This window comes from Enterobacter sp. GD03975, assembly GCF_029838645.1.
Taxonomy (GTDB): Bacteria; Pseudomonadota; Gammaproteobacteria; order Enterobacterales; family Enterobacteriaceae; genus Enterobacter; species Enterobacter quasihormaechei.
Genome location: NZ_JAOBZC010000012.1, coordinates 1 through 57,671 on the forward strand (window position 1 = coordinate 1; position 57,671 = coordinate 57,671).

The window sequence follows — 57,671 nt, forward strand, 5'->3', positions numbered from 1 at the left end:
TATCTTCAAAATCGGTATTGGTCCTTCCAGCTCTCACACCGTCGGACCAATGAAAGCCGGTAAACAATTCACGGATGACTTGATTGCACGCGGCATTTTGCACGACATCACCCGCGTGGTTGTCGATGTATACGGTTCCCTTTCCCTGACCGGTAAAGGCCACCATACCGATATTGCCATTATCATGGGCCTGGCGGGTAACCTGCCGGATACCGTTGATATTGACTCCATTCCTGGCTTTATCCAGGACGTAAACACCCACGGTCGTTTGCTGCTGGCCAACGGCGAGCATGAGGTTGAATTCCCGGTTGACCACTGCATGAATTTCCATGCGGATAACCTGTCGCTGCACGAGAACGGCATGCGCATTACCGCGCTGGTCGGCGATAAAGCGGTTTACAGCCAGACGTATTACTCCATCGGCGGCGGGTTTATCGTCGACGAAGACCATTTTGGTCAAACCAACGGTTCCGCCGTTGAGGTGCCGTACCCGTACAAAAATGCGGCCGATTTACAGCGTCACTGCCAGGAGACGGGGCTCTCTCTCTCCGGCCTGATGATGAAAAACGAGCTGGCCCTGCACAGCAAAGAGGAGCTGGAACAGCACTTCGCTAACGTCTGGGAAGTGATGCGCAGCGGTATTGAGCGTGGGATCACCACCGAAGGCGTGCTGCCGGGTAAACTGCGCGTTCCGCGTCGTGCGGCTGCGCTGCGCCGCATGCTGGTCAGCACCGACAAAACCACCACCGACCCGATGGCCGTCGTCGACTGGATCAACATGTTCGCGCTGGCGGTAAACGAAGAGAACGCTGCGGGTGGCCGCGTGGTGACCGCGCCAACCAACGGCGCGTGCGGGATTGTTCCGGCGGTACTGGCGTATTACGACAAGTTTATCCGCGAAGTGAACGCAAACTCACTGGCGCGCTATATGCTGGTTGCCAGTGCGATTGGCTCTCTGTACAAGATGAACGCCTCCATTTCCGGTGCAGAAGTGGGCTGTCAGGGTGAAGTGGGCGTAGCCTGTTCTATGGCGGCGGCGGGTCTGGCTGAACTGCTGGGCGCAAGCCCTGCACAGGTCTGTATTGCTGCGGAAATCGGCATGGAGCATAACCTGGGGCTGACCTGCGACCCGGTCGGCGGACAGGTACAGGTACCGTGCATCGAGCGTAACGCGATTGCCTCCGTGAAGGCGGTGAACGCGGCACGTATGGCGCTGCGCCGCACCAGCGAACCGCGCGTCTGTCTCGATAAGGTTATCGAAACCATGTACGAAACCGGTAAAGATATGAACGCCAAATACCGCGAAACCTCCCGCGGTGGCCTGGCGATGAAGATCGTCACCTGCGATTAAGCCGGTCAGGAAGCCTCGTTTTGCGAGGCTTCTTCCTGTTTTCCCTCAAGCTATTCGTTTCCCCCTGCCGACAGTGATACCCTTTATCCATTAGCTTTAAGGGAGAATATCTGTGGCTGTTCATTTACTTATCGTCGACGCGCTCAACCTGATTCGCCGGATCCATGCGGTACAGGGCACGCCCTGCAAGGACACCTGCCTGCACGCGCTGGAGCAGCTTATTCGCCACAGCGAGCCGACGCACGTCGTGGCCGTGTTTGACGACGAAGCGCGCAACAGCGGCTGGCGACATCAGCGTCTCCCTGACTACAAGGCCGGACGCGCGCCGATGCCGGACGATCTGCACGCCGAAATGCCCGTTATTCGCGCCGCCTTTGAACAGCGCGGGGTTCCCTGCTGGGGCGCGCACGGCAACGAGGCTGACGATCTGGCCGCAACGCTGGCGGTGAAAGTCGCGAGCGCCGGGCATCAGGCAACCATCGTTTCAACCGACAAAGGCTACTGCCAGCTGCTCTCTCCCACGATCCGCATCCGCGACTATTTCCAGAAACGCTGGCTGGACGCGCCCTTTATTGCCGGGGAGTTTGGCGTCTCGCCGCAACAGCTGCCTGACTACTGGGGGCTGGCGGGGATTAGCAGCTCTAAAGTACCGGGCGTCGCCGGCATTGGACCAAAAAGTGCCGCACAGCTGCTGACGGAGTTTCAAAACCTGGAAGGCATTTACGCCCGGCTGGATGAGGTACCGGAAAAGTGGCGCAAGAAGCTGGAGGCACACAAAGAGATGGCGTTTATCTGCCGCGAGGTGGCGACGCTACAGACGGATTTACGGCTGGACGGGAATTTACAGCAGTTAAGGTTAGAGCGTTAAAACGATTCACGGTTTTGTAGGCCCGGTAAGCGTAGCGCCACCGGGCATTACAGACGTTATCGCTCGTCGCGACGCCCGCCTACGGCCGCCCACCAGCGACGAATGTGCACCGTCACTTCTTCACGATCGTGATACAGCTGTCGTGCCTGGATTTCCGCGTTAATGCCATGTTCGTCCAGCTGCTGCTGAATATAGGCCAGGTTCTGCGACACCTCTTCGTAGCGCTTTTTCATCGGCAGCTTGAGGTTGAAAATCGTCTCACGACACCAGCCGTTTACCAGCCAGGAGGCCATCAGCGCCGCGACTTTCGCCGGTTTTTCTACCATGTCGCACACCATCCAGGAGATGTTGTTGCGGTTCGGGCGATAGCGGAAACCGTCCTCGCGCAGCCAGGTGACCTGCCCGGTATCCATCAGGCTTTGCGCCATTGGGCCGTTATCCACAGAAGAAACCCACATGTTGCGTTTCACCAGCTGATAGGTCCAGCCGCCAGGGCACGCCCCGAGATCGACCGCATACATGCCGTTTGCCAGGCGTTCGTCCCACTCGTCGGCCGGGATAAAGACGTGGAACGCCTCTTCCAGCTTTAGGGTTGAACGGCTCGGCGCATCCGCCGGGAAGCGCAGACGCGGGATCCCCATAAAGAACGGCGAGTTGTTGGTGGTATACGAGTAGCCTGCGTAGCAACACCCTGGCGCAATAAAGAAGATATGCACGACCGGACGCTTTGGCGTTTCGTAGTTTGTCAGCACGCCCGCATCGCGCAGCGCCGCGCGCAGCGGCACGGTGAACTTACGGCAGAACTTCATCAGCTCTTTGCTTTCGTTGGTGTCGGCCACTTCCACGCGTAAATCGCCACCCTTCTCCACCACGCCTTGTAACATGCCCACAATCGGCGTGATGCGATCGTCCGGTGGGAGATCTTTCAGCAGTTCGCCCGCGACAAACATCTGGCGGGCGAAAATCAGCGAGCTGAACGGCAGCTCGCGCGCCAGCTTGTCGGCGTCATCAGGCTGATAGCATTCAAATACCACATAGCCCGCGTTCTCTTTGACGCGAGCAAATCCGAAGACTTCACGCTTCCCCGCTTTATCGGTGATTTCCGCGGCGCACTCTTTCTCAAACCCCGGGCGACAATATAAAACAACCTTATTCATGAACAACGCCCTTGCGTTTCAGACGGATAGCTCCGATAAACATTAATACCCACCCCGCCAGGAAGCTGACGCCGCCGACAGGTGTAACAAACGCCCACAGGCGTAAATGCGACAGCGCCAGGCAGTAGAGGCTGCCGCTGAACAGTACGGTACCCAGCGCCAGAAAGACGCTGCTCCAGTAGAACCAGATGCTGATGCGGCGTTGCATCGCCACCGCCAGCCCAAATATTGCCAGCGTGTGGAACGCCTGATATTCAAGGCCGGTCTGGATCCAGCCCATCTCCACAACGCCCAGAGATTTGCTTAACACATGCGCGCCAAACGCGCCCAGAGCTACAAAAATAAAGCCACTTACTGCGGCGAAAATCAGCATGAATCGGCTGGTCATGTTTAAGTCCTGAATTAATGCGTGCCCGGCACACAAACGTTATTGTTCATACCTGAAGCGAAATTTTTCTTGCTCGCTTGCCGCTTTCGCCAGTATCCACTGCCGGAAAGCGGCTATTTTACCCAGTTCTGCCTGACTGTCATGACAAACCAGATAAAATGCATTCTTGCTGACCAGAACATCGTTAAACGGGCAAACCAGACGGCCTGCCTCAATTTCGGACTGGGCCATCACGTTGTTTGCCAACGCCACGCCCTGCCCGTGAATGGCAGCCTGTAGCACCATCGCGCTGTGGCTAAAAATGGGCCCCTGCTGCACGTTTATATGATTAAGACCTAACTGACGGGTATAAGTTTGCCAGTCGCGACGCGACGCATCGTGCAAAAGCGTATGTTTCGCCAGATCGGCGGGCGTTTTGAGCGCCTTGTCCCCCGTCAGCAGCAGCGGCGAACAGACCGGCAGCAGATATTCTGCGTATAATTTCTCTACACGCAAGCCCGGCCAGTTGCCGCGACCGTAAAAAATCGCCACGTCCACATCATCTGCCAGCTTGTCTTCCTGACGGTCAACGGCCTGGATTCGGACATCGATTCCCGGATAAGTTGAGTTAAAGCTTGAGAGTCGCGGCACCAGCCATTGAATGGCAAAACTGGGCAATAAACTGACCGTCAGGGCACCTTTTGCGCTCCGGGCCTGAAGCTTGCGGGTGGCTTCCGTCAGCTGGGAAAAAATCTCTTTAATATCCTGAAAATAGCTCTGCCCCTCTTCGGTCAACAGCAAGGAACGGTTGCGGCGACGGAACAGCTTAAGCCCCAGAAAATCCTCCAGAGACTTGATTTGGTGACTTACTGCGGCCTGTGTCACAAAAAGCTCATCGGCTGCGCGGGTGAAGCTGAGGTGGCGTGCTGCTGCATCAAAAACACGTAATGCATTAAGGGGTGGCAATCGCTTGGACATGGTTATCTGGCTTAGATGTTAACGAGATTTAACATATAGGAAACAACGTTTAACCTATTAGTTTTTTTTATCTGAGCCATTATAATTTGTCCGTTGAGGAACTACCAGCAAATACCTATAGTGGCGGCACTTCCTGAGCCGGAACGAAAAGTTTTTTTGGAATGCGTGTTCTGAAGGGCTTTTGGCTTACGGTTGTGATGTTGTGTTGTTGTGTTTGCAATTGGTCTGCGATTCAGACCACGGTAGCAACGCTACCAATTTTTCACTTCCTGTACATTTACCCTGTCTGTCCATAGTGATTAATGTAGCACCGCCAACTTGCGGTGCTTTTTTTTCGCTTATCTCGCTATTAATGCTCGATTTCTTTCATCTCTTTCACGTCACTGCGGTTGATCTGCTGTTTGTTCCCGTTAGCATCTTTGTATGAAATCATCCCGGTATCATTATCGGTTGTCGGTTTCCCTTCAGAGACGATAGATCGACCATCGTTGGTATGCATTACATAGTTATTACCAGAACAGGCGCTCAGGGCAAAGGTCAACGCACAGGCAGAAATGATTGCAGCTGTCTTTTTCATGATTATCTCCTTTAGCAATTAATGCTATTCAAACCTCGATTTATAACAGGCTAAAACATCCGCCTAACACTATTTAGCATAACCTGCTTTTTCAGACTCGCCAGGATAAGCAGACAAATCTGATAGATATCAACTTCCTTGCCCTGTCGATAAATTTGCGCGACGATCGAAGAATCGATATGAGGAATTCCATGAACGCTTTCAGTCCTGCGCAGTTTCGCGCACAGTTTCCCGCGCTGGCCGATGCCGGTATTTATCTTGATAGCGCCGCCACGGCCCTTAAGCCGCAGGCGATGATTGAGGCAACCCGCCAGTTTTACAGCCTGAGCGCCGGGAACGTGCACCGCAGCCAGTATGCCGAAGCGCAGCGCCTGACGGCGCAATACGAAGCCGCACGGGATCAGGTCGCGCGCCTGATCAATGCCGACAGCGGTAAGAACATCGTCTGGACGCGCGGCACCACCGAGGCCATTAACATGGTGGCGCAATGCTACGCGCGTCCGTTGTTGCAGGCCGGAGATGAAATCATCGTCAGCGAGGCAGAACACCACGCCAACCTGGTGCCGTGGCTGATGGTGGCTGAACAAACCGGGGCGCGCGTTGTAAAGCTCCCGCTGGGTGCAGACCTTCTGCCGGACGTGGCGCGTCTGCCGGAGCTGATGACGCCGCGCAGCCGTATTCTGGCGCTGGGGCAGATGTCCAACGTCACCGGCGGCTGCCCGGATCTGGCGCGCGCCATTAAAATTGCCCATGCCAGCGACGTGGTGGTGGTGGTCGACGGCGCGCAGGGAGTGGTGCATTTCCCGGCTGACGTTCAGGCGCTGGATATCGATTTCTATGCGTTCTCCGGGCACAAGCTGTACGGGCCAACCGGTATCGGCGCGCTGTACGGCAAAGCTGAACTGCTGGCCCGGATGACGCCGTGGCTCGGCGGCGGCAAGATGATTACCGAAGTGACCTTTGACGGCTTTAAAACTCAGGATGTACCTTACCGCCTGGAAGCCGGTACGCCGAACGTGGCCGGGGTTATCGGTCTGAGCGCGGCGCTCGAATGGCTCACAGAAACGGACGTGGTTCAGGCTGAAAGCTGGAGCCGGGGCCTGGCGACGCTGGCGGAAGAAGAGCTTAAAAAACGCCCGGGGTTTCGCTCGTTCCGCGTACAGGACTCCAGCCTGCTCGCCTTTGACTTCGCGGGCGTACACCATAGCGACATGGTGACGCTGCTTGCCGGGTACGGCATTGCCCTGCGTGCCGGACAGCACTGCGCCCAGCCGCTGCTGGCAGCCATGGGCGTGAGCGGCACCCTGCGCGCCTCGTTTGCACCGTACAACACAAAAAGCGACGTCGACGCGCTGGTTTCCGCCGTCGACCGCGCCCTGGAATTACTGGTGGATTAATGACATATGCAGCCTTAGCCGGGCACCCGTTCGGCACCGTTATCACTGAAGAGACGTTGAAACAGACCTTCGCCCCGCTCACGCAGTGGGAGGATAAATACCGTCAGCTGATCCTGCTGGGTAAACAGCTGCCCACCCTGTCAGACGATCTGAAGTCACAGGCGAAGGAGATCGCTGGCTGCGAGAACCGCGTCTGGCTTGGGTTTAGCGTATCCGGTGAGAAGCTGCATTTCTTCGGCGACAGCGAGGGACGCATTGTTCGCGGCCTGCTGGCGGTGCTGCTGACCGCCGTCGAAGGGAAACGCGCCGCAGATCTGCTGGCGCATTCTCCGCTGGCGCTGTTTGATGAGCTGGGACTTCGCGCGCAGCTTAGCGCCTCGCGCGGTCAGGGGTTGATCGCGCTCAACGACGCGGTGCTGGATGCCGCACGTCAGGCTCAGGCCTGACGTTCTGCCTTCGCCATCATCTTCTTCAGGGCGTGAGAGACCGCCACAAAGCCGAAGGAGGCGGTCACCATGGTGGCCGCACCGAACCCAGAGGCGCAGTCCATCCGCTTCGGCCCTTCCGCCGTGCTTTTCATCGCACAGACCGAACCATCCGCCTGCGGATAAACCAGCGCTTCGGTAGAGAACACGCAGTCCACGCCCAGCTTGCCTTTGCTGTTCTTCACCACGTTGAAGTCGCTTTTTAGGCGCTCGCGCAGCTTAGCGGCCAGCGGATCCTGAATGGTTTTCGCCAGGTCAGCCACCTGGATCTGAGTCGGATCGATTTGTCCGCCTGCCCCGCCGGTGGTCACCAGCGGCACCTTATAGCGACGGCAGTAAGCGATCAGCGCCGCTTTCGGGCGCACGCTGTCGATGGCGTCAATGACGTAGCTGTAGCCTTTGCTCATGTACTCCGCGACGTTATCTGCCGTCACAAAGTCGTCAATCACCGTTACGCGGCACTCCGGGTTGATCAGACGAATACGATCCGCCATCACCTCAGACTTCGCCAGACCGACGTTATCACGCAGGGCGTGGATCTGACGGTTAGTGTTAGTGACGCAGACGTCATCCATATCAATCAACGTAATTGCGCCAATGCCGGTTCTCGCCAGCGCTTCTGCCGCCCACGAACCCACACCCCCAATGCCCACCACGCAGACATGCGCATCCGCGAACAGTTGCAGGGCTTTTTCACCATATAACCGTGCCGTGCCGCCGAAACGCTGGCGCCAGGCATCGCTGATTACCACAGACATAAAACCTCAGATGTAAAAAGGGTGAGGTATTCCTCACCCTGAACCGTAATCCGTCTTGCGCTCAGAATACCACAATCAGCCGCTGAATACGTTTCCGGTACCCGGCGCAGTCTTCAGCACCCACACGCGTCCGTAGTGGTTATACCAGCCTGCACGGTGCCCGGCATCCGGGCCGATGCCCTGGTAAATATCGAAGTGCTGGCCTTTGATCGCCCCGCCCACGTCCAGCGCCACCATCAGGCGCAGCTCATACTTGCCGTTGAACTTGCCGTTGTTGTCGAGGAGAGGCACTTCCGCCAGCAGCGTGGTGCCCGCCGGGATAATCGAACGATCCGAGGCCACCGAGGCGCGGCCAATCAGCGGTACGGCGCTCGCCCCTTTCACCGGCGCAAAGTTCTGCGGCTTGAAGAAAACAAACGATGGGTTCTGCTCAAGCAGTTCACGCACTTCCGCTTCGCTGTGCTTTTCGCCCCACTCGCGGATCGCCTGCATCGACATGTCTTCTCGTTTCACTTCACCACGGTCGATGAGCACCTTACCGATGCTGCGGTAGGCATGACCGTTTTTCCCGGCGTAGCTAAAGAAGTTCAGCGGCGAACCGTCGCCAAAATCAATATAACCGCTGCCCTGCACGTCCATGATGAAGTTATCCATCAGCGAGTTGCTGTAGGCCAGCACGTAATTTTCGCTAAGCGCGCCGGCGTAGATCTCGGCGCGAGACGGCAGACGTCCGCGTTTTGGCGGCATACGGTAAATTGGATACTGGAATTCGCCCTGACGCGTGTGTCGCGCCTGGACAACCGGCGTGTAGTAGCCGGTAAACTGGACGTTACCGTAGTTATCCGCCCCTTCCATCTGCCAGGCATCAATACCAAACTGGCGCATATTGCGCGTATCACCGCCCGCCTTCAGCCAGTCCTGTACGGCACTATAAACGTTGTTCTGTGCGCCATACAGGCGCGGCGACGCTTTGCGGATCTGGTACACCTGCTCGGAGAAATCCCCGGCATTGATTGGAGCACCCACGGCATCGGGCTGGTTAACTAAAGAGAAAGGCTGGGATAACTTCCCGTCTTTATACTGTTGACCGCGATCGGTCGGTTTGGAAGAGCAGGCCGCAAGAATCGCTACCATTGCGCCTGTCATCAGATACTTCGCCCAACGTCCTTTCATTATATCTCGTCTTTTAGTTGCCCATTTCCGCGTGATGAAGATAACAAACCCACCGTATGAATGAAATGCAATCGCCTTCCCTTTGGCAAATTCTGGACAAAAAATAGTCCAAAGTGGCTATTCCCGTTCATTTTGCATACAAAATAATGAATTATGCGAAAAAGGGGTTGCATCACAAACCTATCCGAGTATAGTGCGCTTCCACGGACGCGGGGTGGAGCAGCCTGGTAGCTCGTCGGGCTCATAACCCGAAGGTCGTCGGTTCAAATCCGGCCCCCGCAACCAATTAAAATTTGATGAAGTATCTTCTACGACAGTAGAAGTTTTTGCGAAGTAGTTCGAATCACAGCAAGGCGACGACGCAGTGAATCCTTAGGAACTTACTCCAGTAAGTGACTGAGGTGAACGAGGAAAGTCAACGCAGATGTGGTTTGAAATACGAAGCAAAAAGACGGACGCGGGGTGGAGCAGCCTGGTAGCTCGTCGGGCTCATAACCCGAAGGTCGTCGGTTCAAATCCGGCCCCCGCAACCAATCAAATTTGAAGAAGTAAGTTTCTACAAGTGTAGAAAGACGGACGCGGGGTGGAGCAGCCTGGTAGCTCGTCGGGCTCATAACCCGAAGGTCGTCGGTTCAAATCCGGCCCCCGCAACCAACACTTCTAAAACAATAAGCACCCTTAAGGGTGTTTTTTTGTATCTGCCGTTTGTGAAAATGCCGGGCAAGATACCCGGCCTGATGCCCTACCCTCGCCGCGCCAGCGTTTCTCCGTCTGAGAAATAGGCCCGGATGCCCGCCAGAATCGACTCCGCCACTTCCTGCTGGAATTTAGCCGTCTTGAGCTTGCGTTCCTCTTCCACGTTACTGATAAACGCGGTTTCGACCAGTATGGACGGAATATCCGGCGCTTTCAGTACCGCAAATCCGGCCTGCTCGACGCTGTTTTTGTGCAGCTTATTGACCCGGCCCAGCTTGCCCAGCACCGCTTTACCAAACTTCAGGCTGTCGGTAATGGTCAGCGACTGCACCATATCGAACATCGTATGGTCGACGTAACGATCGCCGCTTTTGCTCACCCCACCGATTAAATCCGAGGCGTTCTGCGTATCCGCCAGGTATCTCGCGGCGGTACTGGTCGCCCCTTTTGTTGACAGGGCAAATACCGATGAGCCGCTCGGCTGGCGGCTGGTGAAGGCATCCGCGTGAATAGAGACAAACAGATCCGCGCGCTGCTTCTGCGCTTTCGCCACGCGGACCTTCAGCGGGATAAAGACATCTTCGTTGCGCGTCATGTAGGCGCGCATATTGCCCTCTTTGTCGATTAACGCTTTCAGACGACGGGCAATTTGCAGCACCACATCTTTTTCGCGGGTGCGATACTTCCCGACGGCGCCGGAATCTTCCCCGCCGTGGCCAGGATCGAGCATGATCACAATCGGTCGGTCGCGCCCCGCCCTGCCCGGCTTCGGCCCGCTTTGCGCTGGTGGAACCTGCCGGTCGAGATCGCCTTTGTTGTAATCCTCAAGGAGTGCCAGGAGCGGATCCTGAATATCCGTGGCATTCGCCGGATAGAGATCCATCACCAGACGCTCTTTAAAGGCGGCAACAGGTGCAAGGGCAAAGAGCTGCGGCTTCACGTTCTGCTTCAGCTCAAACACCATGCGCACGGTTTGCGGATCGAACTGCCCGACGCGCGCCGATTTGATAAACGGATCGTCGCCGCGGATCTGAGCCGCCATGCCTTTCAGCACGGAGTTGAGGTTCACACCTTCGAGATCAACCACCACACGTTCAGGATTGCTGAGGGCGAATTGCTTATATTTCAGCACGCGGTTGGACTCAACCGTCACGCGCGTATAGGTCGACGACGGCCAGACGCGCACCGCGACTACCTGGCTTGTGGCGGCAAGACCCACCTGGCTGACGCTAAGCAACCACATCGCCCCGGCCCCTTTTAACAGGCGGCGGCGGCTTATTGCTGAATTGGATCCCGACATGCTTCTCCCGAGCAATAAAACTGATTAATGAATAAAACGTCTGAATTGACCGAAAACTTTAACGAAAGACGCATAAACTGTCATCTATAAAAGGGTAAACAATCATACGCTAACGCACGGATTACTTATCATTTTCTGTGGGTCGCAGAAAATTTAGGCTTGCACGGACGGCCACGATCGAATAAAAATACAGAAATTACGAATAAACATTCATTAAGGGTTGTGTCATGGTTAAGGAACGCAGAACCGAACTGGTCCAGGGATTCCGCCATTCTGTTCCCTATATCAACACCCATCGGGGCAAAACGTTTGTCATCATGCTTGGCGGCGAAGCCATTGAGCATGAAAACTTTTCCAGCATCGTCAATGATATTGGCCTGCTGCACAGCCTCGGCATCCGTCTGGTGGTGGTGTATGGCGCACGTCCGCAAATCGAAGCCAACCTCGCCGCGCATCACCATGAGCCGATTTATCACAAACATACCCGCGTGACGGATGCGAAAACCCTCGAACTGGTCAAACAGGCGGCGGGCCTGTTGCAGCTCGATATTACCGCCCGCCTGTCGATGAGCCTGAATAATACGCCGTTGCAGGGCGCGCATATCAACGTGGTGAGCGGCAATTTTATCATTGCTCAGCCGCTCGGCGTGGACGATGGCGTGGACTACTGCCACAGCGGTCGCATCCGCCGTATTGATGAAGAAGCCATTCACCGTCAGTTAGACAATGGCGCGATCGTTCTGATGGGCCCTGTTGCCGTCTCCGTAACGGGTGAAAGTTTTAATCTGACCTCGGAAGAGATTGCTACCCAGCTGGCCATCAAGCTGAAAGCCGAGAAAATGATTGGGTTTTGCTCTTCACAGGGCGTCGTGAATGATGAGGGCGTAATTGTGCCAGAACTTTTTCCGAATGAAGCTCAGGCACGCGTCGAAGCGCTGGAAGCACAAGGCGATTACTATTCCGGTACGGTGCGTTTTCTGCGCGGTGCCGTCAAAGCGTGCCGCAGCGGCGTGCGCCGCAGCCACCTGATCAGCTATCAGGAAGACGGCGCGCTGTTGCAGGAACTGTTCTCCCGGGACGGTATTGGTACGCAGATCGTGATGGAGAGCGCCGAGCAGATCCGCCGCGCCACCATCAACGACATCGGCGGCATTCTGGAGCTGATCCGGCCTCTGGAGCAGCAGGGCATTCTGGTTCGCCGCTCCCGCGAGCAGCTGGAGATGGAAATCGACAAGTTCACCATCATCCAGCGCGATAACCTGACCATTGCCTGTGCGGCGCTTTATCCGTTCCCGGAAGAGCAGATTGGAGAAATGGCGTGCGTTGCGGTGCACCCGGATTACCGTAGCTCTTCCCGGGGCGAACTGCTGCTTGAACGCGTGGCGGCACAGGCGCGCCAGATGGGTCTGAGCAAACTTTTCGTGCTCACCACCCGCAGCATTCACTGGTTCCAGGAACGCGGCTTCACGCCGGTGGATATTGATTCACTGCCGGAAAGCAAGAAAGAGATGTACAACTATCAGCGCCGCTCGAAGGTATTAATGGCGGACCTGGGTTAACTGGTAGCCCTCTCCTGTTGGAAAGGGCGTGCATTCAGGCAGATTCAAATATCACGCTTAATCCGCTTCTGCGCTCGGTGCGGGTGGCAATCGCCTGTCCCAGCACGCGTTCATCCGCATACAGCGACAGACGCTGACGCGCACGGGTAATGGCGGTGTAGACCAGCTCACGGGTTACGACCGGTGAAAGCTGTGTCGGCAGGATCAGCGCCGCATGGTTGAACTCGGATCCCTGAGATTTGTGTACCGTCATCGCCCATGCCGTTTCATGCTCCGGCAGGCGGCTGGGCTGAACGGACTTCACGCTGCCGTCCGGCAGCTGGAACCACACGCGCAGACCGTTGCCGCGATCGAGCGCAATGCCGATATCCCCGTTGAACAGCCCCAGCGCACTGTCGTTGCGGGAGATCATCACAGGCCTGCCCTCATACCATCGCGAATGCAGCTGGCGGTTAATTCTGCGTTTCTGCACAAGCAGCTGCTCCAGCCTGTCGTTCAGACCCGCGACGCCAAACGGCCCTTCACGTAGTGCGCACAGAAGCTGGTATTCGCCAAATGCGGCGATGGCCTGCTCGGGCTGACTGCGCTGCTGCACGCAGCTCAGAAAACGCTGATATCCCTGGAGAGCCTCCTCAAGCATTGCCTGATACTCTTCCCCGCTTTGCAGCGATTTCTTTTCTATGTCAGTGAAGGAACCGTCAAACACCGTGCGCGTGGCATGCCGATCCCCACGGTTTACCGCCGCCGCCAGCTGGCCGATGCCGGAGTCGCTGCCGAAGCGGTAGCTTTTTTGCAGCAGGCACAGGCTGTCGCGCAGCGCGCCCGCGACGGGTGAGCGATCGGGCTCAAGCGAGTAGCCGGTCAGGCGGGCAAGCTCCTGCGCCCGCGCGGCGGTATAACCATAGCTGGCGTAGGTACAGATATCTCCCAGTACCGCCCCGGCTTCAACGGAGGCGAGCTGGTCGCGATCGCCCAGGAAAACCACGCGCGCATGCGGCGGCAGAGCATCGATCAGGCGCGACATCATGGTCAGGTCGATCATAGAGGCTTCATCCACCACCAGCACGTCCAGATGCAGCGGATTGCCCGCATGGTAGCGCAGACGCTGGCTACCCGGCTGAGCGCCGAGCAGACGGTGCAGCGTACTTGCTTCACCCGGGAAAAGCGCAAGCTGCTCCTGCGTCAGCGGCAGCTGTTGCATCGCGCCGCCCAGAGATTCGGTCAGACGCGCCGCGGCTTTCCCGGTGGGCGCCGCCAGACGAATACGGCATCGCTGCTCGCCTGAAAGCTGGATCAGGGCGGCCAGCAGTTTCGCTACGGTCGTGGTTTTCCCGGTCCCCGGGCCGCCGGAAATCACCGAAATCCGTCGCGTCAGGGCGACAGCCGCCGCCACTTTCTGCCAGTCAGTGGCTTCACCAGAGTCAAACAGACTGTCCAGCGTCTGGCGAAGCTGCGCTTCATCGCAGGGAAGCGGCGCGTTGGTCTCACTAAAGAAACGCGCTACCGTCAGCTCGTTTCGCCACAGGCGGTTCAGGTACAAGCGCTCCCCCGACAGGATCAGCGGTGCCTGGTTTTCTCCCGGCCCGACGGCCGATGATTCGCACAAAATTTTCGGCCAGTCCACCGTCTCACCCAGCAGCGCAAAGCAAGACTGGAGGACAGGGGGCATTTTTTCGTCAATCACCAGACGCGAGAGCGGCAGACACACATGCCCCTCTCCGGCGTCTTTACTCAAAAGGGCAGCGGCAAGCATCACGGCGGGCTGGTCAGCGGCAATCATCATGGCAAACTGCACGTCCAGCTGACGCAGCACGCGTTGCTCTACCGCATCCAGCAATAAGTCCTGCATCGTCATGCCATCTCCTCCGCGTTTGCTGCAAACAGGTTATCCATTTTATCAATCAGTTCGGCGTCCGGACGGGTACTGAAGATCCCGGAGTGCGGATCGGCAGCGTCGACCCCGCGTAAGAACAGGTAGATGACGCCACCAAAATGGTCGTCGTAGCGATAATCCGCAATACGGTGGCGCAAATAGCGGTGCAGCGCCAGGCTATAGAGCTGATATTGCAGATCGTAGCGATGCATTTGCATGGCTGCCGCCATCGCCTGTTGGGTATAGGCTTCGCTGCTCTCGCCCAGCCAGTTGGATTTGTAGTCCAGCAGGTAGTAACGCCCGTCGTGACGGAAGACCAGGTCGATAAACCCTTTCAGCATGCCCTGTACCTGACGGAAGTTCAGCGGCGGGCAGCCGGCTGATAGCGGATCGTACTGACGGATGAGCGCATCGAGCGCGTCGGCCTTAAGCGGACCTTCGACAGGCAGATAAAACTCCATCTCAACCTGCTTATTTTTGGCCGTTAACTGGCGAAGCGAGAAGCCCTGCTCCGTCAGCGGCGCCTGCAAAATGGCGTTGATCCAGTCTGTGAGAACGGGCTGCCAGTGCGCGTCATAGCCTCCGCTCTGTAGCATCCTCAGCACCCACTCCTCACTGACAGGCTGGGTGAAATCTAGCTCCTCAAAGAGGCTGTGTAAAAAGGTGCCCGGCGACGCGCCGCGCGGGAACTGATGCGGGGTTAACGTCGGCTCAACCGGCACCTCTCCCACTCCTGCGGCATCCACGTCCAGCTTCGGCATGAGATCCTGCGCAATACTTTGCCCGTGCTGTTGCAGGCCAGAATAGCTGGTGACTCGCCAGTCGTCGGCAAGCACCCGCGTGATCTGGCGCGCGTTAAGATCGGTGGCGGTCTCTTGCGCCATTTGCCAGCGGCTATTGTCTGGCAGAGTCGGGATATGTAGCGCGATATCGTCACCGCAAAGCGACGCAATGCAGTGGCGTAGCCCCGCCGCATCTTTCGGCTCGCCACGCTGAATAAGCCGGCCTAACGCGCTTAAATGGAAATCGCTCTCCCCCGTTTTTTCTCCGCGACGGCGAAATACGGGCGCGACGCCCAGGCTGCAATGCCAGACAGAACGGGTCAGCGCAACGTATAGCAGGCGCAAATCCTCCGCCAGACGCTCCGCTTCCGCCAGCTCAACGCTGGTTTCCGCTTTGCTGAGATCGAGCACCGCATCGAAAGTCTCGCGGTCATGGTAAAAGGCCTGATCCTGAACGCGGTAGTTCGCGATGAAGGGCAGCCAGACCAGCGGATATTCGAGACCTTTCGATTTGTGAATGGTGACGATTTGCACCAGATGCTTATCGCTCTCAAGACGCATCTGTTGGCTTGAGGCGTTGCTGTTGGGATCGGCAATTTGCTGCGCCAGCCAGCGCACGAGGGCATGTTCACTTTCAAGCTGGGTACCCGCTTCCTGCAACAGTTCGCTAATATGTAAAATATCGGTCAGACGCCTTTCACCGCCGGATGTCGCCAGCATATTTTCGGCAATCTGACGCCGCGTCATCAGCTCGCGAAGCATCGCCATGACGCCGCGTTTTTGCCAGCGCTCACGGTAATGGACAAACTCTTCCACTACCGTATCCCATGCGTTTTCGTCATGGTTAAGCACGTCGATATCCCGCGCGTTCAACCCCAGCATTGAACTGGCCAGCGCGCTTCGAAGCGTATTTTCGCGCTCCGGCGCCAGCACCGCCTGAAGCAGCCAGAGCATTTCCTGGGCTTCCAGCGTGTCGAACACGCTGTCGCGGTTAGAAAGATACACGGAAGGGATATCAAGCAGCGTAAGCGCATCGCGGATCAACGCCGCTTCCTGACGGCTGCGCACCAGCACGGTGATATCAGAGGCTTTAACAGGATTTGCCTGTTCCCCTTTCCACAGCAGCGCCTCGCCGCGCGCGCCTGCGCTCAGCCAGTCACGGATTTGCGCGGCGCAGTGCTGAGCCATCGCCGCCTGATAGTCGGCCACACCATAGCCTTCCCCCTCAAGCAGCCAGAAGGTCATGGCGGGTTGCACCGCACCGCTGACTTCAAAGCGTAAGATCGCGTTATTTGGGGCAGATTTCACCGGCAGGAAAGGAATTTCATTGAACATGAACGCCGACTCCATGCGGCTGAACAGCGCATTGACGCTCTCAACCATCCCCGGCGCGGAGCGCCAGTTCGTGTCTAACGTGTAGTGGGCAACGACCTCGCTGCGGGCTTTCATATAGGTAAAGATATCGGCCCCGCGGAAGGCATAAATTGCTTGTTTAGGATCGCCTATCAACAGCAGGGCAGTGTCGGGCTGCTGTCGCCAGATGCGGCGAAAAATGCGGTACTGTTGGGGGTCGGTATCCTGAAATTCGTCAATCATCGCCACCGGGAATCGGGTACGGATCGCGCTGGCGAGCGCTTCACCATTCTCGCTGGACAGCGCCTCGTCCAGGCGGCTCAGCATATCATCGAACCCCAGCTCGCCCCGGCGACGTTTTTCCCGCGCGACGGCCTGGCGGATCTCCGTCATGGCGCGGGTGATCATCAGATCGTTGAGCGTTAATGGCTCAGCAAGCAGCGCTTCAATCGCCACAAACAGGGGATGCTCGGGCACAATGCCGTCGGCTTTAGTCCGCTCGGTCAAAAAGCGCTGCGAGAATTTTTCCAGTGCGTCCGGAAGCTGGTAGCCCCGCGTCTCCTCCTGGGCCCAGGCGCTGATCTTTTCGATCCATTTCCCCTGGTTCCCACGGTTGAACTTGCGTCTGTCGATGCCTGAGTTTTCGATGATCGCATCAATTTCACCGACCGACTCATTCCACTTCTGCTTAAGCGCGGTAATTTTGGCGACAATCTTTTCATGGCGCGAGGCGAGCGTTTCATCGGCAGGCGGCGGGGATTTGATGACCGGCGCTTCGCCTTGCAGGTAACGGTCGATGGCGCGCAGAAGATCTTCCGGACCTTTCCACAGGGCGTGAACCGCTTCGGCAATGTCGCGCTGCAACGGATAGCAGTGACGCCGCCAGAAATCCGCGCAGGCCTGATAGCGAAGCTCGGATTCATCTTCAATAAGCTGTTGCTCAAAGAGCATGCCGGATTCAAACGCATTCAGGCTCAGCATGCGCTGACAAAAACCGTGAATAGTGAAGACGGACGCCTCGTCCATTTGCCGTTCGGCCAGCAGCAGCCATTGCGCAGCCTGTTGCTTATCGGCGATCTCGTCCAGCAGGCTCGCGTAGAGGGGGTTATCCGTGGTCTGGCGCAGACAGGCGATGCGCAGTTCATGAATGTTACTGCGAATACGGCCACGCAGCTCGGCAGTGGCCGCTTCGGTGAAGGTGACCACCAGCAGCTCCTCCACGCTTAACGGGCGTGAAAAAGCGGCGCTGCCGCCGAGCCCTAACAGCAGACGCAGATAGAGCGCGGCGATGGTATAGGTTTTTCCCGTTCCCGCTGAGGCTTCAATCAATCGCTCGCCCTGTAGAGGTAAACTTAGGGGATCAAGCGGCTCAGCGGTATGGGTCATTCTTTTTTACTCCAGGGCATAGACTGCTGTAGTGCGCTGACGCTCTTCCAGACGGTCCACTCTTTCGATTTTACGTAGTCCGTTTTCCCGTTCTGGCTGCCAGAGACCTGAGACAGGATGGCCATACCCTGCGGTTTTACCACCGCCTGGTGGAAGAAATCGGCAACCTTTTGTGGCGTCAGCTGTTTTATTTCGGCCACTATTTTATCACGCGAATCAAATTTCATATTACCGCGATCGAAATCTTTGCTCAGCTGCGAGGCTTCTTCGCCCAGCGTCTGCGGCGGCTGCATCACCTGCGCGATAACGGCCTGCTGGATCTGGGCAAACTCCTCCGGCTTCATAGCCCGCAGTTTTGCTTCCGCCTGCGGGAAGAACGCCTGATAGCGCTGCCACAGGTAAGCGGGCTGCTTGTCGCTGCTTTGCAGAAGGAAGCCCAGCCCCCACTGGCGGCCCACGTTCATGGAGAAGGCGAACACCGCGTAGCCCAGTTGCTCCTCGGTACGCAACTGGTTGTAGAACCACGGCTGAATAATTTGTCCAAGCACGGCGCTCTGGGCAGAGCTGGTAAATTCATCATAACCGGTAGGTACAAACACCGCGGCCAGCGCGGAATCGGTGCTGCTCCCCGCTTTTTCGAAGATCGCGTTTTGCTTTTTCTCTACCAGCACGTCCTGGTTACGGCACCACTCATCGCCTTTTGAACCCAGCTGCGTACGGACGTTTTGCGCCAGCGTTTTTGCCTGCTCTTCGCTCATATTGCCCACAACCAGGAACTCCGGACGGGTATTGGTTTTCAGCGCATCACGGTAAGCCAGAACCTCTTTTAAGGTCACAGAGGGCAGTAACGCGCGGCGATCTTCGCGCTGGAAATAAGGAATTTGCGACACCATCTGCGCCGGCATAATCGCCTGATCGTAGGCTTTCCCCTTCTCCGCAGAATCCATCATCTGCGCATACCAGGACTTAGCCTGCTCAAGCTGTTCTTCCGTAGGCGTGTAGCTGAAATAGCCCTCCAGCAGCGCCTGGAACAGCTGCGGCAAACGCTGGGTATAGCCGTTGGCATTCACCATCAGGCCGTTATTGGCGTTGGTCGAGAAGCTGATGCCGCCAACGGCAGCCTGGTTGCTGAGCTGATCGAGGGCAATACCGGCCAGATAATCGTTCAGCGCAAACAGCACCTGGTTTCGGGCGCTATCCATTGCTTTCGGGTTGCGCAGCACCACGCTGACATCCGCTTTTGGCTCGTCAGCGAAATAGCGGCTTGGGGTGTAGACCACCCGCAGCGTCGGCTCATCAATAATCAGTTCCGGGTGCGGATACGCCTTTGCGGGTTTGATCAGCGTGAAATCATCCGGGATGTAGGGGTTAAGCTCCGGCAACTTCAGCGCAATCTCACCCGCCTTTTTCTGCCAGCCCGCGAAGGTCTGTTCGCTGATTTTTTCAACCTGATACGGGGCATCCACGAAGTAGGCCGTTTTGTTGTGCGGTTCGTTCGGGCTGATATACCAGACGCGGGCATTCTGTGGGGTCATCATCGCCAGACGCGCCTTGAGCGCCCCGGCGTCATACTGGTCGGCAATATTTACCGCATCAAGCGTATGTTCCACGGGCACGCGGATCATGGTATCTGCCAGCCACTCAACATAGTCCATGTCACGCGTGATAGAGGGATAGCGGAAATCGAGATCCAGCACGTGCGCCAGCTCGTCAAAGTAGCGTTTATCGACGCCTTTCTCGCGCAGCAGAGAGAGATAGCTAAAAATGGCCGCAACGACATCGTCGCGGTGAGCCTGCCCTTTATCGGTCAGCGTCGCGGAGATTGCCAGCACGCCGCTGTTACCGTTTACGACAGGATCGGAGTCAGCGCGAATACCTTCCACCAGCCCCTGCTTTTGCAGCCAGTCAGAGAGCGTGCCCGGGCTGCGGTTGCCGATAAGATAGGTCACCAGCTCGTCGGTTTTGCTGCGGAACTGCGCCGTGTTGTTATCAATACGGAATTCAACGCGTAAGACCTTGCGGGGCAAGGCCGGGACATAGTGAATAACGATGCCTTTTTGCGCGTCCGTGACAACCGGCACGTTAATCTGCGGCCGCTCGATATTTTTATTTGGCACCCGGCCATAGGTTTGCGCCGCCATATTTGCCAGCGCTGGCAACGGTTTATTACTGTAGATCACCGCTTTCATCAGGTTGGCGGAGTAGTATTTGTCGCGAAACGCATGCAGCGCATCAAGCACCGGGCTACCCGGTTTGTCGCTCAGCGTTTCAAGATTGCCGCCTGAGAAGCGCGAACCCGGGTGCGCCGGGTTGATGGTTTCTGCGCTGACCTGCGCCATGCGCATACCGTCTCGCGTGCGCGCCATGGTCAGTTCGGCGTTCACGGCGTTGCGTTCCCGGTCGGCATATTTTTTATCCAGCAGCGGGGCGGCGATGGCATCCGCCAGACGGTCGACCGCGCCATCAAGCGCATCATTTTCCACTTCCAGGTAAAACGCGGTGCGATACGGCGCGGTACTGGCGTTGTGGCTGCCGCCATGCATTTTCAGAAATTCAGACAGGCTGTCCGGCTGCGGGTATTTTTTAGAGCCCATCAGCGTCATGTGTTCAAGGTAGTGCGCCAGTCCCGGATGGGCTTCAGGATCTTCCAGCGACCCCACCGGCACAACCAGCGCGGAGAGCGATTTCACCGCCTGAGGGTCAGAAACCAGCAGCACGGTCATCCCGTTATCAAGACGAATCGCCTGATACTGACGGATGTCCTTTTCGCTCTTACGGATTGTTTCCTGGACGGGTTGCCAACCGGAATCGGCCTGAGTGACGGGAGCCCAAAGGGCGATAAACAAAACAAACGCTTTTAACAAGGTGCTGCCTGGCATTACGACCTCTTTATCACGGCTACATCATTAACAACGTGCGTGCTGGACACGCCAGCATCTCTTTCTCTGGGTACATCAGTCCGTGATAAGAGGTGCATCATAAATGAACACCTCATGCTGCGCAATTTTTATACAGCACTCAGGACTGATTAAATTTGTACAACGGTAACAGGTAGCGTTGCGCCTCTTCCGTGATAATGTCGAAGTATTCTGGCTCCAGCGTTCGCCATAAACGTTGATACCAGACATCGTCGCCCTCGCCACGTACCATCATGTTCCCTTCGTAGGCCTGCAAAAACTTGCTGCGCGCTTTCTGGAGCGAAGCCTCATCCGTTAACATGGCATCATTCTGCGCGTCGTAACAGGCTTTTATCCACGCCCCCCCACTTTCAGGCAGTAAAAGTAGTGGTTTGTTCATGCCCTGACGGTAGCCTTCAATATAAAGCGACAGATACGTCAACGCCTGATCAGGCTTCATGGGCGGGAAGCGCCACTCGCCGTCCTTACGGACAAACAACCGGCTTTCGCCTTCGTGACCATTCGCACAGTAGACAAGATGTTCGAGCCAGAGTTGCAGGCCATGTGAAACGCTGAGCATGGAGGGGCGCCAGCGCAGCAGCCCGTCAGACTGCACGTGCGTGAGCCAGCCGCTGAGGTGGATACCGTTACAATCGAGATCGATTTCAATGCTGCTCGCCGGCTGCCGACACGCGATAACCCGGTCAGCAAGCGCTTGCATCTCCTCGCACTGGGCATCCCAGACGATTTCGCCGAACGCGCCATACGGAAGTAATCCCGACGCCCTGAAACGTCTGAACAGTTTGCTGGCATCTTCTTCGTCAACCAGCGCATTCAGAAGCTGGGAATTAAGCTTAAATCGCTCCAGCCCATCAAGAATAAACGGTTCCGCATCGGGGATTTCGCTCTCTTCCGAGCGGAAGTTCACCTGCAAGCGTTGCTGGAAAAAAGCCCGAACCGGATGCGCCCAAAAGCGCTGTAGCTGCTCAAACGTGAGGGTGTCTATGGCGAGCGGTTCGAGCGCCTGAATAAAATCGGTTTGCGGTGTTCCCTCGTTCTTCGCGGCGGGAAGCCACTCACGGGCGTAGCTTTGCAGTTCATCAGGAACGTAATTGACAGGATCAAACGGCATTCGGCTATGGTGACAGGTGATATGCGCTTTCACCCGACGTTCGCTTTCGTCGCAGTTACAGGCTTCATCGCCCGGCAGATAGTGACTCTGTCCGATGTAGTCCACCAGCTCCTGCACCAGCACCGACGGGAAACGCTCGCTGTTATCCTGAATTGAACGCCCGATATAGCTGATATAGAGCCTGCTTTGCGCGGACATCAGCGCCTCAAGGAAAAGATAACGGTCATCATCGCGGCGGCTGCGGTCGCCCCGCTTCGGCTGTGCGCTCATGAGATCAAAGCCCAGAGGGGGCAGCGCGCGTGGATAAATACCGTCGTTCATGCCAAGCAGACAGACCACTTTGAACGGGATTGAACGCATCGGCATCAGGGTGCAGATATTCACCGGCCCTGCAAGGAAGCGCTGGCTGATGCGCTCCTGGTCAAGGCGTTGCGTCAGCTCATCACGCAGAAGCGAAAGGGGAACCGCCTCGTGATAGTGCGAATTTACCCCCTCATCCACAATGGCCTGCCACTGCTTCTCGATAAGCGCCATGGCAGCCTCTGTTTCGCTGTCCGGCAGGAAGAAATCATTCAGCATGTCGCGGCAAACCGGCAGCCACTCTTCAAGCGGGCGGGGCTGCATCAGCGCGCGGCGCCAGCGGTTGAGCTGCATCAGCAGCGAGGCCAGGTGACCTACCAGTTCCGCGATTAACCCGCTGGACTCATCGTACGGCAGCACGTCATTCCATTCGCCATGGATGCTCTCCATCGCATACCCCAGCAGCATGCGGGTAAGGCCAAACTGCCAGGTGTGCTGGCCGGTTGGTGGTAGCTCGAACTCCTGAACGTTGTCATCGTCAATTCCCCAGCGGACGCCGGATTCGTTCACCCACTGACGCAGGTAGCGCAATCCCTCTTCGTTAATGTCGAAACGTGCGGCCAGAACAGGCACATCCAGCAATGCCAGCACATCCTCAGAGATGAACCGGCTATCGGGCAGCGAAAGCAGGCTGATAAAGGCCTGAAGCGCCGGGTGTGACTGACGAGCACGGCGGTCTGAGATCGCGTAGGGCAGATAGCGGTCACCCGTTGCGCTGCCAAATACCGCCTGAATAAACGGGCTATAGCTGTCGATATCCGCCACCATCACCACGATATCGCGCGGTGTCAGGGTTGGATCGTCCTGCAACATGGCCAGCAGGCGGTCATGTAGAACTTCAACTTCACGCTGTGGACTATGGCAAACGTGGATCGCGATACTACGATCGTCAGGATCCAGTTTTCGCTTCTTATCGCTTCGCGCAAACTCCTCGGCGGTGATCCCGGCAACGGCACGGTTCTCTAAATCCAGAATATCGAGTTGAATATTGTGCAGCAGGCTATCGGGCGTAATATCCGCAAACGCATCGACGTCCCCCTCTCCCGAGGAGGTGATATCTGAAAGCAGATAAATATAGTCGCGCCCCAGCTTGCCCCACGAGGCAAGCAGCGGGTTCGGCAGGTTCTGAATCCCCTCTTCATCGAAAAGCTGCGCCGCGTTTTCAGTGTCCTTAAACAGCGGCACGGCACGTTCCTCAAAGAGGCGTTTTCGCTGGCGGGTGACCAGCCGTGAAAGCCAGCGCGGATCCTGAATATCTCCCCAGTAGTGCCGACACGGGTTGGTAAAAAGGATATGGATATCAGTGTGCTTACCGAGCGCTTTGAGCGCGTTCAGGTAGACCGGCGGCAGCGCGGAGATACCGCAAATGAACACGCGTGACGGCAAACGGGCTGGCCGTTCTGCGGTGTTCTCGAGTGTTGAGATAAAGCGATCGTACAGGTTAGCACGGTGCCATTTAGGCTGACCGAGCTGCTCGGTATGTTCGACCAGCGCTTTCCAGAGCGGCGCCTGCCAGATTTGCGCTTCCGGCAACCCATCGACTAATTCTCCCGCTTCCCAGCGAACCAGCCATTCTGCACGGTAAACCAGATACTGGTCGTAGAGGTCGGCGGTGCGTGAGGCCAGTTGAAACAGTTTGCGCTTGTCGGTGTCATCATTCAGGTAGTGGCGCAGCATGGCGAACTCTTCATGCTCCAGCATGTCCGGCAGCAGCGTCATCAGTTTCCAGGCCATGCTTTGTTTGTTGAATGCGCTCTGCTCGGGAATATCCGGCAGGACGCGAACAAACATCTCCCAGATAAAGCTCGCGGGCAGCGGAAAATCGATGTTCGCCGCAATGCCAAACTTCTGCGAAAGGGACATTTGCAGCCACTGCGCCATACCGGTGCTCTGCACCAGCACCATTTCTGGCTCAAACGGATCGTCGAGACGCTCTTGCTCAACGATATACTCCATCAGTGCTTCCAGCACATCCAGACGATTTGAGTGGTAAACCCTTAGCATAAACGCTCCCGACTACCGGCTAACCGGGCAATGCAGACGCGTCAACGCGCCCTGCCGCCCCATAGGAGAAATAAGTGTGACCGTGATGCTGACACATCCGGTCTGTGTTGTCTGCCCCCGACTGACCTGCCAGCCCGGCGGGAGCGTCGACGTTGAGATCTGCGACTGATTCCACGCATGATGCCATAGCTGACGATACTGGCTAAGCGCCGCATACCGGGCTGCCAGCGCGCGATGATATCCGGATAACGCCGTCACAACCACAACCAGCAACATCATTGCCAGCAAAACCTCAACCATGCTAAATCCTTTTTGTCTGCTCAGGGTAACTGACATAGCGCTTTTTCCTTAAGGGGGCAGAAATCGCTCCAGCCGTGGGCAGAAAAGCGTATTTGTCCTTCCGTGATTTCTCCGCCCTGCCAAAGCAACAGATCGTCAATTCCGGCAATAAGCAAAGCCCGATCCCTGAGCAGCCTTAAACAGACCCGCCAACGCTGCGTCTGCTTGCACTGAACCTCTGGCCGTAATGCCCAGCGCTGAACGCGTCCCCACTCCAGCGCAGACTGCACGGCAGCCTGCTGGCGAACGGACAGACTCTCATTACTCACCACAGCATTAAAAGTTTTCAGCTGCTGGTTTAATCCGGTGAGGATCAGCGTGCCGAGCACCAGCAACAGCAGGACCAGCGCCAGCGATGACATGCCCCGCTGACGATTCACAGATTAAACCCCGTTACGGTGTGGTGGGCTGAAAAGGGTGTATTCAGTTCACCTTTGCGCCGGGCGCGCAGCTCGACATTGATTACCGGTGCAAAACCAGCATGGTCGGTTTTGGTGATCATGAACTGCTCGATCAGGATCCGATCGGGGTCGGTGAGTTTATCCCACCCCTTACCTTCACAGGACGTCGCGCCCCGCAGCGTTTCAAGCGCGCCGGCTTCAAGCCGAAATCCCGTGCGGTCATTTTCTGACGCGGAGGTATCCCACTGACCGTTGCTGTTTGCATCCCACTGCACAATTGCACAGCGCCCTTGCCTGCCGATGATTAACCCTTGCCCCTGACAATGCCCTGCACAGTATCCTGCTCGCTGGAGTTGTTTACCGATCGCAAGCAGGCGTTGCCACACCTCATCTTCCAGCTCCCGTTGCCCGGATTGCAGTAAAACACCCCGCTGGAGCCCCGGTAAAAAACGTGACGTACTGAGTAACAGAATGCTGCTTATCGTCATCGCAATCAGGACCTCCAGAAGGGAGAACCCTTTTTGTTTTACTGGCATAGATCTTCTCCTGCGGCATTACACAGCCTGATACGCCCACCATTTGAGACAACAACCCACCACGCACCGGCGCGGCTCTGCACGCGAATATGTCCGGCCCATGCGGTATCCCTTAAGCCGTAAAATCCCAGCGCAGGCGTGACGTCGCTCAGCGTGACCTCCGGCCATAACGGTTTCATCACGAACGGGCCGCCGCTGTCGCAGCCCGGGACCACAGCGCTGATAAGGCAGGCCTGATTCCCGTCAGCGTGAAGTGCGATCCTGTGCTCGCTGTTGTGACGATTTGCGTCGTTTCGCAAGAACGCCAGGTAATCCCGCACCTGACAGGCTGTCTGCCAGAGCCGCTGCCGCTGTTGCCAGCTGTCCCAGCCATAAAGCCCCGTCGCGCTGAGGATCACGACCAGCGAGATGGCGACAAGGGTTTCGATAAGCGTAAAGCCATGTTCGTTTTTCATGGCGGGAGTGTCGCGGAAAGGCAGAAAAGGCGCGAGCGTCAAATCAGAACATTACGAGCCGCTTTCAGGAGAATGTCGTCTGTTGCAACGCATTGCATCCTCTCTGGAAACAGGCTCGAAAAACAAAACGAGCGCGAAAAAAAACCGGCGCTCAAGAGCACCGGTTGTGTCAGGATCCGCCGTATCAGATGGCGACAGGCGCTTTAATGCCGGGATGTGGGTCGTAGCCTTCAATCTCGAAGTCATCAAAACGGTAATCGAAGATCGAATCCGGCTTACGTTTGATCACCAGTTTCGGCAGCGCGCGCGGTTCACGCGTCAGCTGGAGATGCGTCTGTTCCATATGATTGCTGTAGAGATGGGTATCACCGCCCGTCCAGACAAAATCGCCCACTTCAAGATCGCACTGCTGCGCCATCATGTGCACTAACAGCGCGTAGCTGGCGATGTTAAACGGCAGGCCGAGGAACACGTCGCAGGAGCGCTGATAGAGCTGGCAGGAGAGCTTGCCGTCCGCCACGTAGAACTGGAAGAAGGCATGGCACGGTGCCAGCGCCATTTTGTCCAGCTCCCCAACGTTCCAGGCAGAAACAATGATACGACGCGAGTCCGGGTCATTCTTCAGCTGGTTCATGACGGTCGTGATCTGGTCGATATGGCGACCGTCCGGGGTTGGCCACGCGCGCCATTGCTTGCCGTAGACCGGCCCCAGGTCGCCGTTTTCGTCTGCCCACTCGTCCCAGATGGAGACATTGTTTTCATGCAGATAAGCAACGTTGGTATCGCCTTGCAGGAACCAGAGCAGTTCATGAATGATCGAGCGCAGATGACAGCGCTTCGTCGTCACCAGAGGAAAGCCTTCTTGCAGATTGAAGCGCATCTGGTGGCCAAAAATGGAGAGCGTACCGGTGCCGGTGCGGTCGTTTTTCGGCGTGCCCTCGTCGAGCACTTTTTTCATCAATTCAAGATACTGTTTCATGGTTCCTCAGGAAAGTTGTTGCTGTGGACGACGACGATACGCCCAAATCATCATAATGGCACCCGCGACAATCATCGGGATGGAGAGGATCTGCCCCATGCTGATGTACTGTACCCATTCGCCGGTAAACTGCGCATCCGGCTGGCGGAAGAACTCGACGATGATACGGAATGCGCCATAGCCAATCAGGAACAGACCGGAGACAGCCCCCATTGGGCGCGGTTTGCGGATGTACAGATTCAGGATGATAAACAGCACCACGCCTTCCAGCGCCAGCTCGTAAAGCTGAGACATATGGCGCGGCAGAACGCCGTAGGTATCGAAAACAGACTGCCACTCAGGGTGCGAAGGCAGCAGCGCGATATCCTCTGCGCGCGAGCCCGGGAAGAGCATGGTAAACGGCACGCTCGGATCGACACGCCCCCACAGCTCACCGTTGATGAAGTTGCCCAGACGCCCTGCGCCCAGCCCAAACGGGATTAGCGGCGCAATAAAATCAGCCACCTGGAAGAAGTTACGTTTGGTGCGTTTGGCGAAGATCACCATGACCAGGATCACACCAATCAGCCCGCCGTGGAAGGACATGCCGCCGTCCCAGACGCGGAACAGATAGAGCGGATCGTTCAGGAATACCGGGAAGTTGTAGAACAGGACATAGCCGATACGACCGCCCAGGAACACGCCGAGGAAGCCAGCATAAAGCAGGTTTTCCACTTCGTTCTTCGTCCAGCCGCTGCCGGGACGACTGGCGCGACGGCCAGCAAGCCACATGGCAAATACGAAGCCCACCAGGTACATCAAACCGTACCAGTGAAGCGCTACGGGTCCTATTGAGAAAATTACCGGATCAAATTCCGGAAAATGCAGATAACCACTGTTCATCTGTCACCACAAGATGTTGTTATTCCGCTGAAAGTGGACAGCGGCTGAATTGCATTCCCGCCGTTGGCAGGTGCTCCAAAGTTGCGAATCATAGCATAAGGCAGGCGCGGAGGATGCGCCTGAGATGTAAAAGATGTGTATAGGGTTTGATGCGCGCAGGTCCCTTCACCCCGGCCCTCACCCCAAACGGGCGAGGGGATTGTTAGCTGCTCGCATTCATTTGTGGGGTTCCCTCCGCCCTGAGGAAGAGGGGAAAGGCGTTAGCGACCACCGCGGATCAGGCCACCCATACCGCGTCGTTCCATAAATGCCGCCACCTGGTGACGAACCTCAGTTGCCAGCTGCGCGTCAAGGCTGCGCTCAGCCAGCTCGCGGGCATCATTGACGTCAATATGACGCAACAAATACTTCACGCGCGCTACCGCGCGGCCGTTCATCGACAGATGGCGATACCCCAGACCAATCAGGATCGCGACGCACATAGAGTCTCCGGCCATTTCACCGCACAGGCGTAGATCAATACCGTACTGTTCAGCCTCACGGGCGATCATCGCCAGGGCACGAAGCATCGCCGGATGCAGGCTGTCGTAGATGCTGGCAACGCGGGTGTTGTTGCGATCGACCGCCAGAATGTATTGCGTTAAGTCGTTGGTGCCGACGGAGATAAAATCGACGCGGGTCGCCAACTGCGGCAGCATAAAGACCATTGAGGGCACTTCGAGCATCACGCCGATACGCGGTTTCGGGATCGCATAGCCGATCATCTCTTCCACTTCGCGCCCGGCGCGTTCTATCAACCGCCGCGCTTCGTCGATCTCGTCAATACTGGTGACCATCGGCAGCAAAATGCTGAGATTCCCCGTAGCCGCGTTGGCACGGAGCATCGCACGAACCTGAATAAGGAAGATTTCCGGCTGATCGAGGGTAATGCGGATCCCACGCCAGCCGAGGCAGGGGTTCTCCTCGCTGATGGGCATGTAGGGCAGCTGTTTATCCGCGCCGACGTCCAGGGTGCGCAACGTTACGGGTTTGTCGTTAAACATCTGCAACATGCCCTGATACTGCGCAACCTGTTCCTCTTCTGAGGGGAAGCCGCTTTGCAGCATAAACGGGATTTCGGTGCGGTAAAGGCCAATGCCGTCGATGCGGCTGCCGAGCTTTTCTTCGTGCTCGGGGCTTAAGCCAGCATTGAGCATCACCTTTACCCGCTCACCGCTTTTGAGCTGCGCGGGCAGGTTGACGTCATCCTCCGCCAGCTTGCTTAATTCATTCTCTTCGCTGATAAGGCGCTGGTACTCCTGGAGGAGAACCGGCTCAGGATCAACCAGCAGCTCACCGCGATATCCGTCCACCACCAGCGTGCGGCGATGCAGCACGGAGGGCTGAATATCCGCGCCCATAACGGTCGGGATACCGAGCGCGCGCACCATGATGGCGGCATGGGAGTTAGCTGCGCCATCGCGCACCACCACGCCCGCCAGCCTGTCCTGCGGTAATTCCGCCAGCGTCGTCGCCGAGAGTTCATCTGCCACCAGCACAAACCGGCTTGGCCAGGCATTCGCCCCCTGAATGGTATCATCAAGGTGGAAAAGCAGACGTTGCCCAAGCGCGCGTAAATCACCGGCTCGCTCTTTCAGATAACCGTCAGTCAGCACCGCAAACTGTTCGGCAAATTTTTCGATGACCTTTTTAACCGCCCACTCTGCCACCGAACCTTTATCGACCTCGGCAAACAGCTCACGGCGCAAGCGCGCATCGGAAAGCAGGTGTGAGTAAAGATCGAAGATGGCCGCCGTCTCTTTTTGCGCACCAGCGGCAAAGCGTTTGCTGTAGCGACGAAACTCATTCGCCGCCTCTTCCAGCGCGGCGGTAAGCCGCTCGCGCTCAAGCGCTTCATCCAGCGTAGAGGCTTCGTAGACCTGCTCCATCAACGGTAGCGTGGCATCCATCCAGCCTTCGGCGATAGCGACACCCGGCGAGGCCGGAAGCGCGCGGATACGCGTATGACGATACTGGCCAAAAAGGGCGGCCAGCTGGGACTGGGAGAGGATCGCCGCCATCTGCGTTGCCAGCGTGACGAGGAAGGACTCCTCGCTTTCGTCGTACTGGCGCAACTCTCGCTGCTGAACAACAAGCACGCCGAGCAGCTGACGGCGCTGAATAATCGGCACGCCAAGAAAAGCGCGGAAACGCTCCTCTTTTACGGAAGGGATATATTTAAAGCTGGGATGTTTTTGCGCATCGGCAAGGTTGATTGGCTCCGCCAGTCGCCCGACCAGGCCAACAATACCTTCATCAAACGCGAGCGTGACGGTGCGTCCCCGTGGTTTTTTTAAACCGCGGGTTGCCATCAGGTAGTAGCAACGTCGGTCATGGTCGGCCAGATAGACCGAACAGACTTCGGTTTCCATCGCAAGACAGATGTCCGTCACCAGAATATTCAGCGCCTCGTTGAGGCGAGGCGCACTGGCAACCTTTTCAACTATTTCTCGCAAGCGGGTGAGCATGATTTGCGTAGCTTAACCTCTTTTACGTCGCCAGGCAGGTGCGCTCTGTGGCTTCGGAGGCGTCTCCTGAAGCTGCATAACGGCACTTGCGAACTCTTTCATCACCCTACGGTAAACATCGCGCTTAAAAGACACGACCTGACGAACCGGATACCAGTAACTTACCCAGCGCCAGCCATCAAACTCCGGCGTGCTGCTGGTTTGCATATTGATATCTGAATCGTTGCCCACCAACTGCAAAAGAAACCACTTCTGTTTCTGGCCGATACAAACCGGCTTTGTGTCCCAACGCACCAAACGTTTCGGTAACTTGTAACGCAACCAGTTGCGGGTCGAAGCCAGGATGCGAACATCTTTGCGGCTTAAACCAACCTCTTCAAACAGCTCCCGGTACATCGCTTGTTCTGGGGACTCTCCAGGATTGATCCCGCCTTGCGGGAACTGCCAGGAGTGCTGACCATATCGCCGGGCCCACATCACCTGACCCTGACGATTACAAATTACTATTCCTACGTTTGGGCGGTAGCCATCGTCATCAATCACCGGACTACCCCAAACTAAATCTGATATATGAATGATTGTTTCACACTACAGGGAGGCGGTAAACCACTCTCTTACAGGCCTGCAACCTAATAACATTTGAATAACTCACAAATTTGTGAGGAGTTATAAACAGATGAGGGCGACTGAGACCATTTTTATTCACCTTTTCTGTGGATATAGTTGTGAAGAAGTACGGAATTACCGATGAACAACCTTGTAGACCGACGAAATGCCCGTTTACGACCTTCATGATAAAGAATTTAAATTCATATGGTTATAGTTAAATACAGGGCGTTAAAGGCGATTAACGTGACGATCGTCACATCAAAGATCCTCCTGCTGATGAAAGATCGAACAGCGTCGGTTTTATCCACAGATTGTGCCAATAAGTTAGGCACAATTTGTGTGAAAATTCGATTTTCATCGCACGTCAAGGCTGTAAATTGAAACAGTAGTGGCGGTTATACCCAGTTATCCCATTTTTCTGTGGATAACATGGTGTAAGATCCTGTTTATTGTCAGTGACCAGAATTGCACAACCTGTTTTTTAGCCATGCCACGCTGCTTTTTATTCTAAAAAACCTGATAAAAACCAACCACATGGAATATGTACTCAGAAAAAGGTAAACTCTATCCACAAGGGATAAAATATCAGCTCATTTTTTAATCAAAAGGTTGTTAGCATGCATTCTCTCGCCCCACTGCTCTCCCCTCCCGTCAGTGAAGCTCAGCTGCTCCAGCAGGCACAGCGTCTGGCAGGCTATTCGCTGGGTGAGCTGGCCGTGATGGCGGGGCTGACGATACCTAACGATTTGAAGCGCGATAAAGGCTGGATCGGCGTGTTGCTTGAACGCTGGCTGGGCGCAAGCGCGGGCAGTAAACCCGAGCAAGATTTTGCGGCGCTGGGCGTTGAGCTAAAAACGATCCCTGTTGATAGCCAGGGGCGGCCGCTGGAAACGACCTTTGTCTGCGTGGCGCCGCTGACGGGGAACAGCGGAGTGACCTGGGAAACCAGCCACGTCAGGCATAAGCTGAAGCGGGTGTTGTGGGTACCCGTTGAGGGCGACAGGCAGATCCCGCTGGCAGAACGTCGCGTTGGCGCCCCGCTGCTCTGGAGTCCGGATGAAGAAGAGGAGAGGCAGCTTTCCGAGGACTGGGAAGAACTGATGGATATGATTGTGCTGGGACAGGTTGAGCGGATCACTGCCCGGCATGGCGAAGTGCTGCAACTCCGTCCAAAAGCCGCCAACAGCAAAGCGCTTACTGAAGCGGTAGGTGCACGGGGCGAACCGATCCTGACGCTGCCGCGCGGTTTCTATCTTAAAAAGAATTTCACCGGGGCGTTGCTGGCACGCCACTTCCTGTTGAAAACATAGTTTTTTACCAATTTTGCGCTCCGGCTAACATAATCTCCTCCTTTTTAAGATTTCCCCCCTTTCACCTGTCGTAATATCAGGTTATTACTACACTATGATTTGATACGAGCCAGGTGAGGATGAGAACGATGAAAAAATGGGCAGTAATTATCTCAGCAGTCGGTTTAGCGTTTGCGGTATCGGGTTGTAGCAGCGACTATGTCATGTCAACGAAAGATGGCCGCATGATCCTGACCGATGGCAAACCCGAAGTCGACGACGATACCGGTCTGGTGAGTTACCGCGATCGCGAAGGCAACCAAATGCAAATTAATCGCGACGAAGTATCCCAGATCATCGAGCGATAAACAGATAAAGGTCAGTAGCTTGCTGGCCTTTTTGATTTTTTCCTTCCCCTTTTGCCTTCCCTCTGCCATGTTTATATTCCTTTGTCGGGAGGTTCCTGACGCAGTCTGTATGTCTAAAAAGGAAACCGGCTATGCATTATCACCGTATCCCCCACAGCGCTCTGGAGATCAGCCAACTGGGGTTGGGCACCATGACATTTGGTGAACAAAACAGCGAAGCCGATGCCCATGCACAACTCGATTACGCCGTCAGCCAGGGCATTAACCTGATTGACGTGGCGGAGATGTACCCTGTTCCTCCACGCCCGGAAACACAAGGCCTTACCGAAACGTACGTCGGCAACTGGCTGGCGAAACGTGGCAATCGCGAAAAGCTGGTTCTCGCCTCTAAGGTTAGCGGCCCCTCCCGTAATAACGATGCCGGGATCCGCCCTAACCAGATCCTCGATCGCAAGAATATCCGTGCCGCGCTGGATGCCAGCCTCAAGCGCCTGCAAACCGACTATCTCGATCTTTATCAGGTGCACTGGCCGCAGCGTCCGACAAACTGCTTTGGCAAGCTCGGCTACACCTGGAACGAGAGTGCTCCGGCCGTTACCCTGCTGGAAACGCTGGAAGCACTTACGGAATGCCAACGCGCGGGCAAGATCCGCTACATCGGCGTTTCCAACGAGACGGCTTTTGGCGTGATGCGCTATCTGCATCTGGCCGATAAACACGACCTGCCGCGCATCGTGACCATTCAGAACCCGTACAGCCTGCTGAACCGCAGTTATGAAGTGGGTCTGGCGGAAGTGACGCAGTACGAAGAGGTGGAGCTGCTCGCCTACTCTTGCCTGGGCTTCGGTACCCTGACGGGCAAATACCTGAACGGCGCGAAACCGGCTGGCGCGCGTAACACGCTTTTCAGCCGCTTCACCCGCTATAGCGGTGAGCAGACGCAAAAAGCCGTTGCGGCGTATGTGGATATCGCGAAGCGTCACGGGCTCGATCCGGCGCAGATGGCGCTGGCCTTCGTGCGTCGTCAGCCGTTCGTCGCCAGTACCCTACTGGGCGCGACGACAATGGCGCAGCTGAAAACCAATATTGAGAGTTTCCACCTGACCCTCAGCGAAGAGGTGTTAGCGGAGATTGAAGCGGTGCATCAGGTTTATACTTACCCGGCACCTTAAGTTGACGTTTTGCCCGGTGGCGGCGTTGCCTTACCGGGCCTACAAAATCTGCCAACATCACGAAACGTAGGCCGGGTCAGGCGGAGCCGCCACCCGGCAAAGATATCACCGCCGACGCTGCCAGACCCACAGCCCGGTAATCGCCAGCGCAAACAGTGCGCCAAACCCCACTCCGATTGCCACGACCGGCGCGCCCGCTTTTACCGCCAGCGAGTAGATCCCAAGCATCAGCAACATCGCCATGTTTTCGCCAAGGTTTTGCACCGCAATGGCGTTGCCAGCCCCGACGGTCTGCTTGCCGCGCTCCTGCAAAAGCGCGTTGAGCGGCACCACAAAGAAACCGCCTAACACGCCAATCAGTAACAACAGGGCATAGGCAGGCAATATGGCATGTTGCAGGGAGAAGAACAGAACGCCGACGCCGATCAGGATCCCCGCAGGCATGCAGCGCGCAACGGTTTCAAGCGTTACCAGTTTGGCCGCCGCCCCGGCCCCGACAACAATCCCGACGGCAACCATGGCATTCAGGTAGGTCGGCGTGGCGTTATCTGTTATCCCCAGCGCCACCGGTACCCACAGCACCAGCAGGAAACGCAGCGTGACGCCAGCCCCCCAGAACAGGCTGGTCCCCATCAGCGAGAAGCGCGTTTCACCGTTGCGCCACAGCACGCGGCAGGCATTAAAGAAGCTGCCGGTCATTGGCCCAAAGCGCCAGGATTGTCCCGGACGCGCCACTGCCAGTTTAGGGATAAACAGGTTGGCGATCACCGCGCCGCCGTACATCAGGGCACAGATGCCAAGCGCGGCGAGCACGTGCCAGTCTGCCAGCACGCCGCCCGCCACCGAACCCAGCAGAATCGCCGCAATGGTGGAGGACTCCATCAGGCCGTTGGCCTTTACCAGCTTATCACCGGTGGTAAGCTCCCCCAGAATGCCGTATTTCGCCGGAGAGTAAGCGGCCGCGCCAATGCCCACCAGCGTGTAGCCGACAAACGGGTTGATACCAAAGCAGATGCTTGCCGCGCCCAGAAGCTTAAGGCTGTTGGCAAACATCATGACCCGACCTTTCGGGAAGCTGTCTGCCACCTGGCCGACAAACGGCGCAAATACAATGTAAGCACCCACAAACACCATCTGTAGGATCGGCTGGCTCCAGTCGGGATAAAACTCAGCTTTCAGCAATGCCAGCGTGGCAAACAGCAACGCGTTATCGCCGAACGCGGAAAGAAACTGAGCGGCGATAACCGCCATCATGCCTTTCGACCAGATTGAAGTGTTAGTGTGTACTGACTCACGCATTTTGCTGTTCCGCCTCTTCAACCATGCCCTTCAGGGTCACGAAATCGGGTTTACCGCTGCCCAGCACCGGTAACTGTTTGAGATAACGAATATCGCGGGGCACCGCCAGCTCGGGAATACCGTGTTCGCGCGCATACCTGAGCAGCGCGTCACGCTTCAGTTCAGCGTCGGTGGTAAAGAGCACCAGCGCCTCGCCTTTACTGGCATCACTTTTCACCACGGTCGCATGCATTTTCTCCGCAGAGACCGCGGTCGCCAGCGTCTCCACCATTTCAAGAGAAACCATTTCACCGGCGATTTTGGCGAAGCGTTTTGCCCGTCCCTGGATCTGCACGAAGCCCTGATCGTCGAAGCGCACGATATCGCCCGTGTCGTACCAGCCCGTTTCAACCTCGCCATTGACGTTCTCAGCCGTCGGCGCTTCGAGCACGCCCGGATTTTCCACGCGCAGATAGCCGTTCATGACGTTCGGCCCTTTAAGCTGAAGGCGTCCGCCGTCTTCAATGCCCGGCACCGCCAGCAGCCGCGCATCCAGCCCCGGCAGAATGCGGCCAACCGTTCCCGGTTTTGCCGCCATCGGTACGTTGATGGATACCACCGGCGCGCACTCCGTCACGCCATAGCCTTCCAGAATGCGCAGGCCAAATTTGTCCTGCCAAATCTGGCGCGTGCTGTCCTGGAGTTTTTCCGCCCCCGCCACCACGTAGCGCACGCGGAAGAAATCATACGGGTTAGCGAAACGCGCGTAGTTACCGAGGAAAGTGGACGTGCCGAACAGCACGGTGCAGTTACGGTCATAAACCAGTTCCGGCACAATGCGGTAGTGCAGCGGGCTTGGGTAGAGGAACACTTCGGCCCCGGTCAGCAGGGGCGTGAAGAGCCCAACGGTCAGGCCAAAGGAGTGGAACAGCGGCAGCGCCGACATAAAGCGATCGTTGGCGGTAAAGTCGGCGATAGTTTTAATCTGTTCGACGTTCGCCAGGATGCTTTTATGGCTGTGAACCACGCCTTTCGGGTTGCCTTCAGAGCCGGAGGTAAAGAGGATGATGGCATCGTCTTCCGGCTGCTGCCTGACCTGCGCAAGGTGCGGCATCAGCAGGTGGGCAAAAATCCACAGCTTATCGGCCGTCGTGACGTCTGCTTTCAAATCTTCCAGGAACACCCAGCGCACCTGGGTCAGCTGTTCCGGCAGGTGCCACAGCTTGCCTTTATCCAGGAACTGGCGGGAGGTAAAGACGGTGTTGATTTGTGCCGCGGTAATCGCGCTGGAGAGCCCCTTCACGCCCGCCGTGTAGTTCATCATTGCCGGAATGCGGCCCCGGGAGACGGCACCAAAGATCACCGCCGCGCTGATACCCGCGTTCGGCAGCATCAGGCCGATCTTTTCGCCCCGTTTACTGTACTTCTCGAGGATGCGCCCGACAAACAGCGTTTTGGTCAACAGCTTACGGTAGGTATCCGGCGTAAAGTTGATGTCTTCAATGCAGTTTTTCTTCGCGCCGTAACGATACTGCGCCGACAGCAACGATTCATACAGCGTTTCGCGCGGGCGAACGGCCATGCGCGCTTCCATCATAATCTGGTGCAGCATCTCCCCGGCGATTTTACGGCGGTCACGCGCCCGCGGCGCCTCGGGCATCGGCAGAGACGTTGGCGGTAAAATGTGCAGCGTGATTTTCGGGAACAAGCGCTGCTTCACCAGCCCTTTCAGGCGGCTGAAAAAGGTCAGTTCAGCCCCCTCAATGCGCAACGGCACGACGGTGGCGCGTGACTTCGCCGCGACAAAACCGGCCCCGTCATAAATTTTCATCAGGGAGCCCGTCACGGAAATACGCCCCTCCGGGAAGATGACGACCGGGCGTCCCTGCTCAACCAGACGCACCAGATGTTTAATCATCATCGGTTTGGTTGGGTCGAGCGGCACAAAATCAATCAGCGGCCTGAGCCAGCGCATGTACCATTTTTCACTGATGGAGCTGTACACCGCGAAGACGGGACGGACGGGCAAAAACAGCGCCAGCAATACGCCATCAAGAAAGGAGACGTGATTCGGAGTGATGAGAACACGCTCGCCATAGAGCGCCTGCGTATCGCCCGTTACGCGGATGCGAAACAGGACACGGAACAGTGTGCGGAAGAACCCAAAAAGCATTTCAACTCCCTTTGCCAGCCAGTGTTAAAGGTATAAATGGTGGCAGATTACACGAGAAGTAGTGAGGGAGCGATAGCAAATACAGAGGCGAAAAAAACCTGCGCATCCGCGCAGGTTGGTGCAAGAGAAGAGTACGAAAACGTACTAAGAATTCTCACCAATCAATACCTCTGGGATCTTGATTGTGGTCTCTGGCGGTACGCTTCGCCAGCGGGAAAACGCAAGGGAATGAGCCGAAGTGCAACCAGGTGTGAATATTCTCTGTTGCTGTTACAGGTTGAACTTACAGGCAAAAAAAAACCTGCGTAAAACGCAGGTTGGTGTAAATCGTGTTAATCAACCGAAGCTGATTCCACCTATCAATACCTCTGGGATCTCGACTCTAGCAATTCACGGCGCATCGTTGCTAACGGACAATCGCAACAGCCTGAGGCAAAGTGTAACTAAAGGTTCAGATTGACATTATTCAGACATGACTGGCCGTGTAACGATTACACCGCGAGGGATGTTCTGCATCACGTTTGCAGAGGACGCCCACCCGGTCCCCTTGAATGCGCGCCGCTTTTCCGCAACACTAGTTAGTGTGTAAACGCTTACCCCTATAAGAAGGTATTGAATGGCGACAATTAAGGATGTGGCTCGTCTGGCGGGTGTTTCCGTCGCGACCGTCTCCCGCGTGATCAACAACTCCCCTAAAGCCAGTGATGCATCGCGCCAGGCCGTGCAGGACGCCATGGAAAACCTGAATTATCACCCTAACGCCAACGCGCGTGCCCTTGCCCAGCAGTCAACAGAAACCATTGGGCTGGTGGTCGGGGATGTGTCCGATCCGTTTTTCGGCGCGATGGTCAAAGCCGTAGAACAGGTCTCTTATCACACCGGTAATTTTCTGCTGATTGGTAATGGCTACCACAATGAACAAAAAGAGCGCCAGGCCATTGAGCAACTGATTCGTCATCGCTGTGCGGCGCTGGTGGTACACGCCAAAATGATCCCCGATGCCGAGCTGATTCACCTGATGAAACAAATGCCGGGGATGGTGATGATCAACCGTATTATTCCCGGTTTTGAAACCCGCTGCGTGGCGCTTGACGACCGTTACGGCGCATGGCTGGCAACCCGTCATCTGATCCAGCAGGGCCATACCCGTATCGGTTATCTGTGCTCCAACCATCCGATTTCCGATGCGGAAGATCGCCTTCAGGGCTATTACGACGCGCTGCGCGAAGCCGGTCTGCCCTGCAACGATCGCCTTGTGGCGTACGGTGAACCCGATGAGAGCGGCGGCGAGCAGGCGATGACCGAGCTGCTGGGACGCGGGCGGAATTTCACCGCCGTGGCCAGCTATAACGATTCCATGGCCGCAGGCGCAATGGGCGTGTTAAACGATAATGGGATTGACGTGCCGGCAGAAATTTCGCTGATTGGCTTTGATGATGTGCTGGTGTCGCGCTACGTGCGCCCTCGCCTGACCACCGTACGTTACCCGATTGTAACCATGGCCACGCAGGCGGCAGAACTGGCGTTAGCGCTGGCCGAGCATCGCCCGCCGCCGGAAATTACTCACCTGTTCAGCCCAACCTTAGTGCGCCGTCACTCGGTGGTATCGCCCGCTGAAGCCGCGAGCGAACAGCGATAGAGATGGACGGTTTTATCCGGGTATTCCAGCGCATCGCCGATGTAGTGCCAGCCGTAACGTTCGTAGAAGTCGCGGCAGGCAGACCAGAGATGCAGCTCGTGATACCCGGCGCGTCGCGCATAGCCCTTCACATGCTCCTGAAGTTTTCCCGCCAGCCCTTTTCCCCGGGCGGCTTCATCGACATACAGCGCAGCCAGCCATGGATGAAGATCCTGCCGGGAAATCAAATCGCAGCGCCACAGCCCAACGGTGCCCAGCAGCCGATCGTTCTCAACGGCAATAAAGGTGAGCGGTAACGCGCCCGGCGTCAGGCTGTGCTCGACGATGCTCTGGAAAAAGGCGCGCGGTACTCCTTCACCAAACGCTTCCCAGATCCAGTCGATTACCTGCTCTGTAAACTGCGGCGTAGCGTAAAGCGGCAGGATCTTCACACCAGCTTCCCCTGGAAAAGCGGAACCGATTCGAAGAGATAGCCGTCAAAATCTGGCGCGTCTTCGTCTGACAGCTCAAGCAGACTCTTTTTAACGTTCTCAAGATGCTGGAACATGGCCTGCCAGGCCCCCATCACGTCGCGGCGGCGGAGCGCAGCGAGAATGGTTTGCCTGTCGCCGAGCCACTTCAGGCGCCAGGCGCGGCTGGCGATATGACCGTTAAACTGCTGCCACAGCGGGCTGCTGTCCATGTGATGCCAGACGCTCTCAACTGTCGCCAGCAGCATCTGGTTTTGGGTGGCCCCCGCCAGCACCAGGTGGAACATTTTATTGTTGTCCTGGCTGCGATCGTCGATGGCAATCGCCCGCTGCTCCTGCTCGATGATGCGGCGCAGGTTGTCGATGTCCGCGCGGGTTGCCATTTTTGCGGCAAAGGCAGCAATGTTGCTTTCAAGCAGCTGACGCGCCTGGAGTATTTCAAACGGGCCAACGTCACTGTTCAGAAAGCGCTCTTCCTCGTTTTCATGCTCCTCCGGAATGCGCATCACGTAAACGCCAGACCCCTGGCGAATATCCACCGTTCCCTGAAGCTCAAGCATCAGCAGCGCCTCGCGCACGATAGTGCGGCTCACGCCATATGTCTCGGCGATGTTGCGCTCCGGCGGCAGGCGCGATCCCACGGGATAATGCCCCTGGATAATTTGCGCGCGTAAATCCTCGCCAATTTCCTGGTACTGTTTTTTTTCCGGCAGGATGACAGCCTTATCCACGTTTTCACCTGTGTTTTTCAGTTAATGCGCGGGCCGGACGTCCTTCCGGCCAGTTTGTGCACTATTTTACCAGAAGGCTTACTTCCATTCATCGTCAACGCTTAGCGTGAGCACGCGCGTATCGCGCAGCTGGCGGAACCAGGAGGCCGATGCCTTTGCCCGCCGGGCGCGATGGTTCTCAAGGTCGATTTCAATTAGCCCGTAGCGGTTTTTAAACGCGTTCATCGGCGAGACGTTGTCGGTGAAGGCCCACAGCATATAGCCGTGGCAGTTCGCGCCTTCCTCGCGCGCCAGCAGCGTGTAGTAGAGATGTTCGCTGATAAACGCGATGCGGTAGCCGTCATCAATAATGCCGTCGCGGTTGCGGAACTGCGCTTCGTTCTCCACGCCCATCCCGCTCTCCGCCACGAACCAGTCGATATTGCGGTAATCCTGTTTGATCCGCATCGCCATGTCGTAGATGATGCGCGGATAAATTTCCCAGCCGCGGGAGGGGTTCATTCTGCGCCCGGGCAGTTCGAACGGCTCGTAGTAGTACGCCGGATGGAACGGCGTCTCCGGGTGCCAGGCGCGGGACGGGGCTTTTACGCGGTGCGGGTAATAGAGGTTGATCCCCAGCTCGTCAACGGTGTTGTCGGCAATCAGCGCCAGCTCGTCAGCCGTGTAATCCCACTGCACCTGGTGCTGCGCCAGCAGGGTAAAGAGCGCCTGGGGATAGCGCCCGTGCACCAGCGGATCGAGAAAAACGCGGTTATAGAACAGATCGTACATCTCCGCCGCCCGCAGGTCATGCGGCGCGCGCGAGCGCGGGTAGGTCACCTCCGGGTTGAGAATACAGCCCACCGTGCCGTCATAGCCCTTCTCACGGAACAGTTTGACCACTTTTGCCGTCGCCAGAATCTTATGGTGGTTCCACTGCATCCAGGTACTGGTGTTCTGCTCATAGGGCCAGCGCAGCGCGTCGAGGTAGACGCGCGTCTGGACCACAATCGGCTCGTTGAAGGTAAACCAGCGGGTAACGTTGCCGTGAAAGCGCTCAAACACCTTTTCCGCGTAGCGCACAAACAGTTCGACGACGTGCTTCGACGCCCAGCCGCCGTAGGTCTCCAGCAGCACGCCCGGCAGCTCGTAGTGTTCCAGGCAAATCATTGGCTCAATGCCCTGACGGTGCATTTCATCGAACAGCGCGTCGTAGTACGCGGCGTACTCCTCGTCTACCGTCGCATTTTCATAGTCGGTTAAAAAGCGCGACCAGTTGATGGAGGTGCGATAGTGCGTCAGGCCCGCCTGCTTCATCAGCGCCACGTCTTCGCGGAAGCGATTGATAAAATCGGTGGCCACCGCCGGGCCATAGCCGTTGTGCCAGACGTGACGATCGTTCTTGTACCAGAGATCGATCCACGAATCCTGCCCCGGCTTTTTGCCGCTCCAGCCCTCGGTCTGCCAGGCCGATGCCGCCGCGCCCAGAATAAAGTCCTGCGGTATGGCTATCTGTTTTGTGCTCATCATATCCTCATGCGTTATCGGTGGCTTGTTGCAGCGCGGCCTGCTCCGCGCGGCGCGAGGCAATTTTCACAAACGGCAGGTAGATAATCACCGCGGTCACGATGCAGATAAACTGGGTGATCACCGCCCCCATGGAGCCAGCGGTGGACAGCCAGGCGTTGATCAGCGGCGGCGTGGTCCAGGGCACCATCACCACGGCTTTACCGGCAAACCCGGTCACGGTGGCAAAGTAGCCAATGGAGCCCGTCACCAGCGGCGTGATGATGAACGGGATGGCAAGGATCGGGTTGAGCATGATTGGCATACCGAAGATCACCGGCTCGTTGATGTTAAAAATGCCAGGCCCGATGGACAGCTTGGCGATCTCCTTCATCTCTTTACGTTTGGTGGCAATCATCACCGCGATCAGCAGGCCGATGGTCAGGCCGGAACCGCCGATGCTCATATAAACATCCCAGAACGGCATGGTGATGATGTTTGGTACCTCTTTGCCCTGCTCGAACGCGCTCATGTTGACGGTGATCGCCCCCAGCAGCAGCGGCTCGCGGATCGGCTTGATCATCTGGTTGCCGTGAATACCAATCACCCAGAACAGCTGGGCGACAAACATCAGCAGCAGGATCCCCGGCAGGCTTTGCACCACCCGCTCCAGCGGCTGTTGCACCACCTGGTAAACCGCGTCGTAGAGATACATACCGGTAATCTGATGGAACACGAAGCCAAAGGTCGCAATGGCGGTGGTGGTGATAATGGCCGGGATCAGCGCGGAGAACGACGCGGCGACGTTTGGCGGCACCGTGTCCGGCATCCTGATTTTCAGCCCCTTACGGTTTTCCAGCCAGCAGTAGATCTCCACCGACAGGATGGCGATAAACATGCCGAGGAACAGGCTGCGGGTATCGGAGAACTGGCGCAGCAGCACGTCTTTCACCACGTGCATCTCGCCGTCCACCAGCATTTCCACCGTCGTCGGCGTCACGCAGATAAAGCAGATCACCGCCAGCAGGCCGGGGAACAGGGATTTAATGCCGTTAATACGCCCCAGCTCAATGCCGATTAAAAACACCGCGCCGATGTTAAGGAAGTTCAGCGTGGCATAGTTAAGCGCGCTGGTGATCGGCTTTAACGCCGCGAGAAACGCCAGCGACTGAAAGCTCGCCAGGCCGTTTTTCGGATCCAGCACCATATTGGAGATCAGTACCGAGAACGCCCCCACAATGATGACCGGCATTAAGGTAATAAACGCAGACTTGATCGCCTGGATATAGCGATAGCTGTTGAAGGTGGTGGCAAAACTGCCCAGAGCGTCGATCAGTTTTTCCTGAAATGCCATAGGGTAATACCTCAGTAAAAGGGCTTTTATTGAATAAGGTGTACAGCCGGATACTATTGGTATGCCAAAAATAGCGTCAGCAGCCGCTTTGTTCTGTGATTAAGCTCTCAACGACGCCAGAGGTATTCCAGATAGCGATTTATCACCATTTTGGTATACCAATAGCAGGTATTTATTCCGCGGGTGAAGATCGTTACCGAAAAGCGTGATCGTTATGGGGTTTTGCCCTCCCCACGTCGCTTATGCGCCGGATGGTCTGTGTTAAACTGCAAACCATTACGTGGAAACAGGAATTTCGAATGGCAACAATGCTGGATGTCTCACTGCGTGCGGGCGTGTCGAAGGCCACCGTTTCGCGCGTGCTGAACGGCACAGGTCAGGTTAAAGAGAGCACGCGTCAGCAGGTATTTCGCGCGATGGAGGAGCTGGGCTATCGTCCGAACTTTCTCGCGCGTTCGCTGGCTAACCAGACCAGCAACAGCATTGGTCTGGTCGTCTCGACCTTCGACGGTTTTTACTTCGGACGTTTGCTACAGCAGGCGTCGCGGCAGACCGAAACGCACGGTAAACAGCTGATTGTCACCGACGGCCACGATGCCCCCGAACAGGAAGAACAGGCGGTGCAGATGCTCGCCGACCGCAAATGCGACGCCATCGTGCTGTACACGCGTTACATGAGCGAAAAGACGATCCTGAAGCTGATCAACAGCGTGCAGACGCCGCTGGTGATCATTAACCGTGAAGTGAGCCAGGCGGCGGATCGCTGCGTTTTCTTTGAACAGCAGGACGCGGCCTTCAAAGCGGTGGATTACCTGATAAGCCAGGGCCATCGGGAGATCGCCTGTATCACCGTCCCGATCCACACGCCAACGGGTAAAGCGCGGCTGATGGGCTACCGTAAGGCGCTGGAGAAGCACGGTATTCGTCTCGACGAGCGGCGGATTAAATACGGCGATGCGGGCATGACGCGGGGTTACGAGCTGTGCAAAGAGCTGATTGCGGAAAAGACGCCGTTCAGCGCCCTGTTTACCTGTAACGATGATATGGCCCTGGGCGCCTCCAAAGCATTACACCAGGCCGGGCTGAAGATCCCGCAGGATATTTCGCTGTTTGGTTTTGACGATGCCCCCAGCGCAAAGTGGCTGGAGCCTGCCCTGTCGTCGGTGTATCTGCCGATCGATAACATGATCGTCACGGCGATCGACCAGGCGATCCGGCTGGCAAAAAACCAGCCGGTTGAGGCGATCCCGCCGTTCACCGGCACGCTGGTTTTACGCGATTCGGTGACAACGGGACCCTGGTTTAATCAGACCAGCTCTAACGCCAGCAGCTCCTGAATGGTCTGGCGACGGCGAATCAGCCGCGCCACGCCGTTATCGAACAGCACTTCCGGCAGCAGCGGGCGGCTGTTGTAGTTTGAAGACATCGACGCCCCGTACGCACCGGTATCATGCAGCACCAGATAATCTCCCGGTTTTACCTCTGGCAGCGAACGGGTTTCGACTTTCCCGCCTTCCTGCTGAGTAAAGACGTCGCCGGATTCGCACAGCGGGCCGGCAACCACGGTGTCGATGCGCGGCGCGTTGACCAGATCGCGGCCATCGGCAGCCAGCGCCGTGATGTGGTGATAGCTACCGTACATGGACGGACGCATCAGGTCGTTAAAGCCAGCATCAATCAGCACAAAATGACGGCTTCCCATCTCCTTCACGCTACGCACCTGCGCCACCAGCACGCCGGCTTCGGCGACCAGGAAACGACCCGGCTCAATCTCCAGCTTCACCGCGTGGCCCAGATGGGCGGCGATGCTGTCGCGGGCGGCGCTCCACAGCCCGTAGTAATGATCCGTGTCGATCGCCTCTTCCCCTTCACGATAGGGAATGGACAACCCGCCGCCGGCGGAGATCGCCTCCAGATCCTGACCAAAATCGATCACCTGACGCACCATGGCGCCACAGACCTGCTCAAGGTGGCCGTAATCCACGCCGGAGCCAATGTGCATGTGAATACCCACCAGCTTAAGATCGTAGCGTTGTAACACCTCCAGCGCCGCGGGCATATCGGCATACCAGATACCGTGCTTGCTGTTTTCGCCCCCGGTGTTGGTTTTCTGGCTGTGACCGTGACCAAAGCCCGGGTTGATGCGCAGCCAGACGCGATGGCCAGGAGAGACCTGCCCAAGCTGCTCCAGCATATCCACCGAACCGGCATTGACCGGAATTTGCAGCTCGTGCACGCGCGCCAGCGTGGCGTCGTCAATCAGGTCGGCGGTAAAGACAATCGCATCGCTGTCGGCTTTGGGATCAAACCCCGCCGCCAGCGCACGTTCGATTTCACCCAGCGATACGGAGTCAACCTTTACGCCCTGCTCGCGCATCAGGCGCAGGATGTGAATATTGGAGCAGGCCTTCTGCGCGAAACGCACCACGTCAAACTGATGCAGCGCGGCGATCTTCTCGCGGACAATCTGCGCATCGTAGACCCACACCGGACAGCCGAATTCGGCAGGCAGGCGCAGCAGGTTATCGGCGTTCAAATCGGTTTCGGTCTGGTTGAGCGGGCGTGGCATGGTCGTCTCCGGAAATCTGTTTTTTATTATTACGCCATAGCCTGAAGAGAATAAAAAATATCGTTTTATGGTGAGTCTATGCAAAAATGATATGGATAACGCTCAGACACCAGGTGCCCTATGCCCGCCGTTAACCTACGCCATATCGAGATTTTTCATGCGGTGATGACCACCGGCAATCTCACTGAAGCCGCGCAGATGCTGCACACCTCGCAGCCTACGGTCAGCCGCGAGCTGGCGCGCTTTGAGAAGGTGCTGGGGCTGAAGCTGTTTGAACGCGCGCGCGGCAGGCTGCATCCGACGGTGCAGGGGTTACGTCTGTTTGAGGAGGTTCAGCGCTCCTGGTACGGCCTGGACAGGATCGTGAGCGCGGCGGAGAGCCTGAGGGAGTTTCGCCAGGGCGAGCTGTCTATCGTCTGCCTGCCGGTCTTTTCCCAGTCATTTCTGCCGGTGCTGTTACAGCCGTTTCTGGCCCGCTATCCGGAGGTCAGCCTGACCATCGTGCCGCAGGAGTCGCCGCTGCTGGAGGAGTGGCTTTCGGCCCAGCGCCACGATTTGGGTCTGACCGAAACCCTCGTGACGCCCGCGGGCACGGAGCGCACGGAGCTGCTCTCGCTGGATGAGGTCTGCGTGTTGCCTGTCGGCCATCCGCTTAGCCACAAAGCGGTGCTGACGCCGGCGGATTTCCACGGCGAAAACTATATCAGCCTGTCGCAGACCGACAGCTACCGGCAGCTTCTGGACGGCCTGTTTGCCGAACATCAGGTGAAGCGGCGGCTGGTGGTGGAAACGCACAGCGCGGCATCGATTTGCGCGATGGTGCGCGCGGGCGTGGGTATTTCGGTGGTGAACCCGCTCACGGCGATGGATTACGCCAGCAGCGGAGTGGTCCTGCGCCGGTTTAGCGTTTCCGTTCCCTTTACCGTGAGCCTGATCCGCCCCCTGCACCGCCCCGCCTCAGCGCTGGTGGATGCGTTCAGTGAACACCTGATTGCGCACGCGCGTCAGGTGGCGCTTCGCTTACCTGACCTGCAAAAACCCTTATGACAGCATAAACTCCACCGCATCGGCGGCGTGAAGCGCGGCGGTATCAAATACTGGTATCGGGCTTTGGTCCGCCGGCACCAGCAGGCCAATTTCGGTACAGCCGAAAATTACCCCTTCCGCCCCCTGCTGGGCCAGTTTCTCAATCACGCTGACGTACCAGGCGCGAGAAGATTCGCTGAAGGTACCGAGGCAGAGCTCATCAAAAATAATCTGATTAATGCGTGCCCGGTCAGCCTCCTCCGGGATCAGGCTTTCAATCCCGAACTGACTGCTCAGCCGCCCGCGGTAAAAGTCCTGCTCCATGGTGTATCGCGTCCCCAGCAGCGCCACGCGCGTCATGCCGGCAGCACGTATGGCTCGCCCGGTAGCATCCGCGATATGTAAAAACGGCAGCGAGCAGCGGTCTTCAATATGTGACGCCACCTTATGCATGGTATTGGTGCACAGCAGAATACCCTGCGCCCCCGCACGCTCCAGCCCAAGCGCGGCGTCCGCCAGCATCTGCCCGGCTTTATCCCACTCCCCGCTCGACTGGCAGGCTTCGATTTCATGAAAATCCACGCTGTGCAGCAGCAGGCTGGCCGAATGCAGACCGCCCAGACGCTGTTTGACGCCTTCATTAATCAGGCGGTAGTACGGGATCGTTGATTCCCAGCTCATGCCCCCTAACAGACCGATCGTTTTCATTTTTCCTCCTGTGCGTTTCACCCAGTGAAGCAAACTTGTGATCGCCTTTCCAGTTATTTGGCTAATCGTTTCCTTTTATGCGTGGGTGAGATAAGTTAAATGAAACATTGTTTCATTACATAACAGGGCGAAAATATGTTTATTTTCCATAAAGAGACCACGCTTGACGATCTGGGTAATGGCGTGACGCGCCGTATTCTGGCGCACGACGGCAGGATGATGGCGGTGGAAGTGAATTTTGAGCAAGGGGCGATTGGCCCGATGCATAACCACCCGCATGAGCAGCTCACCTACGTTCTTTCGGGCGAATTTGAATTTACGATTGGGGAAGAGAAGCATGTGGTGACGGCGGGCGACACTCTCTATAAAGCGCCGCACGTGATGCACGGCTGCGTCTGCCTGAAACCCGGTACATTGCTGGATACGTTTACGCCGGTACGCGAAGATTTCCTGAAATAAAAAAAGGCGCTCATTTGAGCGCCTTTTTTGATGTTACTCCGTCACCGGCTCAGGAAGCTGTTCCGGCAGCGGATTGCGGGAGCTCATCGCCTCGCGCAGCAGCACGCTGCCACAGGCAAACAGTCCGCCCAGAACACACGCCAGCAGCACGATCAGGGCTTTGCCCGGACCATCTTTTTTCACCGGCATAGAAGGAGAAAGCTGGTATTTGAATGGCTCCAGGCTCACATCTTCGAACGAGAGTTTTTGCAGCTGTGCCAGATAGTATTCGCGGTTCTGGAAATCGGCGTTCAGCTCAGAAACGTCCTTCAGATTTTTTTCAATCTGCAACTTCTGCGCAATCCCGTCCGCGCCGAGCGCAACGGAGTAATCCGGATCGTCTTTCACTGCCTGTCCATTGCTGTAGACCGGCTTTTTGATCCCTGCCGCGTTCGCCACTTCCAGCGAGTAGTTGAGGCGTTGCAGGTTGGTATTGTGGATATTGGTCAGACGAACCCGATCCAGCTCCAGCTGCTGTTGAACCGTTTTGGTTCTCAGGATCAGCTGATCGCGGATGTTTTGCATGGTCTCCTGCTCGACGATGCGGGAGATGTACTGAATATACCCGTTCAGCACCTTCTGCGCGTCCTCTGCCGTTGGGGCCGTGAAGCTTAACGTCCAGGAGAGGTAGGGTGCTTTATCGGCATTCTTTTCCTGGGTGTTATCAATGGCCTTCATCTTTTCGGCAATATTGACCACCGCGCGGTGCAGCTCCAGCGGGTCAACCTCGGCGCCATCGAGCTGAGCCATCACGTAAGGCGAGCTCTTCATGTACTCTTCAAGCAGGGACTGGGACTGAAACTTTTTGATAAACAGATTAAACACATCCGCACGGGTGATTTTCACATCCACATCAAGCACCTGTAGCGCCACCATCATCTGGCGCAGCGAGCTCCACTGCGTCTGTTCCGCTGGCGTAATGACCGCTTTACTGGTCCACTTTTGCGGTATCAGGAAGGCGATTGCCAGGCCGACCAGTGCAAATGCGAACACAATGGTGACGATGCGTTTTTTTGCTGCCAGCAGGACGTCCAGCAGACCCAGAAGATCTATTTCTTTAGCGCTGACCGCCGGGGGAGCATATTGAGGAAAGTTGAGATCCGTATGTTGTTTGAAATCCATCGCTGACATAACTGTTCTTCTTTTAGGGATGCAGTGAAATTCTGCCTGACTGGTTCCGGTGTAACAAATCATACAAGAATGTAAGAATTATCTGAATGCCGAATTGATACATCTGTAGACCTGCTATCAGATCTGGTAGTTAGCCACGCTGCGTGACTATTGTTATTCCCGCTCCCGATTTTGCTTCATATCTCCTCGTCAGTGCCCGCGGCGATCGTCCGTGAAAAGTCAAAAATGCCACCTCCCTCACTATATTGAAACAGCGTTTCGACGCCGATCACATTTCCACCATTAAGCGCATGACGCAGAAATAAATCGCAATAATATAAAATAAAACGATGTTTTAGTATCCAAGAACGCCGGTTCAGCTCTTTTAAAACCCAAAGCGTTCCCGGCAATAACGAAAAAGAAAAAACGTTAAAAAACAATCTACTGTTTTGCCACCACCAGACATTGCACCCTGAATTTCATCTCTCATGCCGCGCAGTGCGGGCCTGGGAAAATGTAACAAAGCAGATTCCGTATTAAACCATTGATTGCCAGGTAGGTATGTATGAATGAAAACAAGCTGCTGGGGCTCGCATGGATATCACCCTACATCATCGGGTTGATACTCTTTACGGCATTCCCCTTCGTCTCGTCGTTTTTCCTCAGCTTTACGGATTACGATTTGATGAGCCCGCCGGTGTTTAACGGCATCGAAAACTATCGCTATATGTTTACCGAAGACACGCTCTTCTGGAAATCCATGGGCGTGACCTTTGCCTACGTATTTCTGACCATCCCGTTGAAGCTCGCCTTTGCATTAGGGATTGCCTTTGTTCTGAACTTTAAATTACGCGGCATCGGATTTTTCCGGACGGCCTACTATATTCCGTCGATCCTCGGCAGTTCCGTCGCCATTGCCGTCTTGTGGCGCGCCTTATTTGCGATCGATGGCCTGCTGAACAGCTTTATCGGCGTATTGGGTTTTGACCCGGTGAACTGGCTGGGAGAACCGTCGCTGGCGCTGATGTCCGTTACCCTGCTGCGCGTCTGGCAGTTCGGTTCCGCGATGGTCATCTTCCTGGCCGCGCTGCAAAACGTACCGCAGTCCCAGTATGAAGCGGCGATGATCGACGGCGCGTCTAAATGGCAAATGTTCATGAAAGTGACCGTGCCGCTGATTACGCCGGTGATCTTCTTCAACTTCATCATGCAGACCACGCAGGCGTTCCAGGAATTTACCGGGCCGTACGTGATCACCGGCGGCGGGCCGACCTACTCCACCTACCTGTTCTCGCTCTACATCTACGACACCGCGTTCAAGTACTTCGATATGGGCTACGGGGCGGCGCTGGCGTGGGTGCTATTCCTGGTGGTGGCCGTCTTCGCTGGCATCGCCTTTAAGTCGTCGAAATACTGGGTGTTCTACTCCGCCGATAAAGGGGGCAAAAATGGCTGATATTCAACAACTTTCCACGGCAAGAAGCGTTGCGGAGCGCGAAGTGGCCCGCACGCTGCGCAGAGAGAAAATCAACGCCACCGTTCGCTACGCGATCCTGCTGTTTGTCGGCCTGCTGATGCTTTACCCGCTGGTATGGATGTTCTCGGCGTCGTTCAAACCGAACCACGAGATCTTCACCACCCTGAGCCTGTGGCCCGCCCACGCCACCTGGGATGGCTTCGTCAACGGCTGGAAAACCGGCACCGAGTACACCTTTGGCCATTACATGCTGAACACCTTTAAGTACGTAATTCCGAAGGTGATCCTGACCATTATCTCCTCCACCATCGTGGCGTACGGCTTTGCCCGCTTCGAAATCCCGTGGAAGAAGTTCTGGTTCGCCACGCTCATCACCACCATGCTGCTGCCCAGCACCGTGCTGCTGATCCCGCAGTATCTGATGTTCCGTGAGATGGGCATGCTGAACAGCTACATGCCGCTGTACCTGCCGCTGGCCTTCGCCACGCAGGGGTTCTTTGTTTTCATGCTGATCCAGTTCCTGCGCGGCGTCCCGCGTGACATGGAAGAGGCGGCGCAAATCGACGGCTGTAACTCCATTCAGGTGCTGTGGTACGTGGTGGTGCCGATCCTGAAGCCGGCCATTATCTCCGTCGCCCTGTTCCAGTTTATGTGGTCCATGAACGACTTTATCGGGCCGCTGATTTACGTCTACAGCGTGGATAAATACCCCATTGCACTGGCGCTGAAAATGTCCATCGACGTCACCGAAGGCGCCCCGTGGAACGAAATTCTGGCAATGGCGAGCATCTCCATTCTGCCATCCATCATTGTCTTCTTCCTGGCACAGCGCTACTTCGTACAGGGCGTCACCAGCAGCGGAATTAAAGGTTAAGAGGGAAATACCATGGCTGAAGTCATTTTTAACAAGCTGGAAAAGGTCTACTCCAACGGTTTTAAAGCGGTACACGCTATCGATCTGAAAATCGCCGAAGGGGAATTCATGGTGATCGTCGGGCCATCCGGCTGCGCCAAATCCACTACCCTGCGCATGCTGGCGGGGCTGGAAACCATCAGCGGCGGCGAGGTGCGCATCGGCGACCGGATCGTGAACAACCTCGCGCCGAAGGAGCGCGGTATTGCAATGGTGTTCCAGAACTACGCCCTCTATCCGCACATGACGGTGCGCGAGAATCTGGCCTTTGGCCTCAAGCTGAGCAAGCTGCCGAAAGATCAGATTGAGACTCAGGTGAATGAAGCCGCCAAAATTCTTGAGCTGGAAGAGCTGCTCGACCGTCTGCCGCGCCAGCTTTCCGGCGGCCAGGCGCAGCGCGTAGCGGTAGGCCGTGCGATTGTGAAAAAGCCGGACGTGTTCCTGTTCGATGAGCCGCTTTCAAACCTCGACGCCAAGCTGCGCGCCTCAATGCGCATTCGTATATCCGACCTGCACAAGCAGCTGAAAAAGTCCGGAAAACCGGCCACCACCGTTTACGTGACCCACGACCAGACCGAAGCGATGACCATGGGCGACCGCATCTGCGTGATGAAGCTCGGTCACATCATGCAGGTGGATACGCCGGACAACCTCTACCACAAACCGAAGAACATGTTCGTGGCGGGCTTTATCGGCGCGCCGGAGATGAATATTCGCAGGAGCGTGCTGATCGAAAAAGCGGGCCAGCTGCACATCGCCATCGGCAATGAAACCATGCCGCTGAACGCGGAGAAGCAGGAGAAAGTCGCCGCTTATGCAGGTCAGGAGATTTTTTACGGCGTGCGCCCGGAGTTTGTCTCGCTTTCAGATGCGCCATTCCCGAACGGCGGCTGTAGCGGGGAGATGGTGCGCGTTGAGAATATGGGCCACGAATTCTTTGTGTACCTGAAAGTCGCGGACTACGAACTGACCGCCAGGATCCCGTCCGATGAAGCCAAGCCAATGATTGATAAGGGGCTTCATCGTAAGGTGTATTTCACGTTTGATATGAACAAATGTCATATTTTTGACGCAAAAACCGAACAGAACCTCTCTCTCTGATGGAGTGATAAAAATGAAAAAAGTGCTTTTAAGCGCAGCAATCTCCGCGACCCTGGGCCTGACCGCTTTGCCATTGATGGCGCAAAATGTGGATTTACGGATGTCCTGGTGGGGCGGCAATGGCCGTCACCAGGTTACCCTGAAAGCGCTGGAAGAGTTCCATAAACAGAACCCGGACATCAACGTGAAGGCGGAATACACCGGCTGGGACGGTCACCTCTCCCGTCTGACCACCCAGATTGCGGGCGGCACCGAGCCGGACGTAATGCAGACGAACTGGAACTGGCTGCCGATCTTCTCCAAAACCGGTGACGGCTTCTACGATCTGAACAAGATGAAGGACGTGATCGACTTAACCCAGTTCGATCCTAAAGAGCTGCAAACCACCACCGTGGACGGCAAGCTGAACGGCATTCCAATTTCAGTGACGGCGCGCGTGTTCTACTTCAATGACGAAACCTGGAAAAAAGCGGGTATTGCCTACCCGAAAACCTGGGATGAGCTGATGGCGGCCGGTAAAACCTTCGAGAGCAAGCTCGGCAAGCAGTATTATCCGGTCATCCTGGAGCACCAGGATACGCTGGCGCTGCTGAACTCGTACATGATCCAGAAGTACAACGTTCCTGCGGTGGATGAGAAAACCAAAAAGTTCAGCTACACGAAAGAACAGTGGGTGGAGTTCTTCCAGACCTACAAAAAGCTGATCGACAGCCACGTCATGCCGGACACCAAATACTATGCCTCGTTCGGTAAGAGCAACATGTATGAGATGAAGCCGTGGATCCAGGGTGAATGGGGCGGCACCTACATGTGGAACTCCACTATTAACAAATATTCCGACAACCTGAAGCCGCCGGCAAAACTGGAGCTGGGCAGTTATCCGATGCTGCCGGGCGCCACCGACGCGGGCCTGTTCTTCAAGCCAGCCCAGATGCTGTCGATCGGTAAATCGACCAAAAACCCGGAAGCAGCGGCGAAGCTGATTAACTTCCTGCTCAACAGCAAGGAGGGGGTCGATACGCTGGGCCTGGAGCGCGGCGTGCCGCTGAGCAAAGTAGCGGTACAGTATCTGACCGAAGACGGCACCATAAAAGAGGACGATCCTTCCGTGGCGGGCCTGCGTCTGGCGCAGTCGCTGCCGGCGAAGCTCACCGTCTCGCCATACTTTGACGATCCGCAGATTGTGGCGCAGTTCGGTACCTCTTTGCAGTATATCGACTACGGCCAGAAAACCGTGGAAGAGACGGCCGCCGACTTCCAGCGTCAGGCGGAGCGTATTTTGAGACGTGCGATGCGGTAAACACAACGCCGGGTGGCGCTTCGCTTACCCGGCCTACACGGTATCGTAGGCCCGGTAAGCGAAGCGCCACCCGGCAATGACATTACACGCCGATATTACGTAGTTTCTCCCCTTTCATCAGCTTGCGTTCAATATGTTCCAGGGTCACGCCTTTGGTTTCCGGGATCAGCCAGAAGGTCACACCGATAAACGCCACGTTCAGTACCGTATAAAGCCAGAAGGTACCTGCCGCGCCAATTGCATCCAACAGCGTCAGGAAGGTCGCGCCAATGATCATGTTCGACACCCAGTTAGTGGTGGTGGAACAGGTGATCCCAAAGTCGCGGCATTTCAGCGGCTGAATTTCCGAGCACAGGATCCACACCACCGGCGCGGCGCTCATTGCGTAACCCGCGATGCACATCATGGTCATGCCCACGGAGAGCCAGGAGAGGCCGCTTGATGCCGTGCCGTTATCAAACTGCATCAGGCAGTAGCCGAGGATCAGGGTGCCGAGCGCCATCACGCTAAAGCCAATTTTCAGCGCCGGTTTGCGTCCGGCCTTATCGACGGTGAACACCGCGATAAAGGTCGCGAACATAAAGGTCAGCCCTACCACCAGCGTGGCGATCATCTGCTGTTCGGTCGTGGTAAAACCGGCCATTTTGAAGATGCGCGGGGCGTAATACATGATGATGTTCATCCCCGTAAACTGCTGCATCGCCTGCAACAGCATGCCGAGGAACACCGCCCGGCGCACGTTGCGGTTAGCCTTAAAGAGGGACCAGCCGCCCTGCTTCAGCTTCAGGCTTTCGCGGATTTCGTTTAGCTCTTCACGGGCTTTTTCTGACGTGTCGCGCAGCATGCGCAGCACCTCTTCCGCCTCCACGTGACGCCCTTTTTGCGCCAGCCAGCGCGGGCTGTTCGGCAGGAAAATGACTAACACAATCAGCAGCAACGCAGGCAGCGCCAGCACGCCAAGCATTGCCCGCCAGTTACCGCTGTAGCTGAAGTACGTATCCGACAGAAACGCCAGCACGATACCGAGCGTCACCATCAGCTGATACATGCTGATCATCTTCCCGCGCACGTTTTCGCTCGCCATTTCCGAGAGATAAAGCGGCGCGGTGTAGGAAGCAATACCCACCGCGACGCCCAGCAGCACGCGGGACAGCAGTAGCACTTCAACGTTGGTGGCGAACGCCGAGCCAATGGAGCCGGCAACGAACAGGATCGCCCCAACCATCAGGCTGTATTTGCGCCCGAGACGGAACGACAGCCAGCCGTTAAAGAGCGCGCCGATGGCCGCGCCCAGCATCATGCTGCTCACCACCCACTCTTGCAGGCGATTGCTCAACGTAAAGTGATCGGTAATAAAGGGCAGCGCGCCGGCGATAACGCCAATATCCAGGCCAAACAATAAACCGGCGACGGCAGCCGCAACAGAAACAAACTGGTTCATGCGTCGGGTATCGCGCAACGCAGCGGGCATAAGGGTAGAGTCATTTATTGATGTCATAGTTTCCTGCCTCAACAGCGAAATTCGTTAAGTGAAATTACGAGATACCGGAAGAAAGTGTCAGGTCGGAACTGGTGAAGATATGGATTTTTTCGCTACGACATACCGATCTGTGATGGACATTACAATTTCAAATCAGGGCGATTTATCCTTATTTTTTATTAATTAGTTAATATCTAAGCAATAAATGTGTGATACCCGTCATCCATTCCTTTTCAGTATGGATTTTTCATCTTTAAGGATATGGATAAAGGCAATTTTGGCGTAAAAAAAACCTCCGCCCGAGGGCAGAGGTTCTTTATTCAGGCTGAATTAACGTGCCAGCCAGCCGCCGTCGACGGCAACGGTGTAGCCGTTAATGTAATCCGATGCCGGGGACGCCAGGAACACAACCGGCCCCATCAGATCGCTCGGCAGACCCCAGCGACCCGCAGGAATACGCTCCAGGATTGCCGCGCTGCGCTCTTCATCCGCACGCAGCTGCTGGGTATTGTTGGTGGCCATGTAGCCCGGCGCAATCGCGTTGACGTTGATGTTGTGCTGCGCCCACTCGTTTGCCAGCAGACGGGTCACGCCCATCACCGCGCTCTTCGATGCGGTGTAAGACGGCACGCGGATGCCGCCCTGGAAGGAGAGCATCGACGCGATATTGATGATTTTGCCGCCTTTACCCTGAGCGATGAAGTGCTTCGCCGCCGCCTGGGACATAAAGAACACGCTCTTGATGTTCAGGTTCATGACGTCGTCCCAGTCCGTTTCGCTGAAGTTAATCGCGTCTTCACGACGGATCAGGCCCGCGTTGTTAACCAGAATATCGATATGACCAAACTCCGCCACCGCGCGATCCAGCAGCTCAGGGATCCCGTCGATTTTGCGCAGGTCAGCGGTCAGGCTCAGGAAACGACGGCCCAGCGCGGTGACGCGCTCGATGGTTTCCGTTGGCTCAACGATGTTAATCCCGACGATATCACAGCCCGCTTCCGCCAGGCCTAACGCCATACCCTGCCCCAGCCCGGTATCACAACCGGAGACGACAGCCACTTTACCTTGCAGAGAAAATGCATCCAGAATCATGTTTGTTCCTTAATCGTTCAGCGCCTGTCACCAACAGGCAGATTTATGCTTAACTGCCTGCGGCTAGCGCAGATCCTTAACAGCGACGTGGTCCATATCATCGAAGACCTGGTTTTCACCGACCATACCCCAGATGAAGGTATAAGCTTTCGTCCCCACGCCAGAGTGGATAGACCAGCTCGGCGAAATGACCGCCTGCTCGTTATGCATAACGATATGGCGCGTCTCCTGCGGCTGTCCCATCATGTGGAACACGCAGGCATCTTCATCCATGTTGAAATAGAAGTAGACTTCCATGCGGCGCTCGTGGGTATGGCACGGCATGGTGTTCCAGAGGTTGCCCGGCGCAAGCTCGGTCAGCCCCATGCTCAACTGGCAGGTTTCCAGCACGTCCGGAACGAAGTATTTGTTGATGGTGCGACGGTTGCTGGTGAGGTTATCGCCAAGGGTCACCGGGGAAACGTCCGCAGGCGTCACTTTTTTGGTTGGGTAGTGGGTGTGTGCCGGGGCGCAGTTGTAGTAGAACTTCGCCGGTTTGCTGGCGTCGACGCTGGCAAAGACCACTTCTTTTGCGCCTTTACCGACGTACAGCGCGTCGCGGTGGCCGATCTCGTAGCACTGACCATCGACGGTAATGGTGCCCGCCCCGCCGATGTTAATCACGCCCAGCTCGCGGCGTTCAAGGAAGTAGCTCACGCCCAGCTGTTTGCCCACTTCACCGCCCACGGAGACGGTGTTCGCCACCGGCATAATCCCGCCCACAATAATGCGGTCAATATGGCTGTAGACCATGGTGTACTTATCGGCTTCGAACACCTGCTCAACTAAAAACTCACCGCGCAGCCCCTGGGTATCCAGCGTTTTTGCGTGCGCGCTGTGGATGCTTTGTCTGACTTCCACATCAACCTCCAGAATGGATCGTGCCCGAAGGCAAAGATAATTAACGAAACAACGTTCCGTTTTCGTGATGAGCACATATTATCCCCTGCCACTGCGGTTTTCAATTGCATTTAAAACATCGTTTCATTTTTTCTGCATGTTTATGCCGGAAATGGTGTTTCGATCACGATAAATCTATCAGGACGGTCTTCTTATCCATGAAACTGATAAATTGCGCTATCAGTCACACATAATGAAACATTGTTTTGATAATTTAACACCCAGTTTTCAACCCACAATTCGCGTTCAAAGGAGTGCATTATGGCTAAAGGTATGCGGGTCAAGCTGAACTACGAGGTCAGCCGCGATCCGGATACAGGCGTGGAAGTCACCCGCCT

At 56.4% G+C, this 57,671-nt stretch carries 48 protein-coding genes, 3 tRNA genes and 1 pseudogene (1 of these 52 running past the window's edge); 21 read left to right on the forward strand and 31 right to left on the reverse strand.

Annotation, left to right across the window (positions count from 1 at the left end; genetic code table 11):
* Position 1: 1 nt before the first annotated feature.
* Both N5C09_RS17065 and xni read left to right on the forward strand, forming a co-directional pair.
* Positions 2–1,351: an L-serine ammonia-lyase gene (locus N5C09_RS17065; RefSeq protein ID WP_279749515.1), complete on the forward strand. Its 1,350-nt coding sequence runs from the start codon at positions 2–4 to the stop codon at positions 1,349–1,351.
* Between the two features lie 112 nt (positions 1,352–1,463).
* The gene (gene xni, locus N5C09_RS17070) at positions 1,464–2,219 is read left to right on the forward strand and encodes a flap endonuclease Xni (protein WP_279749516.1); all 756 of its coding nucleotides are present in this window, start codon (positions 1,464–1,466) and stop codon (positions 2,217–2,219) included.
* 56 nt (positions 2,220–2,275) lie between these two features.
* On the opposite strand, the gene rlmM is transcribed toward xni, so the two are convergent.
* The 4 genes from rlmM to N5C09_RS17090 form a co-directional block, all read right to left on the reverse strand.
* Positions 2,276–3,376 (reverse strand): 23S rRNA (cytidine(2498)-2'-O)-methyltransferase RlmM, encoded by a 1,101-nt coding sequence (rlmM, locus tag N5C09_RS17075; RefSeq protein ID WP_063451919.1) that lies wholly within the window; start codon positions 3,374–3,376, stop codon positions 2,276–2,278.
* A complete protein-coding gene (locus tag N5C09_RS17080; protein WP_003862756.1) occupies positions 3,369–3,764 on the reverse strand; it encodes a DUF423 domain-containing protein in 396 nt (131 codons plus the stop codon). Before N5C09_RS17080 ends, rlmM begins: the two co-directional genes overlap by 8 nt.
* A gap of 39 nt (positions 3,765–3,803) precedes the next feature.
* The gene (gcvA, locus tag N5C09_RS17085; RefSeq protein WP_063869307.1) at positions 3,804–4,721 is read right to left on the reverse strand and encodes a glycine cleavage system transcriptional regulator GcvA; all 918 of its coding nucleotides are present in this window, start codon (positions 4,719–4,721) and stop codon (positions 3,804–3,806) included.
* A 349-nt stretch (positions 4,722–5,070) separates the two neighbouring features.
* Complete coding sequence (locus N5C09_RS17090) at positions 5,071–5,298, reverse strand: YgdI/YgdR family lipoprotein (RefSeq protein WP_015571738.1); 228 nt, start codon at positions 5,296–5,298, stop codon at positions 5,071–5,073.
* Between the two features lie 191 nt (positions 5,299–5,489).
* Between N5C09_RS17090 and csdA the strand changes: the two genes are divergently transcribed.
* On the forward strand, positions 5,490–6,695 hold the full coding sequence (csdA, locus tag N5C09_RS17095; protein ID WP_279749517.1) for a cysteine desulfurase CsdA: 1,206 nt from the start codon (positions 5,490–5,492) through the stop codon (positions 6,693–6,695).
* Positions 6,695–7,141 carry a cysteine desulfurase sulfur acceptor subunit CsdE gene (gene csdE / locus N5C09_RS17100; RefSeq protein ID WP_279749518.1) on the forward strand — a complete coding sequence of 149 codons (447 nt, stop codon included), beginning with the start codon at positions 6,695–6,697 and terminating at the stop codon, positions 7,139–7,141. The genes csdA and csdE overlap by 1 nt, the downstream gene beginning before the upstream one ends.
* Here the strand turns inward: csdE and tcdA are convergent.
* A complete protein-coding gene (gene tcdA, locus N5C09_RS17105) occupies positions 7,132–7,938 on the reverse strand; it encodes a tRNA cyclic N6-threonylcarbamoyladenosine(37) synthase TcdA (protein WP_193033192.1) in 807 nt (268 codons plus the stop codon). The genes csdE and tcdA overlap by 10 nt on opposite strands.
* 75 nt (positions 7,939–8,013) lie before the next feature.
* A complete protein-coding gene (mltA, locus tag N5C09_RS17110; RefSeq protein ID WP_063451923.1) occupies positions 8,014–9,111 on the reverse strand; it encodes a murein transglycosylase A in 1,098 nt (365 codons plus the stop codon).
* 208 nt (positions 9,112–9,319) lie between these two features.
* Between mltA and N5C09_RS17115 the strand changes: the two genes are divergently transcribed.
* The 3 genes from N5C09_RS17115 to N5C09_RS17125 all read left to right on the forward strand — a co-directional run bounded on the left by N5C09_RS17115 (position 9,320) and on the right by N5C09_RS17125 (position 9,765).
* Positions 9,320–9,396, forward strand: a tRNA-Met gene (locus N5C09_RS17115).
* A gap of 171 nt (positions 9,397–9,567) precedes the next feature.
* Positions 9,568–9,644, forward strand: a tRNA-Met gene (locus N5C09_RS17120).
* Positions 9,645–9,688: 44 nt separating this feature from the next.
* Positions 9,689–9,765: transfer RNA gene (locus N5C09_RS17125), tRNA-Met, on the forward strand.
* Positions 9,766–9,853: 88 nt separating this feature from the next.
* Here the strand turns inward: N5C09_RS17125 and amiC are convergent.
* Entirely contained in the window at positions 9,854–11,107 is a 1,254-nt protein-coding gene (gene amiC, locus N5C09_RS17130; protein WP_064909848.1) for an N-acetylmuramoyl-L-alanine amidase AmiC, read from the reverse strand.
* Between the two features lie 227 nt (positions 11,108–11,334).
* Between amiC and argA the strand changes: the two genes are divergently transcribed.
* The gene (gene argA, locus N5C09_RS17135; RefSeq protein ID WP_006811807.1) at positions 11,335–12,666 is read left to right on the forward strand and encodes an amino-acid N-acetyltransferase; all 1,332 of its coding nucleotides are present in this window, start codon (positions 11,335–11,337) and stop codon (positions 12,664–12,666) included.
* 34 nt (positions 12,667–12,700) lie between these two features.
* Here the strand turns inward: argA and recD are convergent, their stop codons facing one another.
* The 12 genes from recD to rppH form a co-directional block, all read right to left on the reverse strand.
* Positions 12,701–14,521: an exodeoxyribonuclease V subunit alpha gene (recD, locus tag N5C09_RS17140; RefSeq protein WP_279749519.1), complete on the reverse strand. Its 1,821-nt coding sequence runs from the start codon at positions 14,519–14,521 to the stop codon at positions 12,701–12,703.
* Complete coding sequence (recB, locus tag N5C09_RS17145; RefSeq protein ID WP_279749520.1) at positions 14,518–18,060, reverse strand: exodeoxyribonuclease V subunit beta; 3,543 nt, start codon at positions 18,058–18,060, stop codon at positions 14,518–14,520. Before recB ends, recD begins: the two co-directional genes overlap by 4 nt.
* Positions 18,057–20,939, reverse strand: a complete 2,883-nt coding sequence (gene ptrA, locus N5C09_RS17150; protein ID WP_279749521.1) for a pitrilysin — start codon at positions 20,937–20,939, stop codon at positions 18,057–18,059. The genes recB and ptrA overlap by 4 nt, the downstream gene beginning before the upstream one ends.
* A gap of 139 nt (positions 20,940–21,078) precedes the next feature.
* A complete protein-coding gene (gene recC / locus N5C09_RS17155) occupies positions 21,079–24,453 on the reverse strand; it encodes an exodeoxyribonuclease V subunit gamma (protein WP_279749522.1) in 3,375 nt (1,124 codons plus the stop codon).
* Positions 24,454–24,465: 12 nt separating this feature from the next.
* Positions 24,466–24,789 carry a prepilin-type N-terminal cleavage/methylation domain-containing protein gene (locus tag N5C09_RS17160; protein ID WP_279749524.1) on the reverse strand — a complete coding sequence of 108 codons (324 nt, stop codon included), beginning with the start codon at positions 24,787–24,789 and terminating at the stop codon, positions 24,466–24,468.
* Positions 24,774–25,172, reverse strand: a complete 399-nt coding sequence (locus N5C09_RS17165; RefSeq protein WP_112791687.1) for a DUF2509 family protein — start codon at positions 25,170–25,172, stop codon at positions 24,774–24,776. The genes N5C09_RS17160 and N5C09_RS17165 overlap by 16 nt, the downstream gene beginning before the upstream one ends.
* Positions 25,169–25,729, reverse strand: coding sequence for a prepilin peptidase-dependent protein (locus tag N5C09_RS17170; RefSeq protein ID WP_279749525.1), 561 nt, complete (start codon positions 25,727–25,729; stop codon positions 25,169–25,171). The genes N5C09_RS17165 and N5C09_RS17170 overlap by 4 nt, the downstream gene beginning before the upstream one ends.
* Entirely contained in the window at positions 25,720–26,184 is a 465-nt protein-coding gene (locus N5C09_RS17175; protein WP_279749526.1) for a prepilin peptidase-dependent protein, read from the reverse strand. The genes N5C09_RS17170 and N5C09_RS17175 overlap by 10 nt, the downstream gene beginning before the upstream one ends.
* Before the next feature lie 184 nt (positions 26,185–26,368).
* The gene (gene thyA / locus N5C09_RS17180; protein WP_006811817.1) at positions 26,369–27,163 is read right to left on the reverse strand and encodes a thymidylate synthase; all 795 of its coding nucleotides are present in this window, start codon (positions 27,161–27,163) and stop codon (positions 26,369–26,371) included.
* 6 nt (positions 27,164–27,169) lie between these two features.
* Entirely contained in the window at positions 27,170–28,045 is an 876-nt protein-coding gene (gene lgt, locus N5C09_RS17185; RefSeq protein WP_063869279.1) for a prolipoprotein diacylglyceryl transferase, read from the reverse strand.
* A gap of 260 nt (positions 28,046–28,305) precedes the next feature.
* Positions 28,306–30,552, reverse strand: a complete 2,247-nt coding sequence (ptsP, locus tag N5C09_RS17190; protein WP_112791683.1) for a phosphoenolpyruvate--protein phosphotransferase — start codon at positions 30,550–30,552, stop codon at positions 28,306–28,308.
* A gap of 12 nt (positions 30,553–30,564) precedes the next feature.
* On the reverse strand, positions 30,565–31,095 hold the full coding sequence (rppH, locus tag N5C09_RS17195; RefSeq protein WP_063451936.1) for an RNA pyrophosphohydrolase: 531 nt from the start codon (positions 31,093–31,095) through the stop codon (positions 30,565–30,567).
* Between the two features lie 454 nt (positions 31,096–31,549).
* Here rppH and N5C09_RS17200 point away from each other — a divergent pair.
* The 4 genes and pseudogenes from N5C09_RS17200 to N5C09_RS17215 all read left to right on the forward strand — a co-directional run.
* A pseudogene (locus N5C09_RS17200) lies at positions 31,550–31,624 on the forward strand (hypothetical protein); the annotation flags it as partial.
* Between the two features lie 154 nt (positions 31,625–31,778).
* The gene (gene mutH / locus N5C09_RS17205) at positions 31,779–32,471 is read left to right on the forward strand and encodes a DNA mismatch repair endonuclease MutH (protein WP_063451937.1); all 693 of its coding nucleotides are present in this window, start codon (positions 31,779–31,781) and stop codon (positions 32,469–32,471) included.
* Between the two features lie 128 nt (positions 32,472–32,599).
* Positions 32,600–32,818 (forward strand): YgdI/YgdR family lipoprotein, encoded by a 219-nt coding sequence (locus N5C09_RS17210; RefSeq protein ID WP_003862794.1) that lies wholly within the window; start codon positions 32,600–32,602, stop codon positions 32,816–32,818.
* Between the two features lie 131 nt (positions 32,819–32,949).
* Positions 32,950–33,990, forward strand: a complete 1,041-nt coding sequence (locus tag N5C09_RS17215) for an NADP(H)-dependent aldo-keto reductase (RefSeq protein WP_063451938.1) — start codon at positions 32,950–32,952, stop codon at positions 33,988–33,990.
* A gap of 105 nt (positions 33,991–34,095) precedes the next feature.
* Here the strand turns inward: N5C09_RS17215 and lplT are convergent, their stop codons facing one another.
* Positions 34,096–35,289, reverse strand: coding sequence for a lysophospholipid transporter LplT (gene lplT, locus N5C09_RS17220; RefSeq protein WP_112791681.1), 1,194 nt, complete (start codon positions 35,287–35,289; stop codon positions 34,096–34,098).
* The gene (gene aas / locus N5C09_RS17225; RefSeq protein ID WP_107533656.1) at positions 35,282–37,441 is read right to left on the reverse strand and encodes a bifunctional acyl-ACP--phospholipid O-acyltransferase/long-chain-fatty-acid--ACP ligase; all 2,160 of its coding nucleotides are present in this window, start codon (positions 37,439–37,441) and stop codon (positions 35,282–35,284) included. Before aas ends, lplT begins: the two co-directional genes overlap by 8 nt.
* A 616-nt stretch (positions 37,442–38,057) precedes the next feature.
* Between aas and galR the strand changes: the two genes are divergently transcribed.
* Positions 38,058–39,080, forward strand: a complete 1,023-nt coding sequence (gene galR / locus N5C09_RS17230) for an HTH-type transcriptional regulator GalR (RefSeq protein ID WP_063869266.1) — start codon at positions 38,058–38,060, stop codon at positions 39,078–39,080.
* On the opposite strand, the gene N5C09_RS17235 is transcribed toward galR, so the two are convergent.
* From N5C09_RS17235 to N5C09_RS17250, 4 genes are all read right to left on the reverse strand, one after another.
* Entirely contained in the window at positions 39,035–39,511 is a 477-nt protein-coding gene (locus N5C09_RS17235; protein WP_279749527.1) for a GNAT family N-acetyltransferase, read from the reverse strand. The genes galR and N5C09_RS17235 overlap by 46 nt on opposite strands.
* Positions 39,508–40,281, reverse strand: coding sequence for a GntR family transcriptional regulator (locus tag N5C09_RS17240; protein ID WP_063451943.1), 774 nt, complete (start codon positions 40,279–40,281; stop codon positions 39,508–39,510). The genes N5C09_RS17235 and N5C09_RS17240 overlap by 4 nt, the downstream gene beginning before the upstream one ends.
* A gap of 78 nt (positions 40,282–40,359) precedes the next feature.
* The gene (locus N5C09_RS17245) at positions 40,360–41,787 is read right to left on the reverse strand and encodes a glycoside hydrolase family 1 protein (protein ID WP_279749551.1); all 1,428 of its coding nucleotides are present in this window, start codon (positions 41,785–41,787) and stop codon (positions 40,360–40,362) included.
* A gap of 7 nt (positions 41,788–41,794) precedes the next feature.
* Positions 41,795–43,120: a PTS transporter subunit EIIC gene (locus tag N5C09_RS17250; RefSeq protein WP_203465116.1), complete on the reverse strand. Its 1,326-nt coding sequence runs from the start codon at positions 43,118–43,120 to the stop codon at positions 41,795–41,797.
* A 299-nt stretch (positions 43,121–43,419) separates the two neighbouring features.
* Between N5C09_RS17250 and N5C09_RS17255 the strand changes: the two genes are divergently transcribed.
* Entirely contained in the window at positions 43,420–44,457 is a 1,038-nt protein-coding gene (locus N5C09_RS17255) for a LacI family DNA-binding transcriptional regulator (protein ID WP_279749528.1), read from the forward strand.
* On the opposite strand, the gene lysA is transcribed toward N5C09_RS17255, so the two are convergent.
* Positions 44,427–45,689, reverse strand: a complete 1,263-nt coding sequence (lysA, locus tag N5C09_RS17260) for a diaminopimelate decarboxylase (RefSeq protein WP_063451946.1) — start codon at positions 45,687–45,689, stop codon at positions 44,427–44,429. The two genes, N5C09_RS17255 and lysA, sit on opposite strands and share 31 nt — an antisense overlap.
* Before the next feature lie 120 nt (positions 45,690–45,809).
* Here lysA and N5C09_RS17265 point away from each other — a divergent pair, with 120 nt between their 5' ends.
* Complete coding sequence (locus N5C09_RS17265; RefSeq protein WP_063869254.1) at positions 45,810–46,736, forward strand: LysR family transcriptional regulator; 927 nt, start codon at positions 45,810–45,812, stop codon at positions 46,734–46,736.
* Here the strand turns inward: N5C09_RS17265 and N5C09_RS17270 are convergent.
* Entirely contained in the window at positions 46,731–47,423 is a 693-nt protein-coding gene (locus N5C09_RS17270; protein ID WP_203465119.1) for an aspartate/glutamate racemase, read from the reverse strand. The two genes, N5C09_RS17265 and N5C09_RS17270, sit on opposite strands and share 6 nt — an antisense overlap.
* 135 nt (positions 47,424–47,558) lie before the next feature.
* Here N5C09_RS17270 and N5C09_RS17275 point away from each other — a divergent pair, with 135 nt between their 5' ends.
* Positions 47,559–47,882, forward strand: coding sequence for a cupin domain-containing protein (locus N5C09_RS17275; protein ID WP_063451949.1), 324 nt, complete (start codon positions 47,559–47,561; stop codon positions 47,880–47,882).
* 33 nt (positions 47,883–47,915) lie between these two features.
* Here N5C09_RS17275 and wzz(fepE) read toward each other — a convergent pair whose 3' ends face one another.
* Entirely contained in the window at positions 47,916–49,052 is a 1,137-nt protein-coding gene (gene wzz(fepE), locus N5C09_RS17280; RefSeq protein WP_064909881.1) for an LPS O-antigen length regulator Wzz(fepE), read from the reverse strand.
* A 544-nt stretch (positions 49,053–49,596) separates the two neighbouring features.
* On the opposite strand from wzz(fepE), the gene N5C09_RS17285 reads away from it, so the two are divergent.
* Genes N5C09_RS17285 through N5C09_RS17300 form a run of 4 tightly spaced genes read left to right on the forward strand, consistent with a single transcriptional unit; the run spans position 49,597 to position 53,822 of the window.
* A complete protein-coding gene (locus N5C09_RS17285) occupies positions 49,597–50,487 on the forward strand; it encodes a sugar ABC transporter permease (RefSeq protein ID WP_063451951.1) in 891 nt (296 codons plus the stop codon).
* On the forward strand, positions 50,480–51,382 hold the full coding sequence (locus tag N5C09_RS17290; protein WP_063869246.1) for a carbohydrate ABC transporter permease: 903 nt from the start codon (positions 50,480–50,482) through the stop codon (positions 51,380–51,382). Before N5C09_RS17285 ends, N5C09_RS17290 begins: the two co-directional genes overlap by 8 nt.
* Before the next feature lie 12 nt (positions 51,383–51,394).
* Complete coding sequence (locus tag N5C09_RS17295) at positions 51,395–52,522, forward strand: ABC transporter ATP-binding protein (protein ID WP_279749529.1); 1,128 nt, start codon at positions 51,395–51,397, stop codon at positions 52,520–52,522.
* A 13-nt stretch (positions 52,523–52,535) separates the two neighbouring features.
* Positions 52,536–53,822 carry an ABC transporter substrate-binding protein gene (locus N5C09_RS17300; RefSeq protein ID WP_279749530.1) on the forward strand — a complete coding sequence of 429 codons (1,287 nt, stop codon included), beginning with the start codon at positions 52,536–52,538 and terminating at the stop codon, positions 53,820–53,822.
* Between the two features lie 82 nt (positions 53,823–53,904).
* On the opposite strand, the gene N5C09_RS17305 is transcribed toward N5C09_RS17300, so the two are convergent.
* The 3 genes from N5C09_RS17305 to kduI all read right to left on the reverse strand — a co-directional run bounded on the left by N5C09_RS17305 (position 53,905) and on the right by kduI (position 57,294).
* On the reverse strand, positions 53,905–55,320 hold the full coding sequence (locus N5C09_RS17305) for a sugar porter family MFS transporter (RefSeq protein ID WP_063869238.1): 1,416 nt from the start codon (positions 55,318–55,320) through the stop codon (positions 53,905–53,907).
* Positions 55,321–55,632: 312 nt separating this feature from the next.
* The gene (gene kduD / locus N5C09_RS17310; protein ID WP_063451956.1) at positions 55,633–56,394 is read right to left on the reverse strand and encodes a 2-dehydro-3-deoxy-D-gluconate 5-dehydrogenase KduD; all 762 of its coding nucleotides are present in this window, start codon (positions 56,392–56,394) and stop codon (positions 55,633–55,635) included.
* A gap of 63 nt (positions 56,395–56,457) precedes the next feature.
* Positions 56,458–57,294 carry a 5-dehydro-4-deoxy-D-glucuronate isomerase gene (kduI, locus tag N5C09_RS17315; protein WP_063869236.1) on the reverse strand — a complete coding sequence of 279 codons (837 nt, stop codon included), beginning with the start codon at positions 57,292–57,294 and terminating at the stop codon, positions 56,458–56,460.
* A 300-nt stretch (positions 57,295–57,594) separates the two neighbouring features.
* Here kduI and N5C09_RS17320 point away from each other — a divergent pair, with 300 nt between their 5' ends.
* On the forward strand, positions 57,595–57,671 hold the beginning of the coding sequence (locus tag N5C09_RS17320) for an oligogalacturonate lyase family protein (RefSeq protein WP_279749531.1). The gene runs 1,099 nt beyond the window's last position; 77 of the gene's 1,176 nt are visible here — the first part of the coding sequence; the start codon lies at positions 57,595–57,597; its stop codon lies off the right edge, out of view.

Bases quoted from the DNA above. Each gene is read 5' to 3' on its own strand.
- N5C09_RS17215 (WP_063451938.1), top strand. From the start codon at position 32,950: ATGCATTATCACCGTATCCCCCACAGCGCTCTGGAGATCAGCCAACTG.
- N5C09_RS17305 (WP_063869238.1), bottom strand. From the start codon at position 55,320: ATGACATCAATAAATGACTCTACCCTTATGCCCGCTGCGTTGCGCGAT.
- N5C09_RS17275 (WP_063451949.1), top strand. From the start codon at position 47,559: ATGTTTATTTTCCATAAAGAGACCACGCTTGACGATCTGGGTAATGGC.
- N5C09_RS17170 (WP_279749525.1), bottom strand. From the start codon at position 25,729: ATGCCAGTAAAACAAAAAGGGTTCTCCCTTCTGGAGGTCCTGATTGCG.
- recD (WP_279749519.1), bottom strand. From the start codon at position 14,521: ATGACGATGCAGGACTTATTGCTGGATGCGGTAGAGCAACGCGTGCTG.
- N5C09_RS17080 (WP_003862756.1), bottom strand. From the start codon at position 3,764: ATGACCAGCCGATTCATGCTGATTTTCGCCGCAGTAAGTGGCTTTATT.
- csdA (WP_279749517.1), top strand. From the start codon at position 5,490: ATGAACGCTTTCAGTCCTGCGCAGTTTCGCGCACAGTTTCCCGCGCTG.
- ptsP (WP_112791683.1), bottom strand. From the start codon at position 30,552: ATGCTCACCCGCTTGCGAGAAATAGTTGAAAAGGTTGCCAGTGCGCCT.
- tcdA (WP_193033192.1), bottom strand. From the start codon at position 7,938: ATGTCTGTGGTAATCAGCGATGCCTGGCGCCAGCGTTTCGGCGGCACG.
- N5C09_RS17270 (WP_203465119.1), bottom strand. From the start codon at position 47,423: ATGAAAACGATCGGTCTGTTAGGGGGCATGAGCTGGGAATCAACGATC.
- mltA (WP_063451923.1), bottom strand. From the start codon at position 9,111: ATGAAAGGACGTTGGGCGAAGTATCTGATGACAGGCGCAATGGTAGCG.
- N5C09_RS17160 (WP_279749524.1), bottom strand. From the start codon at position 24,789: ATGTCAGTTACCCTGAGCAGACAAAAAGGATTTAGCATGGTTGAGGTT.
- argA (WP_006811807.1), top strand. From the start codon at position 11,335: ATGGTTAAGGAACGCAGAACCGAACTGGTCCAGGGATTCCGCCATTCT.
- csdE (WP_279749518.1), top strand. From the start codon at position 6,695: ATGACATATGCAGCCTTAGCCGGGCACCCGTTCGGCACCGTTATCACT.
- amiC (WP_064909848.1), bottom strand. From the start codon at position 11,107: ATGTCGGGATCCAATTCAGCAATAAGCCGCCGCCGCCTGTTAAAAGGG.
- gcvA (WP_063869307.1), bottom strand. From the start codon at position 4,721: ATGTCCAAGCGATTGCCACCCCTTAATGCATTACGTGTTTTTGATGCA.
- N5C09_RS17290 (WP_063869246.1), top strand. From the start codon at position 50,480: ATGGCTGATATTCAACAACTTTCCACGGCAAGAAGCGTTGCGGAGCGC.
- rlmM (WP_063451919.1), bottom strand. From the start codon at position 3,376: ATGAATAAGGTTGTTTTATATTGTCGCCCGGGGTTTGAGAAAGAGTGC.
- N5C09_RS17175 (WP_279749526.1), bottom strand. From the start codon at position 26,184: ATGAAAAACGAACATGGCTTTACGCTTATCGAAACCCTTGTCGCCATC.
- aas (WP_107533656.1), bottom strand. From the start codon at position 37,441: ATGCTTTTTGGGTTCTTCCGCACACTGTTCCGTGTCCTGTTTCGCATC.
- lysA (WP_063451946.1), bottom strand. From the start codon at position 45,689: ATGCCACGCCCGCTCAACCAGACCGAAACCGATTTGAACGCCGATAAC.
- mutH (WP_063451937.1), top strand. From the start codon at position 31,779: ATGCATTCTCTCGCCCCACTGCTCTCCCCTCCCGTCAGTGAAGCTCAG.
- N5C09_RS17295 (WP_279749529.1), top strand. From the start codon at position 51,395: ATGGCTGAAGTCATTTTTAACAAGCTGGAAAAGGTCTACTCCAACGGT.
- recC (WP_279749522.1), bottom strand. From the start codon at position 24,453: ATGCTAAGGGTTTACCACTCAAATCGTCTGGATGTGCTGGAAGCACTG.
- galR (WP_063869266.1), top strand. From the start codon at position 38,058: ATGGCGACAATTAAGGATGTGGCTCGTCTGGCGGGTGTTTCCGTCGCG.
- lplT (WP_112791681.1), bottom strand. From the start codon at position 35,289: ATGCGTGAGTCAGTACACACTAACACTTCAATCTGGTCGAAAGGCATG.
- thyA (WP_006811817.1), bottom strand. From the start codon at position 27,163: ATGAAACAGTATCTTGAATTGATGAAAAAAGTGCTCGACGAGGGCACG.
- recB (WP_279749520.1), bottom strand. From the start codon at position 18,060: ATGACCCATACCGCTGAGCCGCTTGATCCCCTAAGTTTACCTCTACAG.
- N5C09_RS17285 (WP_063451951.1), top strand. From the start codon at position 49,597: ATGAATGAAAACAAGCTGCTGGGGCTCGCATGGATATCACCCTACATC.
- ptrA (WP_279749521.1), bottom strand. From the start codon at position 20,939: ATGCCAGGCAGCACCTTGTTAAAAGCGTTTGTTTTGTTTATCGCCCTT.
- N5C09_RS17250 (WP_203465116.1), bottom strand. From the start codon at position 43,120: ATGGCATTTCAGGAAAAACTGATCGACGCTCTGGGCAGTTTTGCCACC.
- N5C09_RS17300 (WP_279749530.1), top strand. From the start codon at position 52,536: ATGAAAAAAGTGCTTTTAAGCGCAGCAATCTCCGCGACCCTGGGCCTG.
- kduD (WP_063451956.1), bottom strand. From the start codon at position 56,394: ATGATTCTGGATGCATTTTCTCTGCAAGGTAAAGTGGCTGTCGTCTCC.
- N5C09_RS17090 (WP_015571738.1), bottom strand. From the start codon at position 5,298: ATGAAAAAGACAGCTGCAATCATTTCTGCCTGTGCGTTGACCTTTGCC.
- lgt (WP_063869279.1), bottom strand. From the start codon at position 28,045: ATGAACAGTGGTTATCTGCATTTTCCGGAATTTGATCCGGTAATTTTC.
- N5C09_RS17255 (WP_279749528.1), top strand. From the start codon at position 43,420: ATGGCAACAATGCTGGATGTCTCACTGCGTGCGGGCGTGTCGAAGGCC.
- N5C09_RS17210 (WP_003862794.1), top strand. From the start codon at position 32,600: ATGAAAAAATGGGCAGTAATTATCTCAGCAGTCGGTTTAGCGTTTGCG.
- N5C09_RS17265 (WP_063869254.1), top strand. From the start codon at position 45,810: ATGCCCGCCGTTAACCTACGCCATATCGAGATTTTTCATGCGGTGATG.
- N5C09_RS17245 (WP_279749551.1), bottom strand. From the start codon at position 41,787: ATGAGCACAAAACAGATAGCCATACCGCAGGACTTTATTCTGGGCGCG.